The organism is Ornithinimicrobium sediminis (assembly GCF_021272345.1).
GTDB lineage: Bacteria > Actinomycetota > Actinomycetes > Actinomycetales > Dermatophilaceae > Ornithinicoccus > Ornithinicoccus sediminis_B.
Window position 1 is genome coordinate 1 of record NZ_JAJSDQ010000005.1, and the last position, 57671, is coordinate 57671.

A 57671-nucleotide genomic window follows, 5' to 3' on the forward strand; every position below is an offset into this window, starting at 1 on the left:
GACTTCCTACATCACTACAATCACCACCGCGGCCACACCGCACTCAAGGGCGCCTCACCCGCCGACCGCGTACCCAACCTCCATGGGCAGAACAGCTAGGCTCAGCCCACCGGCGGGCGCCACGTGGCGCCCGTCCCGAAGAGGGGTAGAAGTCACGTGCTCCAGTTCATCCTCCGCCGCATCGGCATCTCGCTGTTCGTCCTGTGGGCGGGATCGGTGCTGCTGTACATCCTCACGATCAACTCCGGTGACCCGCTCGAGGACCTGCGCGAGAGCCGTGCGGAGAACCGGGACCAGCTGATCGCCTCCCGCGTCGAGGCCATGAACCTCGACGAACCCTGGTACGTCCGCTACTGGATGTGGTTCACCGGCGCGAGCAAGTGCCTCGTCCTGCAGTGCGACCTGGGGACCAGCCGAGGCGGTGGCGACATCAACAGCATGCTCGTGCAGGCCGCCGGCAGCAGCCTGCGGCTGGTGACGCTGGCCACGGCGCTGGCCATCGTCCTCGGTGTCACGATGGGTGTGCTCTCGGCGATCCGCCAGTACTCCGGCTTCGACTACGCCGTGACCTTCGCCGCCTTCATCTTCTTCTCGCTCCCGGTGTTCTGGGCGGCTGTGCTGCTCAAGCAGTACGGCGCGATCGGCTTCAACGACTGGATCGCCGACCCCACCGTCTCCACCGTCACGACGTTGCTCATCGCCCTGGTCTTCGGGCTCACCGTGTCGGCCGTCGCCGGCGGTGACATGCAACGTCGGCTCATCAGCTTCGGCGCCACGACCGTCGTGCTCTTCGCAGTCGTGACCTACTTCGACTCCGTGGGCTGGTGGCTCCGTCCCGCCCTGGGGCTCCCGCTCATCCTGCTCCTGAGCCTGGCGGCCTTCGGTCTGCTGCTGATGCTCACCTCGGGCCTGCGCAACCGCAAGGTCATCACCGCGGGGCTGGTCACCATCGCCATCGGGACCGTGCTCTACTTCGTCGTCGGCCCGATGATGGAGGACCCTTCCTGGGGCCTGGTCTTCGCGCTGGCCGCCATCTCCGTCGTGGTCGGGGTGGGCGTGGGCTTCGCGCTGGGCGGCTACGAGCGCCGGACGGCGGTCTGGGTCAGCGTCGGCACCGCCCTGGCCTTCGGAGGCTTCGTGTTCTTCGACGAGCTCCTCCGCAACTGGGGCACCTTCGTCGACAAGACCGGGAGGCCCATCTCCACGATCGGGTCGGGCACCCCCGGATTCTCCGGCAACTTCTGGGAGCAGATCTGGAACTGGGGCACCCAGCTCATCCTGCCGACCATCGTCCTGACGGTGATCTCGCTGGCGAGCTACTCGCGCTACACGCGCTCCTCGATGCTGGAGACGACGCAGCAGGACTACATCCGCACCGCTCGGTCCAAGGGACTGTCCGACCGGGTGATCAACACCCGGCACGCGCTGCGCAACGCGCTGATCCCGATCACCACCATCGTCGCCTTCGACTTCGCGTCCCTGATCGGCGGTGCGGTCGTGACCGAGCGGGTGTTCGGGTGGAGCGGCATGGGCGCGATGTTCCAGGCCGGGCTCGACACGGTCGACCCCAACCCGGTGATGGCCTTCTACCTCGTCACAGGCACAGCGGCGGTGCTGATGAACATGCTCGCGGACATCGCCTACGCCTCGCTCGACCCACGGATCAGGCGGTGAGTGCGATGAGGCTGCCGACCACGCCCACCGGTGCCGCCCGGACCTGCCCCCTCGGAGGTGTGCGATGAACGACAACGACCGTCCCGACCAGGACCGCCCGCACCTACCCGGGTCCGGCGAGGAGCGGCTCTCGCCCTCGCCCTACCCCGGCTCGGCCGACCCCGGGTCGCCGCAGCGGGTCGACGAGCTCGAGAAGAGGTTCTCCGTCGAGAAGCAGCTGGACCTGTCGGAGAAGTCCTACAGCCAGGGCCAGCTCGTGCGGAGACGCTTCTTCCGGCACAAGGGAGCCCTGATCTCCCTCGGTGTCCTGGTGGGCATCCTCGTGCTCTCGGTGACCTCGATCGGTTGGGGGCCCGTTCCCGGCTGGTGGGGCAAGTCCTACCTCACGGGGGCGACGGTGCTCGACGGCGGCCGCCCGACGCTCAGCCTCTGGCCGCCGAGCCTGGGGGAGCACCCCTTCGGCCAGGACAACACCGGCAAGGACTACTTCGCCCTGACGATGCGCGGAGCCCAGCAGTCGCTGACCATCGCGTTCACGGTGGGCATCCTCAGCACGCTCATCGGCACCCTGGTCGGGGCAGCGGCCGGCTACTACCGCGGCTGGGTCGAGGCGGTCCTGATGCGGATGACCGACCTGTTCATCGTCATCCCGCTGCTCGTGCTGGCGGCGGTGGTGGCCAAGATCGCCGGTGGTGGCATCTGGGCTCTGGCGCTCGCCCTGAGCATCCTGGTGTGGACCGGTCTGGCCCGGCTCGTGCGCGGGGAGGTGCTCTCGCTGCGGGAGCGGGAGTTCGTCACCGCCGCCGAGGCGATCGGCAGCTCGTCGGGCCGCATCATCTTCAAGCACATCCTGCCCAACACGATCGGCACGATCATCGTCAGCGCCACGCTGACGATCGCGGCGGCCATCCTGCTGGAGAGCGCGCTGAGCTTCCTCGGCTACGGCATCCTGCCGCCCGAAACCTCGCTGGGCCTGCTGATCTCGCAGTACCAGACCGCCTTCACGTCCCGTCCCTGGCTGTTCTGGTGGCCCGGCATGTTCATCCTGGCCATCGCGCTGTCCGTCAACTTCCTGGGCGACGGCCTGCGTGACGCCTTCGACCCCCGTCAGAACAGGAGCGCCGACTGATGGCCACCGCTGTCCCAGAGATCCCCACCGTCACCAGTGACACCGGCGCGGTCCTGTCCTTCGAGGACGTGGACGTGCGGTTCAAGACCGAGTTCGGCTCGGTGCACGCCGTCAAGGGTGTGAGCCTGGACGTCAAGCCCGGGGAGGTCGTCGCCGTGGTCGGCGAGTCGGGCTCCGGCAAGTCGGTCACCGCGATGACCGCCATGCGCCTGCTGCCCAAGAACGCCCGCATCAACGGGCACGTCGTGGTGAACGGCAAGGACGTCGGGTCGATCTCCGAGCGTGCGATGCGCAAGCTGCGCGGCAACGACATCGCCATGGTGTTCCAGGAGCCGATGACGGCGCTCAACCCCGTGCTGACCATCGGCATGCAGCTGACCGAGTCCATGGAGCTGCACGGCCTCGCCGTGGGCAGGGACGCGGAGAAGCGTGCGATCGAGCTGCTGGAGATGGTCGGCATCCCCGAGCCCGAGCGGCGCGTGAAGCAGTACCCCCACGAGCTCTCCGGTGGCCAGCGGCAGCGGGTCGTCATCGCGATGGCGATCAGCTGTGACCCACGAGTGATCATCGCGGACGAGCCCACCACGGCGCTCGACGTCACCGTGCAGGCCGACATCCTGGACCTGCTGCGGTCCCTGAAGGACAAGCTCAACACGGGGATCCTGCTCATCACCCACAACATGGGTGTGGTGGCCGACATGTCCGACCGGGTCGCCGTGATGTTCAAGGGTGAGCTGGTCGAGCAGGGGACGGCACAGGAGGTGCTGCTCAACCCGCAGCACGACTACACCAAGATGCTGCTGGCCTCGGTGCCTCGTCTCGGCGCCGGGCGCGGCCAGATGGGCATCCACGTCAAGGACGACCTGGACGAGACGGGTGACCTCGCGATCGACCTGCGCAACCTGGTCATCGAGTACCAGCGTCTGGGCAAGCCTCCGTTCCGGGCGGTCGACGACGTCAGCTTCCAGGTGCGCCAGGGGGAGATCGTCGGGCTGGTCGGGGAGTCCGGGTCGGGCAAGTCGACCATCGGGCGGTGCGCCCTCGGGCTCATCCCGGCCGCAGGCGGCGAGTTCCAGCTCCTCGGGCAGGACATCACCCAGCTGAACAGGTCGCAGCTCAAGGCGGTCCGCCGGCGCATCGGCGTCATCTTCCAGGACCCGGCCGCCTCGCTGAACCCGCGGATGCCGATCGGCGAGTGCATCGCCGAGCCCATGGTGGTGCACAAGGTCGGTGACCGGCAGTCGCGCCAGGACAAGGTCTACGAGCTGCTCGAGGCGGTGCAGCTGCCCCGCGAGGTCTACAACCGCTACCCCCACGAGGTCTCCGGTGGGCAGCGTCAGCGGATCAGCGTGGCACGCGCACTCACGCTCGACCCCGAGCTGCTGGTGGCCGACGAACCGACCTCTGCCCTGGACGTGTCGGTCCAGGCCAAGGTGCTGCGGATCTTCAGCGAGCTGCAGGAGCACTACAAGTTCGCCTGCCTGTTCATCAGCCACGACCTGTCGGTCATCGACCTGCTCGCCCACAAGGTGGTGGTCCTGCAGAACGGCCGGGTGGTCGAGGCCGGGCCGCGCGAGGAGATCCTGCACAACCCCCAGGAGGAGTACACCCAGCGGCTCCTGGCCGCCGCCCCCGTGCCCAACCCGGTGGAGCAGCGGCAGCGACGCGAGGAGCGGCACGACCTGCTGCTCGCGCTCGGCGACGAGATCTCCGAGCTCAAGCTGGTCGGTCACGAGGACGGGTCCGGGCGCTGAGCACGATGCGTGTCCTCTTCGCCGGGACTCCTGAGGCGGCGGTGCCCTCGCTGCGTGCTCTGCTGGCGTCGGAGCACGAGGTCGTCGGGGTGCTCACCCGCCCGGACGCACCCAGCGGCCGCGGGCGCCGACGTGCTCCCTCGCCCGTGCGGGTGGTCGCCGAGCAGGCCGGTGTGCCGGTGCTGGCGCCCTCGACGCTCCGTGACCCCCAGGCGGGCCGGGTGCTGAGGGACCTGGCACCGGACGTGTGTCCGGTGGTCGCCTACGGCGTGCTGGTGCCCCCCGACCTGCTGGCAGTCCCCCGCCTGGGCTGGGTCAACCTGCACTTCTCGGTGCTGCCGGCCTGGCGGGGTGCTGCTCCGGTGCAGCGCGCGATCATGGCCGGTGACACCATGACCGGGGCGACGACCTTCCTCCTCGAGGAAGGGCTGGACACCGGACCGGTCCTCGGCACCCTGACCGAGCCGGTCCGACCCACCGACACCGCCGGTGACCTGCTCGACCGGCTGGCGCACGCCGGTGCCGGCCTCCTGGTCAGCACGCTGGACGCGCTGGAGCGAGGGGAGGTCGTGCCGGTGCCGCAGCCGTCGGAGGGGGTCAGCCACGCGCCCAGGATCACCGTGGACGACGCCCTTGTCCGGTGGGGACGACCCGCGTATGCCGTGGACCGGCAGATCCGGGGCTGCACCCCGGCGCCCGGTGCCTGGACCACCTTCCGTGGCGAGCGCCTCAAGGTGCATCCGGTGGAGCTCGTCGACGACACCGCGGCCCCTCTTCCCGCCGGTGGGCTGCGGGTGGGCCGACACGAGGTGCTCGTCGGCACGGGTGCGGGACCGGTCCGGCTGGGCACGGTCCAGCCGCAGGGCAGGGCGGCAATGCCGGCGGCGGCCTGGGCCCGGGGCGCCAGACCGGGCCAGGACGAGCGTCTCGGCGAGGGCTCCGGTGGGTGAGCGACCTCGCGGCGGCCCGCGGCGCCGGTCTGCGCAGACGCCTGCCCAGCGCCAGCGCCGTGCAGACCCGCCCCGTGACACGGCATACCGCACCCTGCGCGCCGTCGCGGACGGTGCCTACGCCAACCTCGAGCTGCCCCAGCAGATCCGCCGCGCCGGGCTGCACGGACGGGACGCCGCCTTCACCACCGAGCTGACCTACGGGACCTTGCGCATGCAGGGCCTCTACGACGCCGTCGTCGCCCGTGCAGCCCAACGACCCGTCGACCGCATCGACGGTCCGGTCCTCGACGTGCTGCGCCTCGGTGCGCACCAGCTGCTGGCCATGCGGGTGCCCGACCATGCGGCCGTGAGCGCCACCGTCGCCGTGGCCAGGCAGCACGTCAGCCAGGGCTCCGGCGGGTTCGTCAACGCCGTCCTGCGCCGGGTCAGCGAGCGCAGCGCCGAGGACTGGGTGGAGATCGTCACCGCCGAGCTCGCGGACCCTGTCGATCGGCTTGCCCTCCAGCACTCGCACCCGGTCTGGGTGGTGCGAGCTCTGCGCGCAGCGCTGCTCGGGCACGGGGCCGCCGACGTCGGCTCCGTCGACGAGGACCTTGCCGCGCTGCTGCACGCCCACAACACGCCCGGGGCCCTGACCCTGGCGGCCCGTCCCGGCCTGGGAGCCGAGGAGGCCCTCCGGGCCGCAGGTGCCCAGCCCTCCGAGACCTGTGCCACAGCCTGGACCCTGGCGGCCGGTGACCCGGGCGGGCTGCCGGCCGTGCGCGACGGCCGGGCCGCGGTCCAGGACGCCGGATCGCAGCTGGTGACGGCTGCCCTGCTCGACGCCTCCCTGCAGGGAAGGGACGAGCGCTGGCTCGACCTGTGCGCAGGGCCCGGTGGAAAGGCAGGTCTGCTCGCCGCCGCCGCGCTCGCACGGGGGGCGCACCTGCAGGCCAACGAGATCAGCGAGCACCGCGCCGAGCTCGTCCGGCACACGCTGCGGGCCGCCGTCGCCGCGGGCGCGCGCGTCGAGGTCACCGTGTCGGACGGACGGATCGTGGGGGAGGAGAGCCCGGAGGCCTTCGACCGGGTGCTCGTCGACGCGCCGTGCACCGGTCTGGGTGCGCTGCGTCGCAGGCCCGAGGCGCGCTGGCGACGCACACCGCACGACCTCACCACCCTCGGGCCGCTGCAGCGGGACCTGCTGACCTCGGCCCTGCGCGCCGTGCGTCCCGGAGGTGTCGTGGCGTACGCCACCTGTTCCCCGCACCTGGCCGAGACACGGCTGGTCGTGGCCGACGTCGTCAAACGGCTCGGCGGGGTCACGGTCGAGGACGCCCGTCCGCTGCTCCGTGACCGGGCCGGGCTGCCGCTGCCCCGCACAGGCACCGGCCCGGGCGCACAGCTGTGGTCGCACCTGCACGGCACCGACGGGATGTTCGTCGCTCTCCTGCGCCGCGACTGAGGCGGACCCCCACGGTTAGGGTGGCCGGGTGAGCCTGCAGATCTGTCCGAGCATCCTGTCCGCCGACTTCGCCAACCTCGAACGTGAGCTGCACCGGATCGCCGAGGCCGACTGGGCGCACGTCGACGTGATGGACGGCCACTTCGTGCCGAACCTCACGCTCGGCCTGCCGGTCGTCGAGGCCCTCGCCCGGGTCAGCCCGGTCCCGTTGGACTGCCACCTCATGATCGACGACCCGGACCGGTGGGCCGCGGGCTACGCCGAGGCCGGTGCCGCCTCGGTGACCTTCCACGTCGAGGCGGTCCGAGACGCCGTGGCGACAGCCCGGTCGGTCCGGGCCGCCGGCGCCCGGGCCGCCTTCGCGCTGAAACCGGGCACCCCGTTCGCCCCGTATGCCGACCTGCTGGCCGAGGTGGACATGGTGCTGGTGATGACGGTCGAGCCCGGCTTCGGCGGACAGTCGTTCATGGATGACCAGATGGCCAAGGTCCGTGAGGTCCGGCAGGCCGTCGAGCGGCGGGGTGGCCAGATCTGGGTGCAGGTCGACGGCGGGGTGTCCGCGGACACCATCGGCCGCTGTGTCGAGGCCGGTGCCGACGTCTTCGTGGCCGGTTCGGCCGTCTACGGCGCGGAGGACGCCGGGGCCCAGGTGCGAGCCCTGCGCGACCTGGCTGCCGGTCACCGGCACTGACCGGCACAGCACGTAGCCTGGGCACGTGACTCCTGACGCCACCGCGGCCTACGCGACCTTCCGTCCCCGGCGCGGTGCGCTGGTGGCGAGGGTCGCAGCACTGGGCAGCCTCGTGGCCTTCGCCGTCCTGGCCTTCGTGGTGCCGGAGGGCGGAGCCGCCGGGTTCGGGCTCCCCGACCGTCTGCTGACCTTCGCCTTCGGCGTCGCGGTCGCAGCCTTCCTGTGGCGGTACGCCAGACTGCGCGCGGTGCCCAGCCGCACCGGTCTGAGGGTCGTCAACCTGGTGCGCAGCCACGACCTGGAGTGGGCGGAGATCCTCAGCGTCGGCTTCTCCGGTGGGGCCCCCTGGGTCGTCCTGGAGCTCGCGGACACCGAGGAGGTCTCGGTCATGGCGATCCAGCGCGCCGACGGTGCCTTCGCCGACAAGGAGGCGGCACGGCTGGCCGCCCTGGTGGCCCACCACGGCTCGGCTCGGAGCTGAGCCGGACCCCGCCCTCCCGGGTGCTGCGCCCGTCGCCGCCGGTGAGGCGCACCGGAGGCCGCTCAGGTGCCGTCGGCACCGGGGCCGGGGTCGAGGTCGTCGCGGGTCTGCGGGACCCGTTGCCGGGCCTCACTCCGCGTCATGCCGGTGAGCACGAGCAGGTCGACGACCGTGGACCGCACCTGGGCGCGCATCACCTCGGAGGACAGCCCCGCCCCACTGCGGCTCCAGGTCGAGGCGCGGGCGAGGTGCACCAGGTCCTCGCGGGCCTCCTCCGCGCTGCGGCCGGCAGCGAGCTCGTCAGCGATGTGCTGGGTGGCCATGGCGAGCTCGTCGACCATGTCGACGTAGGAGTCGGGCACGCGTTCCCCGTCGCTCAGGGCCACCTCGGCACGGCGCACCAGGACCCGGACGTTGCGGATCGCCAGGTCCAGCGGCTCCAGCACCGCACCGATGGCGAGCAGACCCGAGCGGTGCTGGCGGCGCAGCGGGGCCAGCCGGGCCACCGCGAGGCCCTCGGTGGCCGCCTCGGTGAGCTCCTCCATTTCGGAGTGCAGGCCGCGGGCGGCGCTGAGCGCCTCCCTCGCACGGTGGACGTCACGCTCGCGCAGCGCCTCGGCCGTGTTGCCCAGGGCCGACGCGAGGTGCGCGACCACCGCGATGGCACGCTCCCGGGGTCTGCGGACCGTCGACGTGCCGGGAGCGACCACAGCGATCACCAGGGCCACGCCACCGCCGACCAGTGCGTCGACCCACCGGCTCAGCGCCTCCCCGTCGCCGGCGACCAGCGTCGCGACGATGACGCCCTGGATGCCGGCCTGCAGCATGAGCAGCTGCCCGGCGCCGGCGAGGACCGCCAGGGACATCGCGATGAACGAGACGGCCGCGATCTGCCACACACCGCTGCCGAACAGCTGCACGAAGAGGTCACCGACGAAGACGCCGATGGCCACGCCGATGGTCAGCTCGATCACCCGGCGGACCCTGTTGTCGTAGGTCAGGCCGAGGCAGACCATGGCGGTGACCGGGGCGAAGAAGGGCAGGGGGTGGCCGAGCACGGTGCTCGCCACCCACCAGGCCAGGGCCGCGCCGACCGCCGCCTGCGCGATCATCCACGACCGGTCGCGCAGCCGGCCCAGACGCAGCCGTAGGGAACGGGCGGTCACCAGGAGACCGGCCCGCTGCCGCACGCGTCCTGTCAGGGGCGTCCCGGTGGTGTCAGCCACGGTCGCCGTCCGGTGCCGGCGTGGGCGCGGGGCCTGAGCGGCTCCGTGACGCTGCCGTGCCGACGACGCAGACCACGGCGTCGACGCTCCAGGGGGGACCCGCGGACCGGTCCCCGCCGAGCACGACGTCCTCCTGGGCGGCCCAGTCGTCCCAGTGTCGTCGGGTGTCCGTGCCGTCCCGGGCCACGGCGTGCCGGTGCCGCACCTCCGCAGGTGCCTGCACCCAGACCCGCAGGTCGTAGGCGCCCGGCCAGGCAGCGAGCGCACCGACACCTTCGACCAGCACGACCGACGACGCCGGCACCTCGGTCACGGCACCGGGCGCTCCACGGTGCCAGTCCCACTGCCGGAAGCATCCTGCCCGTCCCGCACGCAGCGGCTTCAGCACCTGGTCGCGCAGGACCGGCAGCGAGGGGACCAGGCCGCTCCATCCGGCATACAGGTCGTCCATGTGGACGACGGTGGTGGTGGCGCCGCGCCGGCGGAGCTCGCGGTCCAGCGCCCGGGTGAGCAGCGTCTTGCCTGCTCCGCTGCGGCCGTCGACGCCGGCCAGGGCGGGGCGTCCCGCGTGGGGTCGGGACAGCAGCGCATCGGCCAGGGCACCGGCAGTCCCGGAGCCGCACCCGACCAGCCGAAGCGGGTGGGCGGTCACACGGAGCGCTCCTGGGCGGTCAGCGCGCTCACGGCCTGCGGCTCGCCGTCCAGCTGGACGTGGGCCGCTGCCGTGCGGCCGACCGCATGCAGGAGCAGCTCCAGGGGAGCCCCTGTCACCACGACCGAGGACCGGCCGGTGGGAGGACGTCGCACCAGGGCTCGCCCGCGCCCGGGAGCGACGAGCACCACGCCCACAGGGGCCGAGCGGTAGTGCAGCCGGCCGGCAGCGGTGACGGCCGTCCAGGCCGCCGCGTCGACGTCGTCGTCAGCGGGTGCCGGGGCCCACCCCGGCTGGGCCCGTCGCACGTCCTCCAGGTGGACCAGGAGCTCGGTGGTGTTGACCCGCTCGTCGAGCACGGGCACGGACGTCGGTGACCAGGCCGGGGGGCCGGACCTGACACGGTCCACGAGCTGCGCGAAGTCCTGCTCGGCGACCGCGGCCTGCACACGCTCCGTGTGACGCCCGAACACCGTGGACCCCAGCAGGATGCCCGGCAGGACGTCCGGTCGCCGCTCCCGCACGACGAGGTGCGCGAGGAGCTCGCGCACCGACCACGGGTCGCAGAGAGTGGGAGCGTCCGGCCCCAGGTCACGAGCGGTGTCGCTCAGGGTGTGGCGAAGTCGACGCGCGAGGTGCATGGGCTCATCCAAACACCACAGGCTGGGTGTGTCGGCACCGCGTGCGAGGATAGGAGCTCCTCCCCAGCACGCTCTCCGCGGCACAGCACGACACCGTGCCGCGACGATGCCGGTGGAGGTCTCGTGCTGTCCGCCCCCCACCGGAGGATCCCCCACCCATGACCGCGGCCTCTGCATCGCGACCCCTGACGCCGCCACGCCCGAGCAGGGCCGTGCTGCGCCAGGGGCTGGCCGTCATCTGGTCCGGGATGAGGCGCCAGCGGCTGTTGAGCACCGTCGCCGTCGTCGGAGCGGTGCTGTGGGCCTCTGCCACCGTGGCCACCGCGTGGGCGATCGGTCACGTCACCGGCACGATCATCACGCCCGCGGTCACGGCCGGCTCCGTCACCTCGGCCGAGCTGTGGACGATCTTCCTGCTCCTCGCCGCCGTCCTGCTCGTCAACGTCGTCGGGGTGATCCTGCGCCGGGTCATGGCCACGATGGCCGGTTTCAACCTCCAGGCCGGTGACCGCCGCAAGGTCACCCGGCAGTACCTGCGGCTACCGCTGACGTGGCACCATGCGCACCCCTCGGGGCAGCTGCTGTCCAACGCCCACTCCGACATCGAGGCCACCTGGCAGGTCTTCAACCCCCTGCCGATGGCCATCGGGGTGGTCGTGATGCTGGTCATCGCCGGTGTGCAGATGTTCGTCGTCGACCCGTTGCTGGCCTTCATCGGGCTCCTGGTCTTCCCGGGGCTGTTCGCCGCCAACCTCGTCTTCCAGCGGTTCATGTCCCCGCTCATCACGCGGGCCCAGCAGCTGCGGGCCGAGGTCAGCGAGGTGGCGCACGAGTCCTTCGAGGCCGGCCTGGTCGTCAAGGCCATGGGCCGCGAGCGGGAGGAGACCGACCGCTTCCGCGTCGTCACCCACGACCTGCGCGACTCGCTCATCGCGGTCGGTCGCACCCGAGGTGTCTTCGAACCGGTGATCGAGGCCATCCCGACCCTCGGCACCTTGGCCGTGATCGGCGCCGGCACGGCGCGGGTGGCCTCCGGCGACCTCACCGCTGCAGAGGTCGTGCAGGTGGCCTACCTCTTCTCGATCCTGGCCTTCCCGGTGCGGGCGCTCGGGTGGGTGCTGGCGGAGATACCGCGCTCGGTGGTCGGGCACCGGCGCGTGGACGCCGTGCTCCGAGCCGGAGGGTCGATGGAGTACGGCCGTCACGAGGTCACCGGGGCAGGGCCGGCGCACTCACGCTCTGACACGGTGGAGTTCGCCTACGTCAGCCAGGTCGGCCGTGAGCAGCTCGGGGCGGACGTCGACCACGGGTCGGTGGCCGCGCAGGGGCCGACGGAGCGGGTCCCCGCGATCCGGGGGGTCACCCTCGACGTGCCTGCGGGCTCCACCACGGCTCTGGTGGGCCCGACGGGATCGGGCAAGTCGACCCTGACCAACATCGTCCTGCGTCTGGTGGACCCCGACTCGGGGACGGTGCAGCTCGACGGCATCGACCTCAGGGAGGTCCGCCGTGGCGGCGTGCCGGACGTGGCGGCCCTGGTCTCGCAGCAGACGTTCATGTTCGACGACACCGTGCTGGGCAACGTCGCGCTCGGCACGGACGTGACGCGTGAGCAGGTCGAGGAGTCGCTGCGGATCGCTCGCGCCGACGGCTTCGTGGACCACCTGCCACACGGCATGGACACCGAGATCGGGGAGCGGGGCGGCACCCTGTCGGGTGGCCAGCGGCAGCGCATCGCCCTGGCCCGTGCCATCGTGCGTCGTCCGCGGATGCTGGTCCTGGACGACGCGACCAGCGCGGTGGACCCCTCGGTGGAGCAGGCGATCCTGAAGGGTCTGCGCGAGGCCCGGGACGGCATGACGGTCCTGGTGGTCGCCTACCGCATGGCGACCATCACGCTCGCCGACCACGTCGTCTACCTCGAGCGGGGTGAGGTTGTGGACCAGGGCAGCCATGCCGAGGTCCTCGAGCGGTGCAGCGGCTACGCCGACCTGGTGAACGCCTACAGCCGGGAGGCGGCCGAACGGGCTGCTCTGGCGGCGGAGGAGGAGGGCTCGTGACGGCTCCGACAGCTCGGCGGGAGCCCGAGGGCACGGAAGGCAGCCGCATCGGCGGCAGCCAGGAGATGGGCACGCTGGACACGCTGCGGCGGGGCTTCGAGCTGTCCCCGGAGCTGCGACGTGGCCTCGGCGTCACCGTGGTGCTGGCGCTGGTGGCGACCGTGGGACGCGTCCTCATCCCCTTCGTGGTCCAGCAGACGACGGACAACGGCATCATGGCGACGGGCGGGCCGGACGTCGGCTTCGTCCTGACGGCGATCCTCCTGGCTGCCGGCGTCGTCCTGCTCACCAGCTTCGCGCAGTACCTGGTCAACCTGCGGCTGTTCAAGGCGGCCGAGTCGGGCCTGGCCACGCTCCGCATGACGGCGTTCCGCCACATCCACGACCTGTCCGTCCTCACCCAGAGCACCGAGCGCCGGGGAGCCCTCGTGTCACGGGTGACCAGTGACGTGGACACGATCTCGATGTTCGTGCAGTTCGGCGGGCTGATGCTGCTGATCTCGACGGCGCAGATCGTCGTCGCGACCACCCTGATGGTGGTCTACAGCCCGTTGCTCGCCGGTGTGGTCTACCTCTGCTTCCTGCCGCTCGTGGTGCTGATCCGCTGGTTCCAGCCGATGCTCGGACGTGCCTACGGCGAGGTGCGTGCACGGGTCGGGGACATGCTCGGCGCGATCTCCGAGTCCGTGGTCGGAGCGGTCACCATCCGCGCGTACGGCGTGGAGGAGCGCACTGCCGCCCGCATGGACGCCGCGATCGAGGACCATCGTCGCTCAGCCATCCGCGCACAGGTCAGGTCGGTGCTCGCCTTCGTGTCCGGTCAGAGCTTCGCGGGGCTCACCACGGCGGTCGTCCTGGTCGTCGGCACGGTGCTCGCGGTCGACGGGCGGATCTCGCTCGGCGAGCTGCTGGCCTTCCTCTTCCTGGTCAACCTCTTCACGCAGCCGGTGCTGATGGCCACCGAGATCCTCAACGAGATGCAGAACGCGGTGGCCGGCTGGCGGCGTGTCATCGGTGTCATCGACACACCGGCGGACGTGGCCGACCCCGGCGAGGAGGGGGTGGACCAGGAGCGTGGTCCCATCACCGTCGAGTTCGAGGACGTGGCCTACGCCTACCCGGGGGGCGAGACGGTCCTGCGCGACGTCGACGTCACCATCGCGCCGCGGACGAGAGTGGCGATCGTGGGTGAGACCGGATCGGGCAAGACGACGATGGCCAAGCTCCTCACGCGCCTCATGGACCCGACCTCCGGACGTGTCCTGCTCGACGGTGTCGACCTGCGGGCCCTGCGCTTCGACTCGCTGCGGCGCCGCGTCGTGATGGTGCCCCAGGAAGGCTTCCTCTTCGACCAGACCCTCGTGGACAACATCCGCTTCGGGAAGCCGACAGCCAACGACGAGGACGTGGCTCTCGCGCTGACCGAGCTCGGGCTCGACTCCTGGGTCGAGGGGCTGCCGCACGGGCTGCAGACCCAGGTCGGGCAGCGAGGAGAGTCCTTGTCCGCGGGGGAGCGCCAGCTCGTGGCGATCGCCCGTGCCTACCTCGCCGACCCCGACCTGCTGGTCCTGGACGAGGCGACGAGCGCGGTGGACCCCTCGACGGAGGTGCGCATCCAACGCGCCCTGGAGGGTCTGACCCGCGGCCGGACGTCGGTGGCGATCGCGCACCGGCTGTCCACCGCCGAGGCGGCCGACACGGTGATCGTCGTGGACCAGGGCCGCGTGGTCGAGGAAGGGCCGCACCGTGACCTCGTGGGTCGTGGCGGGGTGTACACGGCGATGTATGCCTCGTGGGCGTCTCAGCAGCAGGAGGGTTCCTGATGCGCGCAGCCAGTGCCTTGCTGCTCCTCGTGGGCGCCGTCACGGCGCTGGTGGGGACCGGGCGGACCTGGGCCGACGCGCGGGTGCTCGACCCCGTCCTCGGGGTGCTGACCGTGCCGGTGACCGGCTCGGAGGTGTCGCCCACGGCGGGTGCCGCGGCCCTGCTCGCCCTGGCCGCCGTCGTGGCCGGTCTGCTCACCCGCGGTGCGGTGCGAGCGGTGGCGCTGACACTTGCCGGTGTCTCGGGCCTGTGGCTGGTGTGGTCCGGGGTCCGGGCTGTGGTCGACCCCGCATCCGGCGTCCAGGAGGCAGTGCTCAGCACGGCGGGCTCCAGCGCTCAGGCCGTGCAAGGAGCAGTGGCGACGCCCTGGCCGTGGGTCGTGGTCGTCGCGGGTGTCGCGCTGCTGGCCGGCGCCGTGCTGGGCCTCGTCGACCGTCCACGGGCTCGCGGTGGCAGGACGTCTGCGGACACCCCGGCCCCGCTCGCCGGGTCGGTCCGTCCCGAGGAGCAGGCCCGGCGCGATGCATCGGCCGCGTGGGACGACCTCAGCGCAGGTCGTGACCCCACCGAGGACGACTCCGCGGGTTGACGCACGGTGCCCGCCGGTGCTGGCACAATGGCGGCGGGCAGGGTGCCCCTGACGACGCCGAGCGAGGAGACCCATGGAAGACGAGTACGGTCACGGACACAGCATCGCCTCCTGGACGGGCGTGGGCATCCTGCTGCTGGCCAGCGTGCTGCTGTCGGTCGGCATCTACTTCGGTCTGAGCTGGCTGACCTGGACCGGTGTCGCTGCGGTGGTCCTGGGGGTGGGCGCCTGGGTCGCCCTGGAGGCCGCCGGCTACGGCGCCGAGAAGCACGAGAGCAAGCACTGACGGCACCGCACGGCACGGTGCTGCTCACGAGGGTCGTGGTCAGCGGCACCTCGGCACGCGGTTAGGCTGGGGAGCGTGTCAACCGTCCTGGAGCAGATCATCGAGGGGGTCCGCGAGGACCTGCACGCCCGGCGGCGCGTGCGCCCCATGGACCAGGTCCGCGACCTGGCCGAGCGGGCGCCCAGCCCCCTGGACGCATGGTCGGCCCTCAGCAGGGGCGACGGGGTGCACGTCATCGCCGAGGTGAAGAGGTCCAGCCCGTCGAAGGGTGCGCTGGCCGCCATCGCCGACCCCGCCACCCTGGCCGCGGACTACGCAGCCGGTGGAGCCGCTGCTGTCAGCGTGCTGACGGAGGAGCGCAGGTTCGGTGGCAGCCTGGCCGACCTGTCGGCGGTCCGTGCGGAGGTGGACATCCCCGTGCTGCGCAAGGACTTCGTCGTCGACCCGTACCAGGTCTGGGAGGCGCGGGCCTACGGTGCCGACCTGGTGCTGCTCATCGTCGCCGCGCTCGAGCAGGAGGAGCTGACCGGACTGCTCGAGCGGATCGAGTCCCTGGGCATGCAGGCGCTGGTCGAGGTGCACGACGAGGAGGAGCTCGCCCGGGCCCTCACCGCGGGCGCCAGGATCGTCGGTGTCAACGCCCGCGACCTGAAGACGCTCGAGGTGGACCGGGGCACGTTCGCCCGGCTGGCCCCGCAGCTGCCGGACGACGTCGTGGGCGTGGCGGAGTCGGGTGTGCGCGGTCCTTTGGACGTCCTGGAGTACGCGCGCGCCGGTGCCCGGGCCGTGCTCGTCGGGGAGGCACTGGTCACCGGTGACTCTCCGCGGGAGGCCGTGGCGGAGCTGGTCGCCGCAGGGGCACACCCCGCGCTGCACGGGACGGCCCGCGCATGAGCACCCATGCCGAGACGGCCGCGGCCATGGTCGCCGGGCGCTTCGGTGACTTCGGTGGACGGTACGTGCCGGAGGCTCTGGTGGCTGCCCTCGACGAGCTCGACCGCGCGCGTCTGGACGCGCTGACCGACCCGGCGTTCCAGGCCGAGCTGCAGGAGCTCCAGCGCACCTACACCGGCAGGCCCAACCCGCTGACCGAGGCGCCACGCTTCGCAGCCCACGCCGGCGGCGCCCGCATCTTCCTGAAGCGCGAGGACCTCAACCACACGGGCTCGCACAAGATCAACAACGCGCTCGGACAGGGCCTTCTCACCCGCAGGATGGGCAAGACCCGGGTCATCGCGGAGACCGGTGCCGGCCAGCACGGCGTCGCGACCGCCACCGTGGCGGCTCTCCTCGGCCTGGAGTGTGTCGTCTACATGGGCAAGGTCGACACCGAGCGGCAGGCCCTCAACGTGGCACGGATGAGGCTGCTGGGGGCCGAGGTGGTGGCCGTCGACCACGGCAGCGCCACGCTGAAGGACGCGATCAACGAGGCGATGCGCGACTGGGTGACCAACGTCGAGCACACCCACTACCTCCTCGGGACCGTGACCGGACCGCACCCGTTCCCCTCCATGGTGCGCGACTTCCACTCGGTGATCGGGGCCGAGGCGCACGACCAGCTGCTGGCGCTGACCGGGCGGCTGCCCGACATCGTCTGTGCCTGCGTCGGCGGTGGGTCCAACGCGATCGGTATCTTCCACCGCTTCGTCGACGAGCCGTCCGTCAGGCTCGTCGGCCTGGAAGCCGGGGGCGAGGGTGTGGACACCGGTCGCCACGCCGCACGGTTCGCGACCGGGGTCCCCGGTGTGCTGCACGGCGCTGCCACGTTCGTCCTCCAGGACGAGGACGGCCAGACGCTGGAGTCGCACTCGGTCTCCGCCGGCCTCGACTACCCCTCGGTGGGACCGGAGCACGCCTACCTCAACGCCTCCGGTCGTGCCGAGTACCACCCGGTGACGGACGCCGAGGCCATGGACGCCTTCGCCCTGCTCTGTCGGACCGAGGGCATCATCCCGGCGATCGAGAGCGCACACGCGCTGGCCGGCGCGTTGCGTCTCGGCCGGGAGGCGGGGCCCGGGACGCACATCCTGGTGAACCTCTCCGGTCGCGGGGACAAGGACATGGACACCGCGGCCCACTGGTTCGGCCTGCTCGACGCCCAGGGCGCCCCGCGTGAGTGAGCTGGGTGCCGTCTTCGCCCGCTGCAGGGACGAGGACCGAGCGGCGCTCGTGGCGTACCTGCCTGCCGGCTACCCCACCCAGCACGACTCCGAGCTCGCCGTCACCACCCTGGCCGAGTCCGGTGCCGACATCATCGAGGTGGGCGTGCCGTACACCGACCCGCTCATGGACGGACCCGTCATCCAGGACGCGGCCGACACGGCGCTGCGGGCGGGCTTCCGCTTCGCCGGCCTCTTCCGCTGTGTCGAGGCGGCACGTGCCGCCGGCGCGGTGCCCGTCGTGATGAGCTACTGGAACCCGGTGCTGCGCTACGGCCCCGACCGTTTCGCGGCCCACCTGTCGGCCGCCGGCGGCTCCGGGCTCATCACCCCCGACCTCATCCCCGACGAGGCCGCCGTGTGGACCTCGGCGGCGCGCACGCACGGGGTGGACCCGATCTTCCTTGTCGCCCCGTCCTCCACCGACGAGCGACTGGCCATGACCACCGCCGCGTGCGGGGGGTTCGTGTATGCCGCCTCCACCATGGGCGTGACCGGCGCGCGGACCGCGGTCGGAGGAGGCGCGCGTGTGCTGGTGGACCGCACGCGGGCTGTCAGCGACCTGCCGGTCTGCGTGGGGCTCGGAGTCTCGACCGGGGACCAGGCCGCCGAGGTGGCCGCGTTCGCGGACGGCGTCATCGTCGGGTCGGCGCTCGTCGCCGCGCTGCGGGACGACTCGACCCGGGAGGGTCTGCGAGCCCTCACGGAGGAGCTCGCGCAGGGCGTCCGACGGCGATGAGCCCCCGGGTCCTCGACGCCGTCGGGCTGGTGGCGCGGCTCGTGCTCGGAGTCGTGCTGCTCGTCGCAGGATGGCTCAAGGTGGGAGACCTCACCGGTTCGGTCCAGGCCGTGGTGGCCTACGAGCTGGTCGGCTACGAGCTGGCCAGGTTCATCGGGGTGACCCTGCCGGTCGTCGAGATCGCCGTCGGCGCACTGCTTGTGCTGGGTCTGTTCACCCGCGCCTCCGCGCTGGTGGGCACCCTCCTCATGCTGGTCTTCGTGGCGGGCATCGCCTCGGCCTGGACGCGTGGGCTGGCGATCGACTGTGGGTGCTTCGGGGACGGGGGCCCCGTCGACCCCGAGGACACGCGGTACCTCGAGGAGATCCTGCGCGACATCGGCCTGGCCGTGGCGGGCCTCTGGCTGGTGGCGCGACCGCATACCCTGGCTGCTGTCGACACCCTGCTCAGACGAGGACGGACCTGATGCCCCGACCCCCGGCCCCCAAGGCCACCCCCGCCAAGCCCTCCGGACCGCCTCTGGGCCTCATCGGGGCCGTGACCGCGGTGCTGGTCGCGCTGGTGGCCGTCCTCGTGTACCTCGCGGTGCGCGGCGACGGCCTCGAGGCCGAGGGCGCGGCGAACACCCTGCCCGCCGGCGGGGGCATCGTGGTCAACCCGGACGCGCCCGAGGACGCCACGACCGTCCACGTCTACGAGGACTTCCAGTGTCCGTTCTGCGGGGTGCTGGCGCGGTCGATCGGTGAGGGACTCACCGAGAAGGCAGAGGCAGGGGAGATCCGGCTGACCCACACGATCATGTCCTTCCTGGACGGCAACCTGGGCAACGACACCTCGTCCCGGGCGGCCAACGCGGCCCTCTGCGCCGGCGACGCGGGGGTCTTCTCCGAGTGGCACGCCACGGCCTACGAGAGCCAGCCCACCGAGGGCGCGGGCTGGACCGACGCCGACCTGGTGGGCTTCGCCGAGCAGGTCGGACTCGAGGGCGAGGACCTCTCGGGCTTCGAGACCTGCGTCGCCGAGGGCACCTACCTCGACTACGTCACCGACATGCAGGAGGCAGCGAACCGCGAAGGCGTGGCCAGCACACCGACCCTGGTCGTGAACGGCGAGACCCTCAGCCGTGAGGAGCTGTCGCTGCTCCAGAGCGACCCGGGTGCCCTGGACTCGGTGCTGGCGGCGCACGAGTGACCCCCATGCAGGCTTTCGCGGCCGGGCTGCCCAGCCCCGAGCAGGCGGTGTGGTGGCTCGGGCCGCTCCCGGTGCGGGCGTATGCCGTGTGCATCCTCGTCGGTATCGTGGCGGCGATCTGGATCACCCAGCACCGGCTCAAGGGCCGGGGCGGCACAGGGGAGGAGATCTACGACGTCGCGCCCTGGGCGATCGGCTTCGGCATCGTGGGGGGGCGCATCTACCATGTGGTCTCCAGCCCGCGACCCTACTTCGGTGAGGGTGGGGAGCCCTGGGACGCCCTGCGGATCTGGGAGGGCGGGCTCGGCATCTGGGGTGCGGTCGCGCTGGGTGCGGTCGGTGTCTGGATCGGCTGCCGGCGGCACGGGCACTCCTTCCTCGACCTGGCCGACTCCCTCATGCCGGGTCTGCTGGTCGCCCAGGCGCTCGGCCGCTGGGGCAACTGGTTCAACAACGAGCTCTACGGCGGGCCCTCGGACGCACCATGGGCCCTGACGATCCACCAGTGGGACGCGGGTGCCGGGGAAGCCGTGCGCGACGCCTCCGGCGAGGCGGTCGTCCTGGGCACCTTCCAGCCCACCTTCCTCTACGAGTCGCTGTGGTGTCTGTTCGTGGCCGTTCTCATCCTCGTGCTCGACCGACGCGTGCGGTTCGCCCGTGGCCAGGTCGTGGCCCTCTACCTGATGGGCTACACCGCAGGACGTCTGGTGATCGAGCTGATGCGCACCGACCCGGCGGAGATCGTCTTCGGGCAGCGGGTCAACGTGTGGGTGTCCGTCCTGGTGTTCCTGGTCGGCGTCGCGCTGTACTTCTGGCGCGGGTCGAAGGCCGACTACCCGGTGCGGGGACCTGCGAGGACAGAGGCTGGACAGGACCGGAACGACCCTGAGAAAGCGCTAACACCCGAGGCCTGAAGAGGCATAGGGTGGTCCCCATGCGTCGCGCCAAGATCGTCTGCACCCTGGGCCCCGCCGTCGACACCTTCGAGCAGGTGCGGGACCTCGTCCACGCCGGGATGGATGTCGCCCGGCTCAACCTCTCCCACGGCGACCACGCGGACCACGAACGTCGGTACCACCTGGTCCGGCGCGCCGGCGACGAAGGCCGGCGTGCCGTCGCGGTCCTCGCGGACCTGCAGGGTCCCAAGATCCGCACCGGCACCTTCGCCGAGGGCCCGGTCGTGCTGGAGGAGGGGGACACCTTCGTCATCACCACGCGGGACGTCCCGGGGGACCGTCACGAGGTCGGCACGACCTACGCGGGGCTGCCCGGTGACGTGGCCGTGGGAGACGACCTGCTGATCGACGACGGCAAGGTGCACCTGCGGGCCACCGAGGTGACGGCCACCGATGTCCGGGCCGAGGTCCTCATCGGGGGCGAGGTGTCCAACAACAAGGGGATCAACCTCCCGGGGACCGCGGTCAGCGTGCCTGCGCTGAGCGAGAAGGACGCGGACGACCTGCGGTGGGCGCTACGGACGCGCGTCGACGTCATCGCCCTGTCGTTCGTGCGCTCGGGCAAGGACATCGAGGACGTCCACCGGATCATGGACGAGGAGGGCGTGCGGCTGCCCGTGATCGCCAAGATCGAGAAGCCGCAGGCGGTCGAGAACCTGGCGGGGATCGTCGCGGCCTTCGACGGCATCATGGTGGCGCGCGGAGACCTCGGCGTCGAGCTCCCCCTGGAGCAGGTGCCGCTGGTGCAGAAGCGTGCCGTCGAGATCGCGCGGCGCAACGCCAAGCCGGTCATCGTGGCGACCCAGGTGCTGGAGTCGATGATCACCAGCCCCCGCCCCACCCGCGCCGAGGCGAGCGACTGCGCCAACGCGGTGCTCGACGGTGCTGACGCGATCATGCTCAGCGGTGAGACGAGCGTGGGCGCCTGGCCCATCAAGGCCGTCGAGACGATGTCCATCATCATCGAGGCGACCGAGACCGAGGCTCTGGAGCGGATCGACCCGCTCGGCACCAAGCCCCGCACCCCTGGTGGAGCGGTGACCCGAGCGGCCGCCGACATCGCAGCCCTGCTGGACGTGAAGTACCTGGTGACCTTCACCAAGACCGGTGACTCGGCGCGGCGGATGGCCCGGCTGCGCACCAAGGTGCCCATGCTGGCCTTCAGCCCCGAGGCGGCCACGCGCTCTCAGCTGGCGATGACCTGGGGCGTGGAGACCTTCCTCACCCCGTATGTCGAGCACACCGACGAGATGGTCATGCAGGTCGACGAGGCCGTGCTGCGCGAGGGACGGTGCCAGGAGGGCGACCTCATCGTGATCGTGGCAGGCTCCCCGCCCGGGGTGCCCGGGTCCACCAACGCGCTGCGCCTGCACCGCGTCGGGGACGCCGTCCACGGGCGGGCGGATGCCTACGCGCACATGCGGGCAGGCCAGTAGGCGAGCGGATATGCTGTGCCGGTCCCCGGCCGGGGTGGTGGAACGGCAGACACGGAGCACTCAAAATGCTCTGCCCGAAAGGGCGTGCGGGTTCGAGTCCCGCTCCCGGCACAGGTGCAGGACAGGATCGGCCGACAGGTAGGTGTGACACGTGAGCGACACCCCCGACACCCCCGACACCCCCGACGGTGCGGACACTGCGAGGCCGGGCCCCGGCATGGCGGAGCAGCCGGCGGACACCTCCGACCAGCCGGCCCCGGGGCTGCGCATCGTCGTGGCGGAGGACGAGGCGCTCATCCGCCTGGACCTGGCCGAGATGCTCACCGAGGCCGGCCACGAGGTGGTGGGACAGGCCTCGGACGGGGAGCAGGCGGTCGCCATGGCCCGTGAGCACAGCCCGGACGTGGTCGTGATGGACATCAAGATGCCGGGCGTGGACGGCATCAGTGCTGCCGAGGTGCTCGGACGCGAGGGCATCGCCCCGGTGGTCATGCTGACCGCCTTCAGCGACCGCACCCTGGTCGAGCGCGCCCGCGACGCCGGCGTGATGTCCTACGTGGTCAAGCCGTTCTCGGCGCATGACGTGCTCCCCGCGCTGGACATCGCCCGGGCCAGGTGGCAGGAGCGCAAGGCGCTCGAGGACGAGGTGGCCGACCTCGGCGAGCGTTTCGAGACACGCAAGCGGCTCGACAGGGCCAAGGGGCTCCTGATGCAGCAGCTCAGGCTGAGTGAGGCCGACGCGTTCCGCTGGATCCAGAAGGCGGCGATGGACCGTCGGCTGTCGATGCGCGAGGTGGCTGACGCGGTCATCGCGGGCATGCCGGACAAGAAGTAGCCCCCGCGAGGCCGGCACGCCGGCCGGGGCGCCCCGGCCCGGGTCAGGTCAGCCAGGACACCAGGCTGACCAGGAGCGGCGCGACGACCAGTGCGGGCAGCAGGTCTCCGACCGGGATCTCCCGCACGCGCAGCAGACGCAGCCCGATGCCGACCAGCAGGAGGCCGCCCACCGAGGTCAGGGCCGCGATGTGCGCCTCGGGGACGACCGAGCCGAGGGCGACGCCGACCACGGTGAGGCTGCCCTGGACCACGGCCACCGAGACGGCGGAGAAGAGCACACCGATGCCGAACGAGGCGGCGAAGGCCATCGCGGCGAAGAGGTCGAGGGTCGACTTGAGGACGAGCTGGTCGATGCCCCGCCCGAGCCCGTCGTTGAGGGAGCCCAGGATGGTCAGCGGTCCCACACAGAACAGCAGCGAGGTCGTGAGCCAGCCCTCGATGAACCGCTCACGTGCAGAGTCGTGCTCGGGCCGGGCCCCGGCGCCGGGGGCACCCACCTGGTCCGAGGGCCTTGAGCGGGCGGCATACGCCTGGATCACGCCCGCCACGGACGCCAGCCGGTGCTCGATGCGCAGCAGCGACCCCGCGATACCACCGATGAGGAGGCTGCCCAGCACGACGAGCACGGGCACACCGGTGCCCACCGCCTCCACGAGAGCCGGTGAGGTCACCTCGTAGGCGGACAGCGCGGCGACGAGCAGGGTCACCAGGCCGAGAGCGTCGGTGACCACCGAGCGCACGTGGTCGCTCAGCCGGTTGCCCAGGGCCAGCCCGGCCAGGGCGCCGAGGATGACGGCGACCACGTTGATGACGGTCCCCAGCCCGGGGAAGGCGGCTTCCACGAGGTGGAGCGTAGGCGGTCCGTGCGGTCGTCAGCGGCCGGGGGGTCGGTCGCGCAGGAGACACGTGAGGCGCGCTGTGCAGACGCGTCGCCCGTCGTCGTCGGTGATCACGATGTCGTAGCAGGCCAGGGAGCCACCCAGGCTGAGCGGGGTGGCCACGGCGTGGACGTGGCCGTCGCGGGCGGCGCGGTGGTGTGTGGCGCTGATGTCGACGCCGACCGCGATCCGCTGCGGCCCGGCGTGCAGGGCGGCGGCGATGGAGCCGAGGGTCTCCGCCAGCACGACGCTGGCCCCGCCGTGCAGCAGCCCGTAGGGCTGGGTGTTGCCCGCTACGGGCATGGACCCCGTCGTGCGCTCGGCCGTGGCGGTGTCGACCGCGATCCCCATCCGCTCGGTGAGGGTGCCCGCTGCCATCCGGGAGAGCTGCTCGGGCGAGTATGCGGCTGGGGTGCTGTCGGTCATGGCGCATAGGCTGCCATGCGTGACTCGACTGCTGCTGCTGGACGGACACTCGTTGGCCTACCGTGCCTTCTTCGCGCTGCCTGCGGAGAACTTCTCCACGACCACGGGGCAGACGACCAACGCGGTCTACGGCTTCACCTCGATGCTCATCAACGTGCTGCGGGACGAGGCACCGACCCACCTGGCGGTGGCCTTCGACAAGTCGCGCACGACGTTCCGCACCGCGGAGTACGCCGACTACAAGGCGGGCCGGGCGAGCACGCCGTCGGAGTTCGCCGGTCAGGTCCCGTTGATCAGGGAGGTGCTGGACGCGCTGCGCGTCGCGCACCTGGAGATGGACGGCTACGAGGCCGACGACATCATCGCCACGCTCGCGACGCAGGCGCGTGCCGACGGGATGGAGGTGCTCATCTGTTCGGGCGACCGCGACGCCATCCAGCTGGTCGACGAGGGCACCACCCTGCTCTACCCGCGCAAGGGTGTGTCCGACCTGGCGCGGCTGACGCCGCAGGCGGTGCAGGAGAAGTACGGCGTGCGCCCCGAGCGGTACAGCGACCTGGCAGCGATGGTGGGGGAGTCCTCCGACAACCTTCCGGGGGTGCCCGGAGTCGGACCCAAGACCGCAGCGAAGTGGCTGGCCCAGCACGATGACCTGGCCGGCATCGTCGACCACGCCGACCAGCTCCCCGGCAAAGCCGGTCAGGCGCTGCGGGACCACCTGTCGGACGTCCTGCGCAACCGCAAGCTCAACCAGCTCGTCGGCGACCTCGAGCTGCCGGTCGCACTCGCCGACCTGGAGCGGCACACGTGGGACCGCGAGGAGGTCCACCGGGTCTTCGACGGTCTGGAGTTCCGGGTGCTGCGGGACCGGTTGTTCGCGACGCTCGAGGCCGTCGGCGCGGAGAGCGAGGCGGAGGAGGGCATCGAGGTCGAAGGCGCGGTCCTGGGGGAGGACGAGCTGGCGCCCTGGCTGGAGCAGCACGCTCCGGTCGGCACCCGGATCGGGCTGGCCATGACCGGCGCGTGGGCGCAGGGCCGGGGTGACGTGAGCGGCCTGGCGCTGGCGACGGCCGAGGACGCTGCCTACCTCGACCTCACCGCGCTGCCGCCCGAGGACGAGCAGGCGCTCGCGGCGTGGCTCTCCGACCCCGCCATGCCCAAGGTGTGGCACGACGGCAAGCCGATGCTCCAGGCCCTGCACGCTCGGGGGCTGCCCGTGCACGGCGCGGTCCACGACACGGCGCTGTCCGCCTATCTCGTGCGACCCGACCAGCGCTCCTACGACCTCGCGGACCTCGTGCTGCGCTACCTGCACCGGGAGCTCCGTCTGGACGAGGACGCGGACGCCGGCCAGCTGACACTGGACCTGGGTGAGCAGGGCGACGGCGCTGCCCGGTCGGCGATGGTCCAGGCCCGGGCCGCGCATGACCTGTCGGTCGCGCTGGACCAGGCGCTGGCGGAGGTGGAGGGCGCCTCGCTGCTCACCGACCTCGAGCTTCCCCTGGTGGGCGTGCTGGCGTCGATGGAGCAGGCAGGCATCGCCGTCGACCTGCCTGCGTTGGAGGAGCTGGAGTCCTCCTTCGCCGACGCGGTCAGCGCCGCCCAGGAGGACGCGTGGGCCGCCATCGAGGACGGGACGGTGAACCTCGGCTCGCCGAAGCAGCTGCAGGTCGTGCTCTTCGAGCGGCTCGGGCTGCCGAAGACCCGCCGCACCAAGACCGGCTACACCACCGACGCCGACGCCCTTGCCATGCTCTACGCCCAGACCGAGCACCCTTTCCTCGAGGCTCTGCTCCGGCACCGGGACGCCACCCGGCTGCGGGTCACTGCGGAGGGGCTGCTGAAGTCGGTCGCCGACGACGGCCGCATCCATACGACGTACCAGCAGACGATCGCTGCCACCGGACGGCTCAGCTCCACCGACCCCAACCTGCAGAACATCCCCATCCGCACCGAGGAGGGCCGGCGCATCCGCAGGGTCTTCGTCGTGGGCCGAGGCTACGAGTCGCTGCTCTCGGCCGACTACAGCCAGATCGAGATGCGGATCATGGCTCACCTGTCCGGCGACGAGGCGCTCATCGACGCCTTCCGCAGTGGTGAGGACCTGCATCGCTTCGTCGGCTCCCGGGTGTTCGGAGTGGAGCCCGAGGTCGTGACGGCAGAGATGAGGTCGAAGGTCAAGGCCATGAGCTACGGGCTGGCCTACGGACTGTCCGCCTTCGGGCTCTCCAAGCAGCTGGGCGTCTCCACCGAGGATGCGCGGTCGCTGATGGAGATGTACTTCCAACGGTTCGGAGGGGTGCGCGACTACCTCCGTGACGTCGTCGCGGAGGCGCGGAGCACGGGCTTCACGGAGACGCTGATGGGCCGGCGACGGTACCTGCCCGACCTCACCTCGGACAACCGCCAGCGTCGGGAGATGGCCGAACGGATGGCCCTGAACGCACCGATCCAGGGCTCGGCGGCCGACATCATCAAGGTGGCGATGCTGCGTGTCGACGAGGGCCTGCGGCGGGCCGGGGCGCGCTCGCGGATGCTGCTGCAGGTGCACGACGAGCTGGTCGTGGAGGTCGCGGAGGGCGAGCGGGACAGTGTCGAGGAGCTCGTGCGGACCGAGATGGGATCGGCGGCGGACCTGTCGGTCCCGCTCGACGTCAGCGTGGGTGTGGGACCCACCTGGCACGACGCAGCGCACTGAGCGCCGCGGCCCCTCGGACCGGTGCTAGGCAGGGGTGTAGGGCTGTGGTTAACTCCCCGCAGCGATATCGAAGGAGATCCCGTGACCCCGCGCCTACTGGCAGTGCTCACTGCCCTGTTCCTCGGCGTGTTCCTCGGCCCGGCCGCGGCGGCCGTGGCCTCAGGGCACCCGGCTGGGATGCATGGCGGCCCCACGCTCAGCAGCGTCGCGCAGGACAGTGAGGAGTCCCTGCAGGGGACGCTGCGCGGCCCTGACCGGGAGGCCGTCTCCGGCGTGACGGTCACCGTCACCCAGGACGGTGCGGAGGTCGGGTCCACGACCACCGGCGACGACGGCAGATGGACGGTCCCGGTCCCTGGCCCCGGCGCCTACACGGTCACGCTCGACACCTCGGGCCTGCCGGAGGGTGTGGCCCCCCGGACGGTCGGGGGGGACGTCCTCGACGAGGTCGTGGTCCGACCGGGAGCGAGCCAGGGCGTGATCTTCCAGCTCGGCGAGGGCGAGCCCGACGACGGCACCGGGGGCGGAGGGTCCTTCGACTGGGGGCGTGCCGCGCAGCTGCTCGTCGAGGGCATCAAGTTCGGCGCCATCATCGCCATCACTGCGGTGGGCCTGTCTCTGGTCTTCGGCACCACCAAGCTCATCAACTTCGCCCACGGGGAGTTCGTCACGATCGGCGCGGTCGCCGCGTTCTTCCTGTCCACGAGCCCGGGCAACCTTCCTCTTGTCCTGGCAGCGGTGCTCGCGATGGTCGTGGCCGCTGTCGTCTCCGGCGGCTTCGAGGTCGCCATGTGGCGTCCGCTGCGCAACCGGGGCACCGGGCTCATCCAGATGTTCATCGTCGCCATCGGGCTGGCGCTGCTGCTGCGACACGTCGTGCTCATCGTGTTCGGGTCCCGCCGGCGCCAGTACGACGAGTACACGCTGCAGCAGGCCTGGGACCTGGGTCTGTTCCGCATCACGCCCCGCGACCTGACCATCACCTTGCTCTCCTTCGCGATCATGCTGGCGGTGGCGCTCATGCTGCAGCGCACCCAGATCGGCAAGGCCATGCGAGCGGTCAACGACAACAGCGACCTCGCCAGGGCATCGGGCATCGACGTCGAGCGCGTCATCCTGGTCGTCTGGATCCTCGGAGGGGCGCTCGCCGGTCTCGGGGGAGTGTTCTTCGGCCTCACCCAGGCGGTCTACCCGGAGATGGGCTTCGCGCTCCTGCTCCTCATGTTCGCGGCCGTCATCCTCGGGGGTCTGGGCAGCGCCTACGGGGCCATGATCGGGGCTCTGGTGATCGGGGTCGTGTCGCAGATGTCGACGTTGTGGTTCCCGGCCTCCTTGCAGTACATGTGGGCGTTGTTGGCCATGATCATCGTGCTGCTCGTCCGGCCACAGGGCATCCTGGGCCGCCGTGAGCGGGTCGGCTGAGGAGACTGCAGATGGACTTCCTGGCAATCCTGACCAACGCGCTGCGTGGCGCCCTGGGGCCTGAGGCCGCCATCTACGCCCTGGCCGCCGTGGGGCTCAACGTCCACTTCGGCTACACCGGCCTGCTCAACTTCGGCCAGGTGGGCTTCATGCTGGTCGGGGCGTACGGCACCGCGATATCGGTGCTCTCCTTCGAGCTGCCGCTCGGCGTGGGGGTGCTGGTGGGCATAGCCTGTGCCGTCGTCCTCGCCCTGATCCTCGGCATCCCCACGCTGCGCCTGCGCGGCGACTATCTCGCGATCGCGACGATCGCGGCGGCGGAGGTGCTCCGGTACCTCTACCGGTCCGAGTGGGCCGAGCCCCTCACGGGTGGGGTCTTCGGCCTGAAGCAGTTCGCGGACGGCTTCTTCGAGCTCAACCCGTTCACCGGTGCGCTGGACCTCGGTCCGTTCGACTTCAGTGCCAGGGCCCTGTGGCTGATGGTCGTCGCTTGGAGCGCCGCGTTGCTCGCGGCCGGCTTCGTGGGGCTGCTCGTCCACAGCCCGTGGGGCCGGGTGCTGCGCTCGGTCCGCGAGGACGAGCTGGCTGCGCGCAGCCTCGGCAAGAACGTCTTCGCCTACAAGATGCAGTCGCTCGTCCTGGGCGGCGTCTTCGGCGCGATCGCCGGGTCCCTGCTGGCGGTCAACAGCCAGTCGCTCAACCCGGACAGCTTCATGCCCATCATCACGTTCTACCTCTGGACGATCATGATCCTCGGCGGGGCGAGCCGGGTCATGGGTCCGATCCTGGGGTCCGTGGTCTTCTGGTTCCTGCTCACCTTCCTCGACTCGTTCCTGCGGCAGGCGATCGGTGCGGGGCTCATCCCCTCGAGCGTGCTGGCACCGAGCGACATCGGTGCTGTGCGGTTCGCTGCGGTCGGGCTCGGGCTCATGCTGCTCATGATCTTCAGACCTGCAGGCCTGATCGGCAACCAGAAGGAGCTGCGTCTCGATGTCCGGTGAGCACGAGACCTCCGGGGAGGAGGTCCTGCACGAGCGGGAGGAGCTGGCGCAGGCCGAGCACGCCATCGCCGAGTCGAGCCCGTCGGTCGGTGCGGTGCGAGCCGCCGAGGCGCTGGCGGACGTGGAGCCGGTGCCCGGGGTGGCCAAGCTCGACCCCATCCTGGTCGCCGACAACGTCAGCCGGCACTTCGGCGGGGTGCGGGCCGTCGAGGTCGATCACCTGGAGGTGCAGCGCGGCACCATCACGGCCCTGATCGGCCCGAACGGTGCCGGCAAGTCGACCTTCTTCAACCTTGTCACCGGGTTCGACCAGCCCGACTCCGGCAGCTGGTCGTTCGACGGCACCGACATCACCGGCACCTCCGCCTACCGCATCGCCCGGCTCGGCATGGTGCGCACGTTCCAGCTGACCAAAGCGCTGATGCGCCTCACGACGCTCGAGAACGTCATGCTGGGTGCCACGGCGCAGCGTGGTGAGCGCATGCTGGTGGCGCCCCTGCGCATGGTCTGGAAGCGGCAGGAGCGGGACATCGAGCAGCGCTCCGACGAGCTCCTGGAGCGCTTCCGCCTGTCGCACATGCGTGACGAGTACGCCGGCACCATGTCGGGGGGCCAGCGCAAGCTGCTGGAGATGGCGCGAGCACTCATGGTGAACCCGTCCATGGTCATGCTCGACGAGCCGATGGCCGGGGTGAACCCGGCACTCACCCAGTCGCTGCTGGGTCACATCCAGGCGCTGCGGGACGAGGGCATGACGATCGTGCTGGTCGAGCACGACATGGACGTGATCATGTCGATCAGCGACTGGATCGTCTGCTTCGCCGAAGGCAAGGTGATCGCCGAAGGACGTCCGTCGGACATCCGCACCAACCGTGCCGTGATCGACGCCTACCTGGGCGCCCGACGGGCACTGCCCGACAGGGCCGACACACCGAAGCCCGTGACGGAGGACGAGACATGAGCGAGGACCAGGCGGTCCTGTGGACCGAGGATCTGGTGGCCGGCTACAGCCCGGAGGTCGACATCCTCAACGGCTGCAACGTGCATGTGCTGCCACGTGAGCTCGTCGGCATCATCGGACCCAACGGTGCGGGCAAGTCCACCCTGGTCAAGGCGATGTTCGGGCTGGTCCCGGTGCGCTCCGGCCACGTCAGGCTGCGCGGTGAGGACATCACCTCCCGTCCGGCCAACAAGCTGGTGGCCGCAGGGCTGGGCTATGTCCCGCAGAACAACAACATCTTCCCCTCGCTGACGGTTCAGGAGAACCTGCAGATGGGGATGTACCTCCGTCCCAAGGAGTACGACGTCCGCTTCGCCGAGGTGGGCGACCTCTTCCCGCTGCTGGCCGACCGCAGGACGCAGCGAGCGGGCTCGCTCTCCGGCGGCGAGCGTCAGGTGGTGGCCATGGGTCGTGCGCTCATGACGGACCCCGACGTGCTGTTCCTCGACGAGCCGTCGGCGGGGTTGTCACCGATGATGCAGGACACCGTCTTCGAGGCCGTCGCCCGGATCAACAAGGCAGGAGTGTCCATCCTCATGGTCGAGCAGAACGCCCGGCAGTGCCTGGACATCTCCGACCGCGCCTACGTGCTCGACCAGGGCAAGGAGGCCTACACCGGCACCGGCAGCGAGCTGGCCCGCGACCCCAAGGTGATCGAGCTCTATCTCGGCACCCTGGCACGCACCGACACCTGACGAGGACCCCGGCGCTGTGGCAGTTCCGCCCGACCGCACTGAGCGGCCGTCACGAGTGCGGCCCGGCCCCCGAGGGGGACCGGGCCGCACTCGTCAGTCAGGCAGCTGTCACTCGGTGGGGTTGGACTCCACCGTCTCCACGCTCTGCAGCTCACCGTCGGCGTCGAACTCGTAGACCTCGATGGTCGCACGGCCCGGCTCGCCGGCCTCGGTGAAGTCCAGCGGGCCGGAGGCACCGTTGTAGTCGATGTCCTCACCGTCGGCCAGCAGGTCGCGGCACTCCTCGAACGAGGTGCACTCCGTCCCGCCCTGGGTCACGTCGTTCACGGACTCCTTGAAGTCCATCGCGTTGACCGAGCCCGCGGCCTCGGCGGCCAGCGCCATGGTCACCACGCAGTCGTACACCTGCGGGGCGAAGGTGGTGTCCTCCAGCTCCGGGTCGAACTCCGCGAGCTTGTCCAGGAACTCGGGGTTGTCGGCTGAGGCCGGGGCGGTGCCCTTCATCCCCGCGATGATCGTGGGGTCGGACTCGTTGACGATGCTGCCGAGGTCACCCGAGCGCAGTCCGTCCGCGCCGTAGATGCCCGTCGACTCCGGGGTCAGGCCCGCTTCGAAGAGGCCCTGCAGGATCTGCGCGCCCTCCTCGAAGGCGACGACGACCACAGCGTCCGGCTCGGCGGACACGACCGACTCCACCGCCGCGTTGAACTCGGTGGCGTTGGGGTCGTAGGTCTCGTTGAGCGCGACGGTCGCACCGGCGTTCTCGAGCGCCTCGGCCGTCGCGTCAGCCAGCCCGCGACCGTAGTCGTCGGCACGGGCGACGATGGCCACGTTCGACCACCCGTCGTTGACGATGGTGTTGGCCAGCACGGGTCCCTGCAGCGCGTCGCTCGGGGCGGTGCGGATGTACAGACCGTCGTCCTCGTAGTCCGTGAAGGTAGGCGCCGTGTTGGAGCCGGAGCACTGCATGACACCGGCTCCCGTGATCCGGTCGATCACGGCGAGGGACATGCCCGACGCAGCAGCACCGACGATGGCGCTCACGTCCTGGGAGAGGATGCGGTCGGCCGAGGCCTGCGCCACGGTGTCCTGCCCGGCCTCGTCGCCCGCGATGGCGTCGGGGACCTCGTTGCCCAGGACTCCACCGGCATCGTTGATGTCGGAGATGGCCAGGCCGAGAGCCGTGATCTGGGGCGGTCCCAGGAAGGCGAGCTGTCCGGTCTCGGGAAGGATGTAGCCCAGGGTGAACGTGTCGCCGGTGTTGCCGTCCCCACCTGCGCCGGCGCCCTCGGTCTCCCCGGCCATGTCGTCCCCGGTCTCGCCGGCCATGTCGTCGGTCCCGGCTGCGTCGTCGGTCTGCTCCGCTGCCGTCGTGGTGTCGTCGGCGGTGCCGTCCTCGTCGCCTCCACAGGCCGCGAGCAGTGCGACCGCGGACAGTGCCGCCACCGCCTTCAGGTGCGTGGTCCTACGCATATCGTCCCTCTCATCGAGCTCCTGGGGCCGGCGGCCCCGCACGAGGCCTCACACTACGCACGCGAGGGCTTGTGTTACATGGTCGTCACCAAACTGTGACCAAGTGTGGGCCGGTGACGAGCACACGATCCCGGCAGCCGCTCGACGGCACCGACGGATTGACCCGCTACTTCCCGCGCGGTTAAGGTGGACCCGCGTCAGGCGTGCCCTCATGCCTGCGCTCGCACCACTTGTCCATCCGGGCGGGGTTCGAGCACGTGCCCGCATCTCGATGCGCCGTGTGGTCGTGCGCCTCCGCCCGCCAACGACTGTCCACAATCGGAGCCCCTACTACATGACTGCCACCACGGCCACCACGGCCCCCTCCCAGATCGCTGTCAACGACATCGGGTCCACGGAGGAGCTGCTCGCGGCGATCGACGCCACGATCAAGAACTTCAACGACGGAGACATCGTCCAAGGTGTCATCGTCAAGGTCGACCGGGACGAGGTCCTGCTCGACATCGGCTACAAGACCGAGGGTGTCATCCCCTCTCGCGAGCTGGCCATCAAGCACGATGTCGACCCCTCCGAGGTCGTCAGCGTCGGCGACGACGTCGAAGCCCTCGTCCTGCAGAAGGAGGACAAGGAGGGTCGCCTGATCCTGTCCAAGAAGCGCGCCCAGTACGAGCGCGCCTGGGGCTCGATCGAGCAGATCAAGGAGGAGGACGGCGTCGTCACCGGCACCGTCATCGAGGTCGTCAAGGGCGGCCTCATCCTCGACATCGGTCTGCGCGGCTTCCTGCCGGCCTCCCTCGTGGAGATGCGACGGGTGCGCGACCTGCAGCCCTACGTCGGCAAGCAGATCGAGGCGAAGATCATCGAGCTGGACAAGAACCGCAACAACGTGGTCCTGTCCCGCCGCGCCTGGCTCGAGCAGACGCAGTCGGAGGTGCGCACGACCTTCCTCAAGGAGCTGCAGAAGGGGCAGGTGCGCTCGGGTGTCGTCAGCAGCATCGTCAACTTCGGTGCGTTCGTCGACCTGGGCGGCGGCGTCGACGGACTCGTGCACGTCAGCGAGCTGTCGTGGAAGCACATCGACCACCCGGGTGAGGTCGTGGAGGTCGGCGACGAGGTCACCGTCGAGGTGCTCGACGTCGACATGGACCGCGAGCGGGTGTCCCTGTCGCTGAAGGCCACCCAGGAGGACCCCTGGCAGCACTTCGCGCGCACGCACGCCATCGGCCAGGTCGTGCCCGGCAAGGTCACCAAGCTCGTCCCGTTCGGCGCCTTCGTGCGCGTCGAGGACGGCATCGAGGGCCTGGTGCACATCTCCGAGCTGGCCGAGCGTCACGTGGAGCTGCCGGAGCAGGTCGTCCAGGTCGGTGCCGACATCTTCGTCAAGGTCATCGACATCGACCTCGAGCGTCGCCGCATCTCGCTGTCGCTGAAGCAGTCCAACGACGCGGTGGCCGCGGAGTTCGACCCCACCCTCTACGGCATGGCCGCCGAGTACGACGACCAGGGCAACTACAAGTACCCGGAGGGCTTCGACCCGGAGACCAACGAGTGGCTCGAGGGCTACGAGACGCAGCGTGAGAAGTGGGAGCGGGAGTACGCCGACGCGCACGCCCGCTGGGAGGCGCACCGCGCCCAGGTCGAGGCGGCAGCAGCAGCCGAGGCGGAGTCCGAGACCGCGGCTCCGGCGGCGTCCTCGTCCTCGTCCTCGTCCTCGTCGTCCTCCTCGTCCGCGTCCTACTCCTCGGTCGACACGGCCCCGGCCGACGACGCCGGCGGCACGCTGGCGTCCGACGAGGCACTCGCGGCGCTGCGGGAGAAGCTCACCGGCAACTGACACCCACGGCGGGCCTGGTCCTTTCCGGGGGACCACGCAGACCCGCGCGGGCGCACCTCAGGGCCCCGTCCACCTCGCGGTGGGCGGGGCCCTTGCCCGACTCTACGTCCATGAGGGCTGGTCATGGGTTTGCGCCCGAGCCGGGCGGCCCCGGGTGCCCGCGTGGCCACCTGCACGCCGGCCTTGAAGCACGCCGCGCCGCCCGTCCGAGCCGCAGGCGTAGGCGGGCCCTGGTCCTCCCCTGGACCAGCGCGGGGAACCAGACCCTGACCCGTCCCCCGGAGCACCCCGAGCTGGCGGGCCACACCCTGCACGCCGGCGTGCCTGGCCTACGCGGCGGCACCGGGGTACCGCCTTCTACGCCAGGGCAGCACCACCGGGCTCCCGCAGCAAGGGCGTCGACCAGCCGCACGGTGCGTCGACCTCACCCTCAGGGAGGCTTCTTGTCCCTGTCGTGGCCCGCCGTCCCGTGCCATCGGCGGTGGACAGTGTGGGACGGGGACGGGCCGCCCACCTGATGGTGGGCGGCCCGCGCGCGTCGTCGAGGCGCGACGGTCAGCCGGGGTGGCGGTCGTCCTCACGTCGGTCGGGAGCACCGACCGGAGCGGGGCTAGTGTCGAGGTCGCCGCTGGCGACGGCGCCGGCCGCCTCCAACGCGATCTCACGACGCAGGAGCGCATGCTCGAGCCGGGTGATCTCCTTGTGCTCGGCGCGGAGCGCCCGCACCGTGGCGAAGCAGGCCAGGACCATCACCAACGTGAACGGCGCGGCGACGAGGATGGCCATGGTCTGCAGGGCAGCCAGACCACCCGTCTCGCTCCCGGTGAGAGCCGCCGACCAGATGAGCACAGCCGCGATGGAGCCCTCCAGAACGGCCCAGAAGACGCGGCTCCACATGGGCGGGTCGGGATTGCCGCCGTTGGCGATCATGTCCACCACGAACGAGCCCGAGTCCGAGCTCGTGACGAAGAAGATGACGATCATGACGAGCGCCATCCCCGACAGGAACGCCCCACCGGGCAGGCCGTCGAGCATCTGGAAGAGCGCGGTGTCGGCCGAGACGGACCCGTCGGCGGCGATGATGCCGCCCTCGCCGACCACCTCCTGGTAGAGCGCCGTGCCACCCAGGCCGACGAACCACGCCATCGTCAGCATGGTGGGCACCAGGAGCACCCCGGCGATGAACTCGCGGATCGTGCGTCCCCGGGAGATACGGGCGATGAAGATGCCGACGAACGGGGACCAGCTCATCCACCAGCCCCAGTAGTAGGTGGTCCACCCACCGAGCCAGCTCTCTCCGGGCTCGCCCTGGTAGGGCAGCGTGGAGAAGCTCATCGACAGGAAGTTCTGGAGGTAGTAGCCGATCGACTGGACGAACTCGCGGAAGAGGAACAGGGTGGGCCCCACCACGACCACGGTCAGCAGCAGGATCCCGGCCAGGCCGAGGTTGATGTTGGACAGCCAGCGGATGCCGTGCCCGATGCCCGAGGCGACCGACAGGGTCGCGATCACCGTGATGGCCGCGATGAGCAGCACCTGGAGGCCGGCGGTGTTCTCGCTGACCAGACCCGTGAACTCCATCCCGGCGCCGACCTGGCTGACGCCGAAGCCCAGCGAGGTGGCGACACCGAAGAGCGTGCCGACCACGGCGACGATGTCGATGAGGTCTCCCACCCATCCCTTGACCCGGTCGCCCAGGAGGGGTTCGAGCGCCCAGCGGATGGAGACGGGGAGGCCGCGCCGGTGCACCGCATACGCCACCGCGAGACCGACGACGACGTAGATCGCCCAGGCGTGGACGCCCCAGTGCAGGAACGTGCGCCCCATGGCGGCGTTGGCGACATCTGCCGACGAGCCTTCGACACCGGGAGGGGGGCTGGCGTAGTGGAACAGCGGCTCCGCAACACCCCAGAACATGAGGCCGATGCCCATGCCGGCGCTGAACAGCATGGCGAACCACGACTTGAGACCGAACTCAGGGGCCTCGTCGTCCTTGCCGAGCGTGATGTCACCGAACCGGGAGACGGCGATCCAGATGCTGAACACGACGAAGCCGAAGGTGAGCAGCACGTAGTACCAGCCCAGGCCGTCGATCACCGACGAACCGGCGGTGCTCACGATGGTGTTGAGGGTCTCCGGGAAGATGGCGGCGACCAGCACGAACGTGATGACGATCGCGCCTGCAGGGTAGAAGACGCGCGGTGCCAGCGAGCTGCCTGGCGGCTGCAGCCCGCGCTGACGCTCGCGTGTCGAGACAGTGTCAGTCACAGTTTCTCCTCTGAACGTGTCGATAGGGCGTGGCCCGGCGGAGGTCACATTCTCTTCACCGTTGCACAGACAGTCGTGGCTCTACAAGCTGCGTGAAGTCCTGAGCAGCGATGACGCAGCACGAATGCGGTCTGTCGGACCAGGCGGCTACCGTGCTGCCATGCGCCCTACCACTGACCTTCAGCGCACCGTCGCGCCCATCCGCGTCGAGGCCGACTTCTCGCCGAGCGGCGACCAGCCGACGGCGATCGCGGACCTCGCCCGCCGGATCGACGCCGGTGAGCAGGACGTGGTGCTCCTGGGCGCCACCGGCACCGGCAAGTCGGCGACGACGGCCTGGCTGGTCGAGCAGGTGCAGCGTCCGACGCTGGTCATGGCGCCGAACAAGACACTGGCCGCGCAGCTGGCCAACGAGTTCAAGGAGCTGCTGCCGCACAACGCGGTGGAGTACTTCGTCTCGTACTACGACTACTACCAGCCGGAGGCCTACGTCCCGCAGACGGACACCTACATCGAGAAGGACTCCTCGATCAACGACGAGGTGGAGCGGCTGCGGCACTCGGCCACCAACTCGCTGCTGACCCGGCGGGACGTCGTCGTGGTGGCGTCGGTGTCCTGCATCTACGGTCTGGGCACCCCGCAGGAGTACGTCGACCGGATGGTGCGCCTGCGGGTGGGTGACGAGATCGAGCGGGACGAGCTGCTCCGACGGTTCGTGCAGATGCAGTACGCCCGCAACGACATGGCCTTCACCCGGGGCACCTTCCGGGTCAGAGGTGACACGGTCGAGATCATCCCGCAGTACGAGGAGCTCGCGATCCGCGTCGAGTTCTTCGGCGACGAGGTGGAGCGTCTCTACACGCTGCATCCGCTCACCGGAGAGGTGGTCCGTGAGGAGCAGGAGATGTACGTCTTCCCGGCCTCCCACTACGTCGCCGGCCCGGAGCGGATGGAGCGAGCCATCTCCGGGATCGAACAGGAGCTGGCGGCCCAGCTGGAGCAGTTCGAGCGCGAGGGCAAGCTGCTGGAGGCACAGCGACTGCGCATGCGCACGACCTACGACATCGAGATGATGCGCCAGGTGGGCTCCTGCTCCGGCATCGAGAACTACTCGCGCCACATCGACGGGCGAGGCCCGGGCACGGCCCCCAACTGCCTGCTCGACTACTTCCCGGAGGACTTCCTGCTGGTGATCGACGAGTCGCACGTCACCGTGCCGCAGATCGGCGCGATGTACGAAGGCGACATGTCCCGCAAGCGGACCCTGGTGGAGCACGGTTTCCGGCTTCCCAGCGCCATGGACAACCGGCCCCTGAAGTGGGAGGAGTTCCTGGAGCGCATCGGCCAGACCGTCTACCTGTCCGCCACCCCGGGCGACTACGAGCTCGCGAAGTCCGACGGGGTCGTCGAGCAGATCATCCGGCCCACGGGGCTCGTGGACCCGCAGGTGGTCCTGAGGCCCACCAAGGGGCAGATCGACGACCTGTTGCACGAGATCGGTCTGCGCACGGCGCGCAACGAGCGGGTCCTGGTCACCACGCTGACGAAGAAGATGGCGGAGGACCTGACGGACTACCTCCTGGACAAGGGGGTGCGGGTGCGCTACCTCCACTCCGAGGTCGACACCCTGCGGCGGGTCGAGCTGCTGCGCGAGCTCCGCATGGGGGAGTACGACGTCCTGGTCGGCATCAACCTGCTGCGTGAGGGGCTGGACCTGCCGGAGGTGTCCCTGGTGAGCATCCTCGACGCGGACAAGGAGGGCTTCCTCCGCTCCGCGCGCTCGTTGATCCAGACCATCGGCCGCGCCGCACGCAACGTCTCCGGTGAGGTCCACATGTACGCGGACCGCATCACGCCGTCCATGGAGCAGGCGATCGACGAGACGAACCGCCGCCGGGAGAAGCAGCTCGCCTACAACGCCGAGCACGGCATCGACCCGACGCCGCTGCGCAAGCGCATCGCGGACATCACCGACATGCTCGAGCGCGAGGACGCGGACACCCAGGCGCTGATGGGGAGCGGGCGCAGCCAGTCGCGAGGACGACGAGCCTCTGCCGGCACCGTGGTGGCCGACGCCGTCACCGCATCAGGCAAGCGGCGGGACAGCATGCCGGCCCGGGAGCTGGCCGACCTCATCCAGGAGCTCACGGACCAGATGCACCAGGCGGCGACCGACCTGCACTTCGAGCTGGCTGCGCGGCTGCGTGACGAGATCCACGACCTGAAGAAGGAGCTCCGGCAGATGCGGGAGGCCACCGGCTGAGCAGACCCGACGGGGGCTGCACAGCCGGGGACCTGTGCGCCGGGAGCTCAGGGACGGGGTGGTTCGCGGTCCGGTATGCCGGCCGAGGCCTTCTTGCCCGGTGTCTGGCCGAGGACGAGGATGCTGGCCACCACCACCATGGCCATGCCGAGGAGCTGGACCGGGGCCAGTGTCTGCCCCAGGACGAGGAGCCCGGCCAGCGCGGCTGCCGCGGGCTCCAGGCTGAGGAGCACGCCGAAGACGCCGGCAGCGAGGTGCCGCAGCGCGAGCAGCTCCAGCGAGTACGGGATGGCAGAGGACAGGAGCGCGATCCCGAGGCCGCGCAGAAGGGCTTCGCCGGACAGCAGGTCGGCACCGGGACCCAGCACACCGAAAGGGAGCAGGGCCAGGGTGCCGATCGCCATGCAGATGGCGATGCCGTCCAGACCCTCGAACCGTGCGCCGGTGCTCCGGCTCAGCAGGATGTAGCCGGCCCAGCAGGCTCCGGCCGCGGCGGCCAGCCCGATGCCGACGAGGTCGACCTCCTGCCACGGCGTGGAGACGACCTCCGAGATGAGCACCACCCCGATGAGCGCGGCACCGACGGCGGCGACGTCCCGCGCGCGGCGGGAGAGGACCGCGGCCAGGGTCAAGGGGCCGAGGAACTCGATCGTGACGGCGACCCCGATGGGCAGCCGGACCAAGGAGGCGTAGAAGGTCAGGTTCATGCAGGTGAGCGCCGCGGCGAAGGCCGTGACGACCAGCCAGTCCCGTCCGGTGCGTCCCTTCAGCCGGGGCCGGACCAGCACCCACAGCATGAGCGTGGCCAGGCCCAGTCGGAGGGTGACCGAGCCCACGACACCGACGATCGGGAGCAACGTGGCCGCCAGAGCGCCACCGAACTGGACCGAGACGACCGCCGCGAGAACGAGGACGACCGGGGGGACCGGGGGACGGGCTGCGCTGGTGGTGGGGGAGCCGCTCACCAGCCGCGCTCACGCCACTGGGCGAGGTGGGGTCGCTCCGCACCCAGCGTGGTGCCGGCTCCGTGGCCGGGAAGGACGACCGTGTCGTCCGGAAACACCGCGAAGACACGTGCCTCCAGGTCGTCCATCAGGCTGGTGAAGTCCTGCGGGGACGTGGTGCGTCCGGGCCCGCCCGGGAAGAGGCTGTCTCCGGTCAGCAGCACGGTGGGGGAGTCCGGGGCACGCAGCGCGAGCGCCACGGAGCCGGGCGTGTGTCCGCGCAGGCCGATGACCTCGAGACGCAGCTCACCCACGGTGAGCACGTCTCCGTCATGCACCAGCACGTCGGGGTGCACCGGCAGGGCTGCTGCGTCCTCGGCCCCCGCGGCGGTGCGCACGGCATACCGCTCGCACAGGTCGGCGAGAGCCCGGTGGTGGTCCCAGTGCTGGTGGGTGGTGACCACCAGGTCCAGGGACCCGGTCCCGGCGGCGACGAGCCGTTCGATGGTGTCCACGTCGTCCGCTGCGTCGACGACGGCCTGCGCACCGCTGCTGCGGCAGGTGAGGAGATAGACGTTGTTGTCCATCTCGGAGACGCTGCAGGCACGCAGGTGGTAGGTCCCGGTCTGCACCAGCACGTCGAAGCTCTCCATGCCGGGCAGTCTAGGGAGGTCGTCCGTCCGGCACAGCCGGGGGTCACACAGAGATCGGCACGTCGCTGGCACGCACCGGGAAGGGCAGTGTGCTCGCACCTCCGGTGAGGTACTCGTCGACGGCCGACGCGCAGGCGCGGCCCTCGGCGATGGCCCACACGATGAGCGACTGGCCCCGACCGGCGTCGCCGGCCACGAAGACGCCCGGGCGGTCGGGTGCGGCGTACCGGTCGTCCCGCACGAGGGCGCCGCGGCTCGTCCGGGGCAGCCCGTCCGCGTCGTCGACGAGCCCGTCCGGGCCGGTGAAGCCCAAGGCGACCAGGACCAGCTGAGCCGGCACCTCGCGCTCCGTGCCGGCGTAGGCGTCGAAGCGGCCGTCGATCCGCTCTCCGTCGACGATCCGCACGGCGACCGCTGCTCCGTCGGCGCCGGGCAGCACCTCGAGGGTGTTGACGCCGAAGACCCGATCCCCGCCTTCCTCGTGCGACTCCCCGACGCGGTGCACGAGGGGGTACATGGGCCACGGGTGGTGCTCGGTCCGCTCGTCAGGGGCCTGCGGCCTGATGTCCAGCTGGGTGACACTGCGTGCCTTCTGCCGGATCGCCGTCCCGTAGCAGTCGGCCCCGGTGTCACCTCCGCCGATGATGACGACGTCCTTGCCCTCTGCGGAGATGCCGCTCTCGGCACCGAGGGCCTCCCGGTTGGCGGGCACGAGGTAGTCCATCGCCGCATGGACGCCGGGCAGCTCGCCCCCCGGCACCCCGAGGGGCCGCGGCACGGTCGAGCCGGTCGCGATGACGACGGCGTCGAAGCGCTCCCGCAGCTCGTCCAGGCTCAGGTCCCGTGGGCCGTCGCCGCCGATCGTGACGCCGGTGTGGAAGCGGATGCCCTCGCCCCTGAGCTGGACGAGACGTCGGTCCAGCACCGCCTTCTCCATCTTGAACTCCGGGATGCCGTAGCGCAGCAGACCTCCGACGGCGTCGTCGCGCTCGAACACGATGGCCGTGTGGCCGGCTCTGCTCAGCTGCTGGGCAGCGGCAAGGCCGGCGGGGCCTGACCCGACGACGGCGACGGTCCTGCCGCTGAGCCACTCCGGCTCGTGCGGTGTCACCAGCCCGTTGTCGAACGCACGGTCGATGATGGAGACCTCGACCTGCTTGATGGTCACGGGGGGCTGGGTGATGCCGAGCACACAGGACGTCTCGCACGGGGCAGGACACAGCCGACCGGTGAACTCCGGGAAGTTGTTGGTGGCGTGCAGCCGTTCGATCGCCTCGCGGTAGTTGCCCCGTCGGGCCAGGTCGTTCCACTCGGGGATGAGGTTGCCCAGGGGACAGCCCTGGTGGCAGAACGGGATGCCGCAGTCCATGCACCGGCTCGCCTGTCGGCGCAGCACCGCGTCGTCCTGCGGGGTGTGCACCTCGTGCCAGTCCATGATGCGGACCGGGACCGGGCGACTGGGCTGGGGCTCGCGCTCGGGGTGCTTCAGAAAGCCTTTGGGGTCAGCCATGGGACTCCTCCAGGATGAGCTGCCAGGCGTGCGGGCCGTCGGGGTCCTCGCCCCGGTGCTCGGCGTCGGCACGGATGCGCAGGACGTTGGCGTACTGCCGTGGGGTGACCTTCGTGAACCGCCGCAGCGACTCGGGCCAGGTGTGCAGAAGAGCGGTGGCCACCGTCGAGCCGGTGTCCTCGAGGTGGTCCTGCACCAGCCGGTGCAGCGTGTCGGCGTCGGCAGACCCCTCGACCACCGGGTCGAGCGTGAGGTCACCCGAGGTCCGCGCCTGGATGTTGACGCGGTCGGGCACCAGGTCCAGGACGTAGGCCGTGCCGCCGGACATGCCGGCACCCAGGTTGCGCCCGGTCCGGCCGAGGATCACGGCGGTGCCCCCGGTCATGTACTCCAGCCCGTGGTCACCGACCCCCTCGACGACCGCGGTGGCCCCGGAGTTGCGGACGCAGAAGCGCTCACCGACGCGGCCCCGGAGGTGGATGCGGCCGGACGTGGCCCCGTAGCCGATGACATTGCCCGCGACCACCTGCTCGGCAGGGTCGAAGCGCGCGTCCTCGGTGGGGCGGACGACGATGTGCCCACCGGACAGGCCCTTGCCGACGTAGTCGTTCGCGTCGCCGACCAGCCGCAGGGTGACGCCCCGTGGCAGGAAGGCGCCGAAGGACTGGCCGGCCGAGCCGCGCAGGGTGAAGTCGATCGTGCCCTCGGGCAGCCCGTCCGGTCCACCGTGGGTGGTGACCTGGTGTCCGAGCATGGTGCCGACGGTCCGGTTCACGTTGCGCACGGCGAACTCACCCGTGGTGGGGGTGCCGTCCGTGAGCGAGGGACGGGCCGCAGCGATGAGCTGGTGGTCCAGGGCACGGTCGAGCCCGTGGTCCTGCACGGTGGTGCGACGCAGCGGCGTGCCCTCCGGGAGCTCGGGTCGGTGCAGCACCGGAGCCAGGTCCAGGCCGGAGGCCTTCCAGTGGTCGACCGCGCGGTCAACGTCCAGCAGGTCGGCGCGTCCGATGATCTCGTCCAGGGAGCGGTAGCCGAGCTCGGCCATGAGCTCGCGGACCTGCTCGGCGATGAACTCGAAGAAGGTGACGACGAACTCGGCCTTGCCCTGGTAGCGCGCCCGTAGCTCGGGGTTCTGCGTGGCGACGCCCACCGGACAGGTGTCGAGGTGGCAGACCCGCATCATCACGCACCCGGACACCACCAGAGGAGCCGTGGCGAAGCCGAACTCCTCGGCGCCCAGGAGCGCTGCGACGAGGACGTCCCGCCCGGTCTTCAGCTGACCGTCCACCTGCACCGTGATGCGGTCGCGCAGACCGTTGACGAGCAGGGTCTGCTGCGTCTCGGACAGGCCCAGCTCCCACGGCGTGCCGGCGTGCTTGAGCGAGGTGAGCGGGCTGGCTCCGGTGCCGCCGTCGTGCCCCGAGATCAGGACGACGTCGGCGTGTGCCTTGGAGACGCCCGCCGCCACCGTGCCGACGCCCACCTGGCTGACCAGCTTGACGTGGACGCGAGCCTGCGGGTTCGCGTTCTTCAGGTCGTGGATCAGCTGGGCGAGGTCCTCGATGGAGTAGATGTCGTGGTGCGGCGGCGGCGAGATGAGCCCGACGCCCGGGGTCGAGTGACGGGTGCGCGCGACCCACGGATAGACCTTGCCAGGGGGCAGCTGGCCGCCCTCGCCGGGCTTGGCGCCCTGGGCGACCTTGATCTGGATGTCGTCGGCGTGGACCAGGTAGGCGCTGGTGACGCCGAACCGGCCGGAGGCGACCTGCTTGATCGCCGAGCGCCTGGTCGGGTCGAGCAGACGCTCGACGTCCTCCCCGCCCTCACCGGTGTTGGAGCGGCCGCCCAGCTGGTTCATCGCGATGGCCAGGGTCTCGTGGGCCTCCTGGGAGATGGACCCGTAGCTCATCGCGCCGGTGGAGAAGCGCGCCACGACCGCGCTGACCGGCTCGACCTCCTCCAGCGGGACCGGCTCGCGGTCCGGACGTGTCCGGAACAGGCCCCGGAGCGTCATCAGCTGCTCGGACTGCTGGTCGACCAGGTCCGTGTACTGCCGGAAGATGTCGTACCGCTTCGTGCGCGTGGCGTGCTGCAGGCGGAAGACGGTCTCGGGGTTGAACAGGTGGGGTGGGCCCTCACGTCGCCACTGGTACTCCCCGCCGGTCTCGAGGTCGCGGTGGTAGGGGGTGATGCCGGAGAGCGGGTAGGCGACCGAGTGGCGCTGACGCACCTCCTCGGCGATCACGTCGAGGTCCACCCCGTCGATCTGGCTCGTGGTGCCGGTGAACCAGCGGTCGACGACGTCGCGTGCCAGCCCGACGGCCTCGAACGTCTGGGCGCCCCGGTAGGACGACACGGTGGAGATGCCCATCTTGGACATCACCTTGAGGACACCCTTGCCGAGCGCCTTGATGAGGTTGCGGATCGCCACCTCCGGGTCCAGCCCGTCCAGCTGCCGGCCGGACCGGCACAGGTCCTCCACCGACTCCATCGCCAGGTACGGGTTGACGGCAGCCGCCCCGTAGGCGACGAGCAGCGCGACGTGGTGCACCTCGCGCACGTCGCCCGCCTCGACCAGCAGGCCGACCCGGGTGCGGGTCCGCTCGCGCACCAGGTGGTGGTGCACGGCGCTGGTCAGCAGCAGCGACGGGATGGGTGCGTGCTCGCGGTCGGCGTGCCGGTCGGAGAGCACGACGAAGAACGCGCCGCGGTCGACGGCCTCGGAGACCTGCGCGCAGATCTCGTCCAGCCGCTCCTCCAGGGCCTCGGCCCCACCGTCGACACGGTAGAGCCCCCGCACCACCACGGGTGCGAAGTCGGGGTGCTGTCCCTCGAAGTTGATGTGGCGCAGCTGGGCGAGCTCGTCGTTGTCGATGACCGGGAAGTCCAGGACGACCTGCCGGCAATGTGCCGGCGACTCCTCCAGCAGGTTCTGCTCAGGGCCTGTCGAGCCTCCCAGCGAGGTGACGATCTCCTCCCGGATGGCGTCCAGCGGTGGGTTGGTCACCTGGGCGAAGGCCTCGGTGAAGTAGTCGAAGAGCAGCCGCGGGCGGTCCGAGAGCGCAGCGATCGGGGTGTCCGACCCCATGGCGCCGAGAGGCTCGATGCCGGCCTGGGCCATCGGTGCCACGATCACCCGCAGCTCCTCCTCGGTGTAGCCGAAGATCTGCTGGCGGCGGGTGACCGAGGCGTGGGTATGGCGCACGTGTGCGCGCTCGGGAAGGTCGGCCAGGCGGACGAGGTTGTCCTCCAGCCACTGGCCGTAAGGTGCTGCCGACGCCAGGTCGGCCTTGAGGGCGTGGTCGTCGACGATCTCGCCGGCGGACGTGTCGACGAGCAGCATGCGGCCCGGCTCCACCCGCCCCTTGCGCACGACGGCGCTCTCCGGGATGGGCAGGACGCCGGACTCGCTGCCGAGCACGACGAGGCCCTCGTCGGTCACCCAGTAGCGGGACGGGCGCAGTCCGTTGCGGTCGAGGACCCCGCCGACGAGGCTGCCGTCGGTGAAGACCAGGTTCATCGGGCCGTCCCAGGCCTCCATGAACATGGAGTGGAACTCGTAGAAGGCCCGCAGCTCGGGGTCCATCTCGGTGTTGTTCTCCCACGGCTCGGGCACCATCATCAGCACCGCGTGCGGCAGGGACCGGCCACCGAGGTGCAGCAGCTCCAGCACCTCGTCGAAGGTGGCTGAGTCGCTCGCGCCGGGCGTGCAGATGGGCAGCACGTCCGAGAGCTCCCCGGGGAAGACCTCGCTGTGCAGGTTGCTCTCGCGGGCGTTCATCCAGTTGCGGTTGCCGCGGACAGTGTTGATCTCACCGTTGTGCGCGATCATCCGGTAGGGGTGGGCCAGGGGCCACGAGGGGAAGGTGTTGGTGGAGAAGCGCGAGTGCACGACCGCCAGGGTGGAGGCGTAGCGCTCGTCCCGCAGGTCCGGGAAGAAGGCGGGCAGCTGGTCGGTGGTCAGCATGCCCTTGTACGTGATGGTCCGCGCGGAGAGCGAGACGGGGTATGCCGTGGTCCGCCGCTCGACGGCCTTCCGCGCCAGGTAGCACCGGCGCTCCAGGGCCAGGCCCTCCTCGCCGCCAGGACCACGGACGAAGACCTGACGCATGACGGGCATGACGGACTGGGCCATGGGGCCGACCAGGCCTGCGTCCACGGGCACGTCCCGCCAGGCGAGCACGGTGAGCCCGGCGGCAGCCAGGGTCGAGGTGACCTCATCCTCGGTGGCCTGGCGTGACAGGTCGGCAGGCAGGAAGAGGATGCCGGCGGCATACTGCCCTTCAGGCGGCAGCTCGGTGTCCAGGACCGCGCGGAAGAACGCGTCCGGGATCTGGGTGAGGATGCCGGCACCGTCACCGGAGCCGGGCTCGGCGCCCACCGCGCCGCGGTGGTCGAGGTTGTGCAGGGCGGTGAGGGCGTGCTGCACGATGTCGTGCCCGGGCGTGCCGCGCAGGGTGGCGACGAACGCGACACCGCAGGCGTCGTGCTCGTGCGCGCCGTCGTAGAGACCCTGTGGCGGGTGGCCGAGGCCGGGGGGAGGAGTCGCTGCGCTCATGATCACCGTTCGTAGGCAGGACGACAGGAGCCGTCGTGTCGAGACGGTCGGGACGACGCTGGCCCGACAGGTTGCGCAATGATAGCGGCGGCGCCTGTCAGTGGGGCGACCTACCATGCTGTCCGTGTCCACCTCGAGCCCTGCCGTCCGACCCCGCCACGACCGACTCGTCGTCCGCGGTGCCCGCGAGCACAACCTCAAGGACGTCTCTGTCGACATCCCGCGTGACGCGCTGGTGGTGTTCACCGGCCTGTCGGGCTCGGGCAAGTCCTCGCTGGCGTTCGACACGATCTTCGCGGAGGGCCAGCGGCGCTATGTGGAGTCCCTGTCGGCCTACGCCCGACAGTTCCTCGGACAGATGGACAAGCCGGACGTCGACTTCATCGAGGGGCTGTCGCCGGCGGTCTCCATCGACCAGAAGTCGACCAACCGCAACCCGCGTTCGACCGTCGGCACCATCACCGAGGTCTACGACTACCTGCGCCTGCTCTACGCCCGGGTCGGCCACCCGCACTGCCCGGTCTGCGGGGAGCCCGTGGGAAGGCAGACACCTCAGCAGATCGTGGACCGTCTCGTCGAGCTCCCCGAGGGCACCCGCTTCCAGGTGCTCGCGCCGGTGGTCCGGGCCCGCAAGGGGGAGTTCGTCGACCTCTTCTCGGAGCTGCAGACCAAGGGCTTCGCCCGGGCACGTGTCGACGGTGAGGTGGTGCAGCTCGCGGCACCTCCTGCGCTGGAGAAGCAGAAGAAGCACACGGTCGACGTCGTGGTCGACCGGCTGGTGGCCAAGGGGGACGACACCAAGGCCAAGCGTCGCCTGACCGACTCCGTGGAGACCGCGCTCGGGCTGGCGGGGGGGATCCTCGTGGTCGAGTTCGTGGACGCTGCCGACCCCGCGCGCAACCCGCACGGGCTCCCCCCGGAGCGCCGCTTCTCCGAGCGCATGGCCTGCCCCAACGACCACCCGCTGGCGATGGACGAGATCGAGCCCAGGTCGTTCTCGTTCAACAGCCCGTTCGGCGCCTGCCCGGCCTGCACGGGCATCGGGGTGGAGCTGGAGGTCGACCCCGAGCTCGTCATCCACGACCCGGACCAGAGCATCCGTGACGGGGCGATCACGCCCTGGTCCAACGCGCAGGGGCTCACCGACTACTACCTGCGGGTCCTCGGTGGGCTGTCCGACGACCTGAAGTTCTCGCTGGACTCCCCGTGGCGGTCCCTGCCGGGACGGGCCCGTGACGCCATCCTGCAGGGCTACCGGCACAGGGTGCACGTGCGCTACCGCAACCGGTTCGGCCGCGAGAGGTCGTACTCGACCGGCTTCGAGGGGGTCATCCCCTACATCAAGCGCAAGCACGGCGAGACCGACTCCGACAGCAGCCGGGAGCGCTACGAGGGCTACATGCGGGAGGTGCCCTGTCCGACCTGCAAGGGGGCACGCCTCAAGCCGGAGTCGCTGGCGGTCCTGGTCGGCGGGCGCACGATCTCCGAGGTGTGCGCCCTGCCGATCGAGGAGTCCGCAGCGTTCCTGACCTCCCTGGAGTTCACCAGCAGGGAGCTGCAGATCGCCGAGCGCGTCATCAAGGAGATCGACGCACGCATGGGCTTCCTGCTCGACGTGGGGCTCGACTACCTGTCCCTGGACCGGCCGGCCGGCACCCTGTCCGGCGGTGAGGCTCAGCGCATCAGGCTCGCGACCCAGATCGGGTCCGGCCTGGTGGGCGTGCTCTACGTCCTGGACGAGCCGTCGATCGGTCTGCACCAGCGCGACAACCACCGCCTGATCGAGACCCTCACGCGCCTGCGGGACCTCGGCAACACCCTGATCGTCGTCGAGCACGACGAGGACACGATCGCGGCATCCGACTGGGTGGTGGACATCGGCCCGGGGGCCGGTGAGCACGGCGGCCATGTCGTGCACTCCGGCACCGTGCGCGAGCTGCTGGAGCACCCGACATCCATCACCGGCGAGTTCCTCTCCGGACGACGCTCCATCCCGGTGCCCCCGCAGCGGCGTCCCCAGGACGGACGGGTGGTCAAGGTCGTGGGTGCCCGTGAGCACAACCTCGACGGGGTGTCCGTGGGCTTCCCCCTCGGCAACCTCGTCGCCGTGACGGGCGTCTCGGGCTCGGGCAAGTCGACGCTCGTCAACGAGATCCTCTACAAGGTCCTCGCCAACCAGCTCAACGGTGCCAGGCACGTCCCCGGTCGGCACCGCCGGATCGAGGGCCTGGACCAGCTCGACAAGGTGGTGCACGTCGACCAGAGCCCCATCGGCCGCACCCCGCGGAGCAACCCCGCCACGTACACCGGGGTGTTCGACCACGTCAGGCGCCTGTTCGCCGAGACGACCGAGGCGAAGATCCGCGGCTACCAGCCCGGGCGCTTCTCCTTCAACGTCAAGGGCGGGCGCTGCGAGGCCTGCAGCGGGGACGGCACCCTCAAGATCGAGATGAACTTCCTGCCCGATGTCTACGTGCCGTGCGAGGTGTGCCACGGCGCCCGGTACAACCGGGAGACCTTGGAGGTGCACTTCAAGGGCCGCACCGTCGCCGACGTGCTCGACATGCCGATCGAGGAGGCGGCGGAGTTCTTCGCCGCGGTGCCCGCGATCAGCCGGCACCTGCGCACCCTGGTCGACGTGGGGCTGGGCTACGTGCGGCTCGGGCAGCCTGCGCCGACGCTCTCCGGTGGGGAGGCCCAACGCGTCAAGCTCGCCTCGGAGCTGCAGAAGCGGTCGACCGGGCGCACCATCTACGTGCTGGACGAGCCGACCACGGGCCTGCACTTCGAGGACATCCGCAAGCTCCTGGCCGTGCTGCAGGGCCTGGTCGAGAAGGGCAACACGGTGATCGTCATCGAGCACAACCTGGACGTCGTCAAGTCTGCGGACTGGGTCGTCGACATGGGCCCCGAGGGCGGCACCGGCGGCGGGAGGATCGTCGCCGAGGGCACGCCGGAGGACGTCGCCCACCGCAGCGGGAGCCACACCGGGCGGTTCCTCGCACCCCTGCTGGCGCACAACCGGGTGCAGCAGACGCCTGCATGAGCGTCGTGCCGGCCACACCCGTCCACACTGGAGGACACATGAGCACCGAGCCCCTCGCCGGGACCGAGACCGGCACCGGCCGTCGACCCGACCCGGCGCGGCGCGGGGTGCTGCGCGCCGCGGCCGCCTCACCGCTGGTCCTCGCCGGCTGCGGTGCCGGTGAGGACGCGGCGACCGACGTCGAGGACGCCTCGACCGGCACCGCTGCCTCCGGTGACAGCACCGTGCTCGCCCAGGTCTCGGACGTCCCGGTCGGCGGGTCGGTCTTCCTGCGGGACGCCGAGGTCATCGTGACCCAGCCCGCGGTCGGTGAGCTCCGGGCTTTCGAGTCCCGCTGCCCGCACCAGGGGTGTGCGGTGTCCGGGTCGGAGGAGGGGCAGCTCGTCTGCCCCTGCCACGGAAGCCGGTTCGACCTCGACACCGGGGAGGTCCTGCAGGGTCCTGCCGAGCGAGGGCTGAGGCCCAGACCGGTGCGGGTGCGGGACGACGCGGTGGTCCTCGAGGAGGGCCGCTGACATCGGTGCACTCCTGAGACCTGGTGGGTGGATGCATGGCTGACCCCACCACCTACCGCCCCCGACCGGGCGAGATCCCCACGGACCCCGGTGTCTACCGCTTCCGTGACCAGCACGGGAGGGTGATCTACGTCGGCAAGGCCAAGTCGCTGCGGTCACGGCTGAGCTCCTACTTCCAGGACCTGGCCGCCCTGCACCCGCGGACCCGCTCCATGGTGCTGACCGGCGCCAGCGTGGAGTGGACGGTGGTCCGCAACGAGGTGGAGGCGCTGCAGCTGGAGTACTCCTGGATCAAGGAGTACGACCCGAGGTTCAACGTCAAGTACCGGGACGACAAGTCCTACCCCTACCTGGCGGTCACCATGGGGGAGGAGTTCCCGCGGGCCCAGGTCCTGCGCGGAGCCAAGCGGCCCGGCACCCGCTACTTCGGGCCGTACACCCATGCCTGGGCGATCAGGGAGACCCTGGACCAGCTGCTCCGGGTGTTCCCGTTGCGCACCTGCAGCAAGGGGGTCTTCAAGCGTGCCTCCCAGGTGGGCAGGCCCTGTCTGCTGGGCTACATCGACAAGTGCTCGGCTCCCTGCGTGGGCCGGGTCGACCCCGCGGAGCACCGGGCCATCGCCGAGGACTTCTGCGACTTCATGGCCGGCAACACGGGCCGTTTCGTGCGCCGGCTCGAGGACAGGATGAAGGCGGCGAGCAAGGAGCTCGACTTCGAGACCGCCGCACGTCTGCGCGACGACATCGGCGCGCTGCAGCGCGCGCTCGAGCGCTCGGCGGTGGTGCTGAGCGACGCGACCGACGCCGACGTCTTCGCCCTCGCCGACGACGAGCTCGAGGTGGCCGTGCAGGTGTTCCACGTCCGGGGCGGACGGGTGCGTGGGCAGCGCGGCTGGGTGAGCGAGAAGGGTGCCGAAGGGATGGGCGACATCGTCGAGCACCTGCTGCAGCAGGTCTACGGCGGAGAGGGCGGAGAGGCCGTGCCGCGGGAGGTCCTCGTCCCGTTGCTGCCGGCCAACGCCCCCGAGATGGCCTTGTGGCTGGGGGGGCTGCGCGGCAGCAAGGTCGACGTGCGGGTCCCGCAGCGTGGCGACAAGCGGGCGCTCATGGAGACGGTCGAACGCAACGCCCAGCAGTCGCTGGCACGCCACAAGGTGACCCGTTCGGGTGACCTCACCCTGCGCAGCCAGGCGCTGCAGGACCTGCAGCAGACGCTCGAGCTGGACGACGCGCCGCTGCGAATCGAGTCCTTCGACATCAGCCACGTCCAGGGCACGGACGTGGTCGGCTCCATGGTGGTCTTCGAGGACGGGCTGCCCCGCAAGTCGGAGTACCGCCGCTTCATCGTGCGCCAGGGCACCGGCGACGACACGGCTGCGATGAACGAGGTCCTCACCCGCCGTTTCCGACACCTCACACAGGCCCCGTCGCCGGAGCCGGAGCCGGACGGTCGCCCGGGCAGGTTCGCCTACCCGCCGCAGCTGGTCGTCGTCGACGGCGGACTGCCCCAGGTCAACGCGGCCCAGGCCGCGCTCAGCGAGGTAGGGGTCACCGATGTCGCCGTGATCGGGCTGGCCAAGCGTCTGGAGGAGGTGTGGCTGCCGGGCTCGGAGTTCCCGGTGGTCCTCCCACGCACCAGCGAGGCGCTCTACCTGCTGCAGCGCGTGCGCGACGAGGCCCACCGCTTCGCCAACGCCTTCCATCGCCAGCGCCGCTCGCGGTCGATGACGGTCAGCCGACTGGACGGCATACCAGGGCTGGGCCCGGCCCGCCAGCAGGCGCTGCTCGCGAAGTTCGGCTCCGTGAAGCGGCTGCGGGAGGCCGAGCCCGAGCAGCTGCAGGAGGTGCCGGGGATCGGTCCGGCTCTCGCCGAGGCCGTCAGCCGACGGCTGCGGTCCCAGGACCAGGCGCCCGCCGTTAACCTGAGCACCGGAGAGGTCCTGGAGTGAGAGGCGAGCAGATGACGGCAGCAGCCGAGACCGGGCCTGACCCCCGGCACCGGGAGTTCATGATCCTGACCGGGATGAGCGGGGCAGGTCGCACCACCGCGGCGGACGTCCTGGAGGACCGTGGCTGGTACGTCGTGGACAACATCCCGGCCCGGATGCTCGTCGAGCTCGTGGCGCTCACCGAGGAGGACACCGACACCAGCCAGCGCGTGGCGGCGGTCGTCGACGTGCGCAGCCGCAACTTCGCGGCGGACTTCGCCCAGGCCGTGAGCAACCTGAAGGCCCACGGGTGGAACCCCCTCATCGTCTTCATCGACGCGACCGACGAGTCCCTGGTGCGCCGTTTCGAGGCGGTGCGCCGGCCCCACCCTCTCCAGGGGGACGGGCTGCTGCTGGACGGGATCCGCCAGGAGCGCCGTCTGCTCGCGGACTTCAGGTCGGGGGCCGACGTGGTCATCGACACGACGAACTACAACGTCCACCAGCTGAGCGCCAAGGTCGACGAGCTGTTCAGCAACGAGGTCGAGACCCGGCTCCGTCTTGCCGTGCTGTCGTTCGGCTTCAAGTACGGCATACCGCTCGACGCGGATATCGTCCTGGACCTGCGCTTCCTGCCCAACCCCTACTGGGACCCCGAGCTGCGCAGCTTCACCGGGCGTGACGCGCCGGTGCGCGACTACGTCCTGGGCCGGCCCGGGGCCCAGGAGTACATCGGGCATGCCGAGGCGCTGGTGCGCACCTCCGTGACCGGCTACCTGGCCGAGGGCCGGCGGCACGTGACCGTGGCGGTGGGATGCACGGGCGGCAAGCACCGCTCGGTGGCCACGGTCGAGGAGCTGGTCCGCCGGCTCGGTGACATGGGCGGGGTCCAGATCACCAGCTTCCACCGCGACCTGGGGCGCGAGTGACCGGCCCCCGGGTCGTGGCGATGGGCGGGGGGCACGGGCTCTCCGCATCGCTGCAGGCCCTGCGCCACCTCAGCGAGCAGATCACGGCCGTGGTGACCGTCGCCGACGACGGGGGCTCGAGCGGCCGGCTGCGCCAGGAGTTCGACATCCTGCCTCCCGGTGACCTTCGGATGGCGCTGGCGGCCCTCGTGGAGGACACCGGATGGGGCCACCAGTGGGCGGCGGTCCTGCAGCACCGTCTCGGGGGCACGGGGGAGCTGGCCGGGCACGCCCTGGGCAACCTGCTGCTGATGAGCCTGTGGGAGCTCACCGACACCCCGGTCCAGGCCCTGGACGTGGCGGGGCGCCTGCTCAACATCCGCGGTCGGGTGCTGCCCATGGCCTCGATCCCGCTCGACATCGAGGCCACCGTGGTGGGTGTCGACCCCGACGACCGCTCGACCCAGGGGACGGTCAGAGGACAGTCGGACGTGGCGGCGTGCCCGGGGCGCGTGCTCGGCGTGCGGCTGCTGCCCGAGGACCCACCGGCCAGTCCGGAGGCGGTGGAGGCGATCATGCTGGCGGACTGGGTCGTGCTGGGTCCGGGCTCCTGGTTCACCTCTGTGATGCCCCACCTGCTCGTGCCCGACCTGCGCCGTGCGCTGGAGCAGACGCCAGCACGGCGCATCCTGACCCTCAACGTGGGCCTCAACGACGACGAGACCCAGGGCTTCTCGGCCGCCGAGCACGTGGAGGTGCTCAGCGCCCACGCACCGGACCTGCACTTCGACTACGTGATCGCCGACCCTCGCGTGGTGCGCTCCGACGAGGACGTGCTCCGTGGGGTGTGCTCGGACCTCGGAGCCGAGCTCTTCGTCTCCTCGGTGGGCAAGCTGCGGGCCAACGGCCAGCACGACACACTGCGACTGGCGGCGGCCTACCGTGACGTCATGTCGTTCGACCACAGCAGCACACGACGGGGAGGGTGACGCATGGCGATGACCGCCAAGGTCAAGGACGAGCTCAGCAGGTTACCGGTCACGAAGACGTGCTGCCGCAAGGCGGAGGTCTCCACCATGCTGCGCTTCGCCGGGGGGCTCCACATCGTCGGTGGCCGCATCGTCATCGAGGCCGAGCTCGACACCGCGCAGTCGGCGCGACGCCTGCGCTCGTTCGTGCACGAGGTCTACGGTACGTCCACGGAGATGGTGGTGATGAGCGCCGGGGGCCTGCGCAAGTCCACGCGGTATGTCGTCCGCGCAGCCCAGGACGGCGAGGCGCTCGCCCGGCAGACGGGGCTGATCGACCATCGCGGCCGTCCCGTGCGGGGCCTGCCGCCCCGGATCGTGGGGTCGTCGGTGTGCGACGCCGAGGCCGCGTGGCGGGGTGCCTTCCTGGCGCACGGCTCGATCACCGAGCCCGGACGCTCCTCCGCGCTGGAGATCACCTGCCCCGGGCCGGAGGCCGCGCTGGCACTCGTCGGCGCTGCGCGCCGCCTCGGCATCACGGCGAAGGCGCGGGAGGTGCGGGGCGTCGACCGTGTGGTGCTGCGGGACGGCGACGCCATCGGCGCCATGCTCACGCGGCTGGGGGCCCACGACGCCGTGCTGGCCTGGGAGGAGCGACGGATGCGGCGCGAGGTGCGGGCGACGGCCAACCGGCTGGCCAACTTCGACGACGCCAACCTGCGACGCTCCGCCCGGGCGGCCGTGGCCGCCGGCGCACGCGTCGAGCGGGCGCTGGAGATCCTCGGGGAGGAGGTCCCCGAGCACCTGAGGGTCGCCGGACAGCTGCGTCTGGAGCACAAGCAGGCGAGCCTGGAGGAGCTCGGCGGGCTCGCCGACCCACCGATGACCAAGGACGCCGTGGCGGGGCGGATCCGCCGTCTGCTCGCCATGGCGGACAAGCGCGCCGAGGAGCTCGGGATCGACGGCACGGAGTCCAGCCTGACCCCGGAGATGTTCGAGGAGTGACCACGCCGGCTGCCCGTGTGCGTGCCGGTGGCTGACGAGGGGGGTCCGGCTGCCGACACGGGGCCGGTATCCCATAGGTTGGGAGCGACACCGACCGGTGCAGAGGGCTGCACCGGCAGACCGTCTAGGAAAGGTGGACCCGATGACTGTTCGGGTAGGGATCAACGGATTCGGCCGGATCGGCCGCAACTTCTTCCGCGCCGTGCACGCCTCCGGCGCCGACATCGAGATCGTGGGTGTCAACGACCTCACCGACAACGCCACGCTGGCGCACCTGCTGCGCTACGACTCGATCCTGGGGCGGCTGGACGCCGAGGTGACGGCCACCGAGGACGCGCTGGTCGTCGACGGCACCGAGATCAAGACCTTCGCCGAGCGCGACCCTGCCAACCTGCCCTGGGCCGACCTGGGGGCCGACGTCGTGCTCGAGTCGACCGGCTTCTTCACCGAGGCATCCAAGGCGCAGGCGCACATCGACGGCGGCGCCCGCAAGGTGATCATCTCGGCGCCCGCCAAGAACGAGGACATCACCGTCGTGATGGGGGTCAACCACGACCTCTACGACCCGGAGCAGCACCACATCATCTCCAACGCCTCCTGCACCACCAACTGCCTGGCCCCGATGGCCAAGGCCCTCAACGACGACCTCGGGATCGTCAAGGGCCTCATGACGACCATCCACGCCTACACCCAGGACCAGAACCTGCAGGACGCCCCGCACAAGGACCTGCGGCGCGCCCGGGCGGCAGCACTCAACATCGTGCCGACCACGACCGGTGCCGCGAAGGCGGTCGCGCTGGTCCTGCCGGACCTCAAGGGCAAGCTGGACGGCTACGCGCTGCGCGTCCCCGTCGCCACCGGGTCAGCCACCGACCTGACCTTCGAGGCGGGTCGCGAGACCTCGGTCGAGGAGGTCAACGCGATCGTCAAGGCCGCGGCGGAGGGGCCGCTCAAGGGCTTCCTGCGCTACACCGAGGACCCGATCGTGTCCAAGGACATCGAGACCGACCCGGCCTCGTGCATCTTCGACGCCGGGCTCACCAAGGTCCTCGGCAACCAGGTGAAGGTCGTCGGCTGGTACGACAACGAGTGGGGCTACTCGAGCCGCCTCGTCGACCTGGTCACCCTCGTCGGCAAGAGCCTCTGAGCTCATGCGCACCATCGACTCCCTCGGGGATCTGCGCGGCAGGCGTGTCCTGGTGCGCAGTGACCTGAACGTCCCTCTCGACGGAAGCCGCATCACCGACGACGGACGCGTCCGTGCCTCGGTGCCCACCATCCGGCGTCTTGCCGACGCCGGTGCCCGGGTGGTCGTCTGCGCGCACCTGGGCCGGCCCAAGGGTGCTCCGGAGGAGAAGTACTCCCTGCGCCCGGTCGTGCAGCGGCTCGGCGAGCTGCTGGGCCACCCCGTGGCGTTCGCCGAGGAGACCGTCGGGCCGGTCGCCGAGCAGGCCGTGGGCGCGCTCGGCGACGGGGAGGTGCTGGTCCTGGAGAACCTGCGCTTCAACGCCGGAGAGACGGCCAAGGACGACTCCCGGCGCCGTGCCTTCGCCGAGCAGCTGGCCGGTCTGGCCGACGCCTACGTCAGTGACGGCTTCGGTGTCGTGCACCGTGCACAGGCGAGTGTCTACGACATCGCCCACCTGCTCCCGAGTGCGGCCGGTGGGCTGGTGGTGGACGAGGTCGAGGTCATGCGGCGTCTGCGTCAGGACCCGGAGCGGCCGTATGCCGTGGTCCTGGGTGGCGCGAAGGTGAGCGACAAGCTCGGCGTGATCGAGTCGCTCATCGGGGTCGCCGACCGGCTGCTGGTCGGGGGCGGGATGGTGTTCACCTTCCTCAAGGCGCAGGGCCACGAGGTCGGCACCAGCCTGCTCGAGCCGGACCAGGTCGACACGGTCCGGGGCTACCTGGCACTGGCGGAGGAGCGGGGCGTCGAGATCGTCCTGCCCACCGACATCGTGGCCGCCTCGGCCTTCTCGGCGGACGCGGACTTCGACGTCGTGCCGGCTGACGCCATCCCGGCCGACCGGATGGGGCTGGACATCGGCCCCGCCTCGGCGGAGGCGTTCGCTCACGCGCTGGCCGATGCGCGCACCATCTTCTGGAACGGGCCCATGGGTGCCTTCGAGATGGAGCCCTTCGCCGACGGCACGGAGGCCGTGGCCAAGTCCATGGCCGAGCGCACCAAGGACGGTGCGCTGACGGTGGTCGGCGGCGGTGACAGCGCCGCTGCGGTCCGCCAGCTGGGCTTCGCCGACGACCAGTTCGGCCACATCTCCACCGGGGGAGGGGCCAGCCTCGAGTACCTCGAGGGCAAGAAGCTCCCCGGCCTGACCGTTCTGGAGGACGCATGAGCAGCCGCACCCCGCTGATGGCGGGCAACTGGAAGATGAACCTCGACCACCTCCAGGCCACCCACCTGGTCCAGAAGCTGGACTGGAGCCTGAAGGACGGCAAGCACGACTTCGCCGCCGTGGAGGTGGCCGTGCTCCCCCCGTTCACCGACCTGCGCTCCGTGCAGACGCTGGTCCAAGGGGACCGGCTGGAGCTCCGGTACGGCGGGCAGGACCTGTCCCAGCACGACTCCGGGGCCTACACCGGCGAGATCTCCGGTGCCTTCCTGTCGAAGCTGGGATGCGAGTACGTCGTCGTCGGGCACAGCGAGCGCCGTGCGCACCACGCCGAGAGCGACGACGTCGTCGCGGCCAAGGTGCGTGCCGCGCTGCGGCACGGTCTCACGCCGATCCTGTGTGTGGGGGAGCAGCTGGACGTCCGCCAGGCGGGCACCCACGTCGACCATGTCGTGGGACAGCTGCGGGCCGCCCTCGAGGGGCTGGAGGCGGAGCAGGTGGCCGCCACGGTGATCGCCTACGAGCCCGTCTGGGCGATCGGGACCGGCGAGGTCGCCACGCCCGAGGACGCCCAGGAGGTGTGCGCAGCGGTCCGCAGCGCCGT

The 57671-nt window shown here is 70.8% G+C and carries 46 protein-coding genes and 1 tRNA gene (1 of these 47 running past the window's edge); 36 read left to right on the forward strand and 11 right to left on the reverse strand.

Annotation, left to right across the window (positions count from 1 at the left end; genetic code table 11):
- The first annotated feature begins 156 nt into the window (after window positions 1–156).
- From LVO85_RS11985 to LVO85_RS12015, 7 genes are all read left to right on the forward strand, one after another.
- Window positions 157–1674 (forward strand): ABC transporter permease, encoded by a 1518-nt coding sequence (locus LVO85_RS11985; RefSeq protein ID WP_232747722.1) that lies wholly within the window; start codon window positions 157–159, stop codon window positions 1672–1674.
- A gap of 64 nt (window positions 1675–1738) precedes the next feature.
- Window positions 1739–2803, forward strand: a complete 1065-nt coding sequence (locus tag LVO85_RS11990) for an ABC transporter permease (RefSeq protein ID WP_232747723.1) — start codon at window positions 1739–1741, stop codon at window positions 2801–2803.
- The gene (locus tag LVO85_RS11995) at window positions 2803–4557 is read left to right on the forward strand and encodes an ABC transporter ATP-binding protein (RefSeq protein WP_232747724.1); all 1755 of its coding nucleotides are present in this window, start codon (window positions 2803–2805) and stop codon (window positions 4555–4557) included. Before LVO85_RS11990 ends, LVO85_RS11995 begins: the two co-directional genes overlap by 1 nt.
- A gap of 5 nt (window positions 4558–4562) precedes the next feature.
- On the forward strand, window positions 4563–5507 hold the full coding sequence (gene fmt, locus LVO85_RS12000; RefSeq protein ID WP_232747725.1) for a methionyl-tRNA formyltransferase: 945 nt from the start codon (window positions 4563–4565) through the stop codon (window positions 5505–5507).
- A complete protein-coding gene (locus tag LVO85_RS12005) occupies window positions 5500–6954 on the forward strand; it encodes an RsmB/NOP family class I SAM-dependent RNA methyltransferase (RefSeq protein WP_232747726.1) in 1455 nt (484 codons plus the stop codon). Before fmt ends, LVO85_RS12005 begins: the two co-directional genes overlap by 8 nt.
- 34 nt (window positions 6955–6988) lie before the next feature.
- Window positions 6989–7645, forward strand: coding sequence for a ribulose-phosphate 3-epimerase (gene rpe / locus LVO85_RS12010; RefSeq protein ID WP_232747944.1), 657 nt, complete (start codon window positions 6989–6991; stop codon window positions 7643–7645).
- Window positions 7646–7670: 25 nt separating this feature from the next.
- Window positions 7671–8126: a PH domain-containing protein gene (locus tag LVO85_RS12015; RefSeq protein ID WP_232747727.1), complete on the forward strand. Its 456-nt coding sequence runs from the start codon at window positions 7671–7673 to the stop codon at window positions 8124–8126.
- Window positions 8127–8188: 62 nt separating this feature from the next.
- On the opposite strand, the gene LVO85_RS12020 is transcribed toward LVO85_RS12015, so the two are convergent.
- The 3 genes from LVO85_RS12020 to LVO85_RS12030 are packed head-to-tail and all read right to left on the reverse strand — an operon-like array spanning window position 8189 to window position 10657.
- Complete coding sequence (locus LVO85_RS12020; protein WP_232747728.1) at window positions 8189–9352, reverse strand: FUSC family protein; 1164 nt, start codon at window positions 9350–9352, stop codon at window positions 8189–8191.
- Window positions 9345–10004, reverse strand: coding sequence for a nucleoside/nucleotide kinase family protein (locus LVO85_RS12025; protein WP_232747729.1), 660 nt, complete (start codon window positions 10002–10004; stop codon window positions 9345–9347). Before LVO85_RS12025 ends, LVO85_RS12020 begins: the two co-directional genes overlap by 8 nt.
- Window positions 10001–10657 (reverse strand): TIGR03085 family metal-binding protein, encoded by a 657-nt coding sequence (locus LVO85_RS12030; RefSeq protein ID WP_232747730.1) that lies wholly within the window; start codon window positions 10655–10657, stop codon window positions 10001–10003. Before LVO85_RS12030 ends, LVO85_RS12025 begins: the two co-directional genes overlap by 4 nt.
- Before the next feature lie 146 nt (window positions 10658–10803).
- On the opposite strand from LVO85_RS12030, the gene LVO85_RS12035 reads away from it, so the two are divergent.
- From LVO85_RS12035 to LVO85_RS12095, 13 genes are all read left to right on the forward strand, one after another.
- Window positions 10804–12705: an ABC transporter ATP-binding protein gene (locus LVO85_RS12035; RefSeq protein WP_232747731.1), complete on the forward strand. Its 1902-nt coding sequence runs from the start codon at window positions 10804–10806 to the stop codon at window positions 12703–12705.
- A gap of 65 nt (window positions 12706–12770) precedes the next feature.
- Window positions 12771–14528, forward strand: a complete 1758-nt coding sequence (locus LVO85_RS12040; RefSeq protein ID WP_232747945.1) for an ABC transporter ATP-binding protein — start codon at window positions 12771–12773, stop codon at window positions 14526–14528.
- Window positions 14528–15118: a Trp biosynthesis-associated membrane protein gene (locus tag LVO85_RS12045; RefSeq protein ID WP_232747732.1), complete on the forward strand. Its 591-nt coding sequence runs from the start codon at window positions 14528–14530 to the stop codon at window positions 15116–15118. The genes LVO85_RS12040 and LVO85_RS12045 overlap by 1 nt, the downstream gene beginning before the upstream one ends.
- Window positions 15119–15191: 73 nt before the next feature.
- On the forward strand, window positions 15192–15404 hold the full coding sequence (locus LVO85_RS12050) for a DUF6704 family protein (protein WP_232747733.1): 213 nt from the start codon (window positions 15192–15194) through the stop codon (window positions 15402–15404).
- A gap of 75 nt (window positions 15405–15479) precedes the next feature.
- Window positions 15480–16298 (forward strand): indole-3-glycerol phosphate synthase TrpC, encoded by an 819-nt coding sequence (gene trpC / locus LVO85_RS12055; protein ID WP_232747734.1) that lies wholly within the window; start codon window positions 15480–15482, stop codon window positions 16296–16298.
- Entirely contained in the window at window positions 16295–17524 is a 1230-nt protein-coding gene (gene trpB / locus LVO85_RS12060; RefSeq protein ID WP_232747735.1) for a tryptophan synthase subunit beta, read from the forward strand. Before trpC ends, trpB begins: the two co-directional genes overlap by 4 nt.
- Window positions 17517–18302: a tryptophan synthase subunit alpha gene (gene trpA, locus LVO85_RS12065; RefSeq protein ID WP_232747736.1), complete on the forward strand. Its 786-nt coding sequence runs from the start codon at window positions 17517–17519 to the stop codon at window positions 18300–18302. Before trpB ends, trpA begins: the two co-directional genes overlap by 8 nt.
- Window positions 18299–18769 carry a MauE/DoxX family redox-associated membrane protein gene (locus LVO85_RS12070; protein ID WP_232747737.1) on the forward strand — a complete coding sequence of 157 codons (471 nt, stop codon included), beginning with the start codon at window positions 18299–18301 and terminating at the stop codon, window positions 18767–18769. The genes trpA and LVO85_RS12070 overlap by 4 nt, the downstream gene beginning before the upstream one ends.
- Window positions 18769–19494 carry a DsbA family protein gene (locus LVO85_RS12075; RefSeq protein WP_232747738.1) on the forward strand — a complete coding sequence of 242 codons (726 nt, stop codon included), beginning with the start codon at window positions 18769–18771 and terminating at the stop codon, window positions 19492–19494. Before LVO85_RS12070 ends, LVO85_RS12075 begins: the two co-directional genes overlap by 1 nt.
- A 5-nt stretch (window positions 19495–19499) precedes the next feature.
- Window positions 19500–20408, forward strand: coding sequence for a prolipoprotein diacylglyceryl transferase (lgt, locus tag LVO85_RS12080; protein WP_232747739.1), 909 nt, complete (start codon window positions 19500–19502; stop codon window positions 20406–20408).
- A gap of 20 nt (window positions 20409–20428) precedes the next feature.
- Complete coding sequence (gene pyk, locus LVO85_RS12085) at window positions 20429–21886, forward strand: pyruvate kinase (RefSeq protein ID WP_232747740.1); 1458 nt, start codon at window positions 20429–20431, stop codon at window positions 21884–21886.
- A gap of 28 nt (window positions 21887–21914) precedes the next feature.
- A tRNA-Leu gene (locus LVO85_RS12090) sits at window positions 21915–21997 on the forward strand.
- Window positions 21998–22103: 106 nt separating this feature from the next.
- On the forward strand, window positions 22104–22721 hold the full coding sequence (locus LVO85_RS12095; protein WP_232747946.1) for an ANTAR domain-containing response regulator: 618 nt from the start codon (window positions 22104–22106) through the stop codon (window positions 22719–22721).
- A 43-nt stretch (window positions 22722–22764) separates the two neighbouring features.
- Here LVO85_RS12095 and LVO85_RS12100 read toward each other — a convergent pair whose 3' ends face one another.
- Window positions 22765–23565 (reverse strand): DUF554 domain-containing protein, encoded by an 801-nt coding sequence (locus LVO85_RS12100; protein ID WP_232747741.1) that lies wholly within the window; start codon window positions 23563–23565, stop codon window positions 22765–22767.
- A 30-nt stretch (window positions 23566–23595) separates the two neighbouring features.
- A complete protein-coding gene (locus LVO85_RS12105; RefSeq protein ID WP_232747742.1) occupies window positions 23596–24027 on the reverse strand; it encodes a PaaI family thioesterase in 432 nt (143 codons plus the stop codon).
- Between the two features lie 19 nt (window positions 24028–24046).
- Between LVO85_RS12105 and polA the strand changes: the two genes are divergently transcribed.
- The 5 genes from polA (at window position 24047) to LVO85_RS12130 (ending at window position 30843) form a co-directional block, all read left to right on the forward strand.
- Window positions 24047–26725 (forward strand): DNA polymerase I, encoded by a 2679-nt coding sequence (gene polA, locus LVO85_RS12110; protein WP_232747743.1) that lies wholly within the window; start codon window positions 24047–24049, stop codon window positions 26723–26725.
- An 81-nt stretch (window positions 26726–26806) separates the two neighbouring features.
- Entirely contained in the window at window positions 26807–28147 is a 1341-nt protein-coding gene (locus LVO85_RS12115) for a branched-chain amino acid ABC transporter permease (RefSeq protein ID WP_232747744.1), read from the forward strand.
- 11 nt (window positions 28148–28158) lie between these two features.
- Complete coding sequence (locus tag LVO85_RS12120) at window positions 28159–29148, forward strand: branched-chain amino acid ABC transporter permease (protein WP_232747745.1); 990 nt, start codon at window positions 28159–28161, stop codon at window positions 29146–29148.
- A complete protein-coding gene (locus LVO85_RS12125) occupies window positions 29138–30109 on the forward strand; it encodes an ABC transporter ATP-binding protein (RefSeq protein WP_232747746.1) in 972 nt (323 codons plus the stop codon). The genes LVO85_RS12120 and LVO85_RS12125 overlap by 11 nt, the downstream gene beginning before the upstream one ends.
- Window positions 30106–30843: an ABC transporter ATP-binding protein gene (locus tag LVO85_RS12130; protein WP_232747747.1), complete on the forward strand. Its 738-nt coding sequence runs from the start codon at window positions 30106–30108 to the stop codon at window positions 30841–30843. Before LVO85_RS12125 ends, LVO85_RS12130 begins: the two co-directional genes overlap by 4 nt.
- Before the next feature lie 108 nt (window positions 30844–30951).
- On the opposite strand, the gene LVO85_RS12135 is transcribed toward LVO85_RS12130, so the two are convergent.
- Window positions 30952–32316, reverse strand: coding sequence for an ABC transporter substrate-binding protein (locus LVO85_RS12135; RefSeq protein ID WP_232747748.1), 1365 nt, complete (start codon window positions 32314–32316; stop codon window positions 30952–30954).
- Window positions 32317–32650: 334 nt separating this feature from the next.
- On the opposite strand from LVO85_RS12135, the gene rpsA reads away from it, so the two are divergent.
- The gene (rpsA, locus tag LVO85_RS12140) at window positions 32651–34150 is read left to right on the forward strand and encodes a 30S ribosomal protein S1 (protein ID WP_232747749.1); all 1500 of its coding nucleotides are present in this window, start codon (window positions 32651–32653) and stop codon (window positions 34148–34150) included.
- 555 nt (window positions 34151–34705) lie between these two features.
- On the opposite strand, the gene LVO85_RS12145 is transcribed toward rpsA, so the two are convergent.
- On the reverse strand, window positions 34706–36418 hold the full coding sequence (locus LVO85_RS12145; protein WP_232747750.1) for a BCCT family transporter: 1713 nt from the start codon (window positions 36416–36418) through the stop codon (window positions 34706–34708).
- 160 nt (window positions 36419–36578) lie between these two features.
- On the opposite strand from LVO85_RS12145, the gene uvrB reads away from it, so the two are divergent.
- Window positions 36579–38681, forward strand: coding sequence for an excinuclease ABC subunit UvrB (uvrB, locus tag LVO85_RS12150; RefSeq protein ID WP_232747751.1), 2103 nt, complete (start codon window positions 36579–36581; stop codon window positions 38679–38681).
- Between the two features lie 47 nt (window positions 38682–38728).
- Here the strand turns inward: uvrB and LVO85_RS12155 are convergent, their stop codons facing one another.
- The 4 genes from LVO85_RS12155 to gltB are packed head-to-tail and all read right to left on the reverse strand — an operon-like array spanning window position 38729 to window position 46346.
- Window positions 38729–39646: an EamA family transporter gene (locus LVO85_RS12155; RefSeq protein WP_232747752.1), complete on the reverse strand. Its 918-nt coding sequence runs from the start codon at window positions 39644–39646 to the stop codon at window positions 38729–38731.
- Window positions 39643–40278 (reverse strand): MBL fold metallo-hydrolase, encoded by a 636-nt coding sequence (locus LVO85_RS12160; protein WP_232747753.1) that lies wholly within the window; start codon window positions 40276–40278, stop codon window positions 39643–39645. Before LVO85_RS12160 ends, LVO85_RS12155 begins: the two co-directional genes overlap by 4 nt.
- A 43-nt stretch (window positions 40279–40321) precedes the next feature.
- Window positions 40322–41788, reverse strand: coding sequence for a glutamate synthase subunit beta (locus LVO85_RS12165; RefSeq protein WP_232747754.1), 1467 nt, complete (start codon window positions 41786–41788; stop codon window positions 40322–40324).
- Entirely contained in the window at window positions 41781–46346 is a 4566-nt protein-coding gene (gene gltB, locus LVO85_RS12170; protein WP_232747755.1) for a glutamate synthase large subunit, read from the reverse strand. Before gltB ends, LVO85_RS12165 begins: the two co-directional genes overlap by 8 nt.
- Before the next feature lie 115 nt (window positions 46347–46461).
- Here gltB and uvrA point away from each other — a divergent pair, with 115 nt between their 5' ends.
- The 9 genes from uvrA to tpiA form a co-directional block, all read left to right on the forward strand.
- The gene (uvrA, locus tag LVO85_RS12175; RefSeq protein ID WP_269813420.1) at window positions 46462–49392 is read left to right on the forward strand and encodes an excinuclease ABC subunit UvrA; all 2931 of its coding nucleotides are present in this window, start codon (window positions 46462–46464) and stop codon (window positions 49390–49392) included.
- Between the two features lie 38 nt (window positions 49393–49430).
- Window positions 49431–49907, forward strand: a complete 477-nt coding sequence (locus tag LVO85_RS12180) for a Rieske (2Fe-2S) protein (RefSeq protein WP_232747757.1) — start codon at window positions 49431–49433, stop codon at window positions 49905–49907.
- 35 nt (window positions 49908–49942) lie between these two features.
- Window positions 49943–51856 (forward strand): excinuclease ABC subunit UvrC, encoded by a 1914-nt coding sequence (gene uvrC / locus LVO85_RS12185; protein ID WP_232747758.1) that lies wholly within the window; start codon window positions 49943–49945, stop codon window positions 51854–51856.
- 11 nt (window positions 51857–51867) lie between these two features.
- The gene (rapZ, locus tag LVO85_RS12190; RefSeq protein ID WP_232747759.1) at window positions 51868–52764 is read left to right on the forward strand and encodes an RNase adapter RapZ; all 897 of its coding nucleotides are present in this window, start codon (window positions 51868–51870) and stop codon (window positions 52762–52764) included.
- Window positions 52761–53732, forward strand: coding sequence for a gluconeogenesis factor YvcK family protein (locus tag LVO85_RS12195; protein WP_232747760.1), 972 nt, complete (start codon window positions 52761–52763; stop codon window positions 53730–53732). Before rapZ ends, LVO85_RS12195 begins: the two co-directional genes overlap by 4 nt.
- Before the next feature lie 3 nt (window positions 53733–53735).
- Complete coding sequence (gene whiA / locus LVO85_RS12200) at window positions 53736–54716, forward strand: DNA-binding protein WhiA (RefSeq protein WP_232747761.1); 981 nt, start codon at window positions 53736–53738, stop codon at window positions 54714–54716.
- A gap of 142 nt (window positions 54717–54858) precedes the next feature.
- A complete protein-coding gene (gene gap / locus LVO85_RS12205) occupies window positions 54859–55863 on the forward strand; it encodes a type I glyceraldehyde-3-phosphate dehydrogenase (RefSeq protein ID WP_232747762.1) in 1005 nt (334 codons plus the stop codon).
- A 4-nt stretch (window positions 55864–55867) separates the two neighbouring features.
- Window positions 55868–57070, forward strand: coding sequence for a phosphoglycerate kinase (locus LVO85_RS12210; protein ID WP_232747763.1), 1203 nt, complete (start codon window positions 55868–55870; stop codon window positions 57068–57070).
- Window positions 57067–57671: the 5' portion of a triose-phosphate isomerase gene (gene tpiA / locus LVO85_RS12215; RefSeq protein ID WP_232747764.1), read on the forward strand. It continues 196 nt past the right edge of the window; only the first 605 of its 801 coding nucleotides appear in the window; it begins with the start codon at window positions 57067–57069; its stop codon lies off the right edge, out of view. Before LVO85_RS12210 ends, tpiA begins: the two co-directional genes overlap by 4 nt.

Coding starts and splice junctions, on each gene's coding strand:
- LVO85_RS12180 (WP_232747757.1), top strand. CDS start 49,431: ATGAGCACCGAGCCCCTCGCCGGGACCGAGACCGGCACCGGCCGTCGA.
- LVO85_RS12105 (WP_232747742.1), bottom strand. CDS start 24,027: ATGACCGACAGCACCCCAGCCGCATACTCGCCCGAGCAGCTCTCCCGG.
- fmt (WP_232747725.1), top strand. CDS start 4,563: ATGCGTGTCCTCTTCGCCGGGACTCCTGAGGCGGCGGTGCCCTCGCTG.
- uvrC (WP_232747758.1), top strand. CDS start 49,943: ATGGCTGACCCCACCACCTACCGCCCCCGACCGGGCGAGATCCCCACG.
- LVO85_RS12035 (WP_232747731.1), top strand. CDS start 10,804: ATGACCGCGGCCTCTGCATCGCGACCCCTGACGCCGCCACGCCCGAGC.
- LVO85_RS12210 (WP_232747763.1), top strand. CDS start 55,868: ATGCGCACCATCGACTCCCTCGGGGATCTGCGCGGCAGGCGTGTCCTG.
- LVO85_RS12130 (WP_232747747.1), top strand. CDS start 30,106: ATGAGCGAGGACCAGGCGGTCCTGTGGACCGAGGATCTGGTGGCCGGC.
- LVO85_RS12120 (WP_232747745.1), top strand. CDS start 28,159: ATGGACTTCCTGGCAATCCTGACCAACGCGCTGCGTGGCGCCCTGGGG.
- LVO85_RS12135 (WP_232747748.1), bottom strand. CDS start 32,316: ATGCGTAGGACCACGCACCTGAAGGCGGTGGCGGCACTGTCCGCGGTC.
- LVO85_RS12070 (WP_232747737.1), top strand. CDS start 18,299: ATGAGCCCCCGGGTCCTCGACGCCGTCGGGCTGGTGGCGCGGCTCGTG.
- uvrA (WP_269813420.1), top strand. CDS start 46,462: ATGCTGTCCGTGTCCACCTCGAGCCCTGCCGTCCGACCCCGCCACGAC.
- gap (WP_232747762.1), top strand. CDS start 54,859: ATGACTGTTCGGGTAGGGATCAACGGATTCGGCCGGATCGGCCGCAAC.
- pyk (WP_232747740.1), top strand. CDS start 20,429: ATGCGTCGCGCCAAGATCGTCTGCACCCTGGGCCCCGCCGTCGACACC.
- LVO85_RS12125 (WP_232747746.1), top strand. CDS start 29,138: ATGTCCGGTGAGCACGAGACCTCCGGGGAGGAGGTCCTGCACGAGCGG.
- trpB (WP_232747735.1), top strand. CDS start 16,295: ATGAGCACCCATGCCGAGACGGCCGCGGCCATGGTCGCCGGGCGCTTC.
- LVO85_RS12165 (WP_232747754.1), bottom strand. CDS start 41,788: ATGGCTGACCCCAAAGGCTTTCTGAAGCACCCCGAGCGCGAGCCCCAG.
- gltB (WP_232747755.1), bottom strand. CDS start 46,346: ATGAGCGCAGCGACTCCTCCCCCCGGCCTCGGCCACCCGCCACAGGGT.
- whiA (WP_232747761.1), top strand. CDS start 53,736: ATGGCGATGACCGCCAAGGTCAAGGACGAGCTCAGCAGGTTACCGGTC.
- LVO85_RS11990 (WP_232747723.1), top strand. CDS start 1,739: ATGAACGACAACGACCGTCCCGACCAGGACCGCCCGCACCTACCCGGG.
- lgt (WP_232747739.1), top strand. CDS start 19,500: ATGCAGGCTTTCGCGGCCGGGCTGCCCAGCCCCGAGCAGGCGGTGTGG.
- LVO85_RS12040 (WP_232747945.1), top strand. CDS start 12,771: ATGGGCACGCTGGACACGCTGCGGCGGGGCTTCGAGCTGTCCCCGGAG.
- LVO85_RS12160 (WP_232747753.1), bottom strand. CDS start 40,278: ATGGAGAGCTTCGACGTGCTGGTGCAGACCGGGACCTACCACCTGCGT.
- rpsA (WP_232747749.1), top strand. CDS start 32,651: ATGACTGCCACCACGGCCACCACGGCCCCCTCCCAGATCGCTGTCAAC.
- LVO85_RS12045 (WP_232747732.1), top strand. CDS start 14,528: ATGCGCGCAGCCAGTGCCTTGCTGCTCCTCGTGGGCGCCGTCACGGCG.
- LVO85_RS12075 (WP_232747738.1), top strand. CDS start 18,769: ATGCCCCGACCCCCGGCCCCCAAGGCCACCCCCGCCAAGCCCTCCGGA.
- LVO85_RS11995 (WP_232747724.1), top strand. CDS start 2,803: ATGGCCACCGCTGTCCCAGAGATCCCCACCGTCACCAGTGACACCGGC.
- LVO85_RS12050 (WP_232747733.1), top strand. CDS start 15,192: ATGGAAGACGAGTACGGTCACGGACACAGCATCGCCTCCTGGACGGGC.
- uvrB (WP_232747751.1), top strand. CDS start 36,579: ATGCGCCCTACCACTGACCTTCAGCGCACCGTCGCGCCCATCCGCGTC.
- rapZ (WP_232747759.1), top strand. CDS start 51,868: ATGACGGCAGCAGCCGAGACCGGGCCTGACCCCCGGCACCGGGAGTTC.
- LVO85_RS12095 (WP_232747946.1), top strand. CDS start 22,104: ATGGCGGAGCAGCCGGCGGACACCTCCGACCAGCCGGCCCCGGGGCTG.